Source organism: Pseudozobellia thermophila, assembly GCF_900141855.1.
GTDB classification, from domain to species: Bacteria; Bacteroidota; Bacteroidia; order Flavobacteriales; family Flavobacteriaceae; genus Pseudozobellia; species Pseudozobellia thermophila.
The window spans coordinates 1,038,086-1,095,756 of record NZ_FQYU01000001.1; the positions used below are offsets into that span (position 1 = coordinate 1,038,086).

The following is a 57,671-nucleotide window of genomic DNA, read 5'->3' on the forward strand; positions in this document are numbered from 1 at the left end:
TGAGGTATATGGAAACGATGTCTTCGTCTTGGCGGCCGTGATCCCAAATTTCAATGGTGATGTCTTCATTGTCAAAAGCAACTTCCTCAACATACGAAATGTTTCGGCCATCGAACTGGGGGGCAGGCTCCACAGGTGTTTTTTTTGCGGTGGCTTGTACCGGTCTTTCCCTGTTTTTGGCTTCGTAGGCGGCTTTTCGGGCATCGGCCTCCGGATTCCGAATGGAAAAATAAGGGGTGGCGTATTTGGCAATTTGGTGTTTGTTGTCGGGAAATAGTTCAATGCCCACCACTTGATAAGAATCGCCCGTGCCGATGTTCTTGGCCAATGCGATATCGTCGGCACTAAGGGAGTTTTTGAAAGTGCCCAACTCTTGGACGACCATATCGTTGAGGGCCAAAAAGAAGCGGATCGATTTTTCAGGGCCGATGTTTGTAGTCTTCCACTCTATTCGCGCCGGTTCCGAAATGGTCCATACCGTAGCGGAGTTGGGGTAGGTAATCTCTATTTTCGATTTTTTGTCGAGCGAATCGGAGAACGTTTCTTGATCGAGTATACCCCAAAAATGGGTAGCCCCAAAGGAAAATTGGCTTATAAAAAACACCCATATGGCCAAGAGGGGATATTTCATTCGAATTTGATGGCATTTTTACTTTCTTGAAAAACGGTCGGTTCTTTTGGATGCCGTTTGACGAGAAATTCAACTATAGATAGTACGTTATATAACGGTTTTTGGTCGTAAATGTTTGAATATAGCAAAATAATTTTGGGAGGCGAAGTGGCAAGGTTCGAACGGGCTGGGACCCAAGTTTTGTAAAAAAGGAGGTTCAGGGTCAGGAAATTGATTAATTTGGGATTGGACTTTAAAAGCGAATTGCCTATAAAACCCAAAAATTTTTTGAAAATGGACAAAGACACACTTCTTGATTGCCATAGACGTATATCCCCGCACATTCACAGAACACCTGTGTTTTCTTCCAGGTCCCTGAACAGGATGGCCGGTGCCGACATGGTGTTCAAATGTGAAAACTTTCAGCGGGGCGGATCTTTTAAGCCCAGGGGGGCTGTCAATGCCATTCTTTGTTTGACCGAGGAACAGCAAGAGAAAGGGGTGGTTACCCATTCTTCGGGAAATTTTGCCCAAGCCCTTTCCCTGGCCGCGGGCAGGATAGGGGTTCAGGCGTATATCGTAATGCCGTCGAACGCGCCCCAGGTAAAGAAAAATGCCGTAATGGAGTATGGGGGCGAGATCATCGAATGCGATCCCACATTGGCGGCCCGGGAAAGCGAGGCGGCCCGGATAGTAAAAGAGACCGGGGCCACTTTTATACATCCCTCCAATGATATGGATGTAATCGTCGGGCAGGGGACGGCCTGCTTGGAACTCCTCGAAGAAGAGCAGAACCTCCACTATGTGGTTGCCCCGGTCGGAGGTGGCGGACTCATCGCCGGTACGGCGTTGGCCGCCTACTATTTCGGCAAGGGATGTGCGGTTGTAGGCGGTGAACCCATTGCGGTCGATGATGCCTACCGTTCGTTGAAAAGCGGTAAAATCGAATCGAACAAAACTACCGATACCATAGCGGACGGATTAAAAACCCAGTTGGGCGACAAAAACTTTCCTATTCTTCAAAAACATGTCGAAAGCATTGTACGCGTAACCGAGTCGGAGATAATCGAGGCCATGCGTTTAATTTGGGAACGTATGAAGATCGTTGTCGAGCCGTCTAGCGCAGTGGCTTTGGCCGCAGTGCTAAAGGAAAGGGAAAAGTTCGAAAACCAAAAAGTGGGAATCATACTTTCGGGCGGTAATGTCGATTTTAGGTTTAAGGGCCGACCTTAACGTATCGGCTTGATTATCGGGACAGTATTTTCATTCCCAAAAGTGTTTTTCTTAATACATAATCCTTATTTTTAGAACAATAACAAAATCGGACAGTATTATGGGATCACGAAGAAATTTTATTGAAAAGTTGACTGTTTCGGCGGTCGGTCTACCAATTTTATATCATAGTTCCAATCTTTTTGCCGCAGCGGAAGCCCCCTATGAGGGCCCCATCCTAAAAGTGGCGATCATGGGCTTGGGCAGTTACGGTACCCGGGTGGCCGAGGCCATGAAAGACTGTAAACGGGCCAAGCTTGTCGGTGTGATCAGTGGCACGCCCTCCAAGATCAAAGACTGGCAGTCGAAATACGGTATTCCCAAAAAGAACTGTTACAATTACGAAAATTTTGATGCCATAAAAGATAATCCCGATATCGACGCGGTATACATAATTACCCCGAACGGACTGCATAAAGACCAGGCCATTCGGGTGGCGAAGGCCGGAAAACATGTTATCAGCGAAAAGCCTATGGCCATTAATGCCGAAGAGGGCCAGGCCATGGTCGATGCGTGCAAGGCCGCCAAGGTAAAACTACTGATCGGTTACCGCATGCATTTTGAGCCCAAAACGGTTGAGGTAATCAAAATGAGGAAGAACGGGGAGTTCGGCAAAGTAAAGTTTTTTCAAGGCCAATCGGGCTTTACCATCGGCAACCCCAACCAATGGCGCTTGGACAAAAAATTGGCGGGTGGCGGTGCCATGATGGATATCGGCATCTATTCGATCAACGGGGCCCGCTATATGCTGGGTGAGGATCCGGTTTGGGTAACGGCCCAAGAGACCAAGACCGACCCGGTAAAGTTTAAGGAAGGGGTCGACGAAACGATCCAGTTTCAATTGGGCTTTCCCAGCGGTGCGGTGGCCAACTGCCTCTCTACCTATAACATGAGCCATTTAGACCGGTTTTTTATGACCGGTTCCGACGGATGGGTCGAAATGAAACCATCTACCGGCTACGGCCCCATCAAGGGGCGTACCCACAAGGGCGAGCTCGACCAGCCCCATATTACCCATCAGACCTTGCAAATGGACGGTATGGCCCAGCTTATTTTTGACGGGGTACAGCCCATCGTTCCCGTAGACGGCGAAGAGGGCTTAAAGGATATGAAAATTATCGACGCTATCTACAAGGCGGCGAAGACGGGCGATAAAATTACCATCGACCTCTAGTGTTTACCGCATTTACAGAGGAGGTCGGGTACAGATGGATATCTGGCCTCCTCTGTTAATTTTTATTCTTTAACTAGGATATTTTCCAAATAAATGGAATTATTCCATAAATTAGCTGTCCGGTTGAGGACGGCCAATTACCAAGCAAGGTGGCTGTCCGATTTTTGAGGATAGTTATGCAAAAGACCATTTTACATCTGGATCTTGATACGTTTTTCGTATCCGTAGAACGCCTTATCAATAGCGAGTTAAAGAACAAACCGCTATTGGTGGGCGGGTTGAGCGATAGGGGCGTGGTCGCGGCCTGTAGTTATGAGACCCGAGGTTACGGCGTGCATTCGGGTATGCCCATGAAAATGGCCAAGGAACTGTGCCCCGAGGCGGTTGCCATAAAGGGAAATGCGGGTACCTATAGCAACTATTCCGATATGGTTACCGAGATTATCAAGGAGCAGGTGCCCCTTTTTGAAAAATCGAGTATCGATGAGTTTTACGCCGACCTAACGGGAATGGATCGTTTTTTTGGCTGCTACAAATACGCTTCGGAGCTGCGCCAACGGATCCTTAAGGAAACGGGACTGCCTATTTCTTTCGGACTTTCGGTCAACAAGGTGGTCTCGAAAGTGGCCACTAACGAGGCCAAGCCCAACAATCAACTGAAGATAGACTACGGCTTGGAGAAACCCTTTCTCGCTCCCCTATCCATCAAAAAAATACCTATGGTGGGCGATAAGACCTATCAAATGCTCAGCAATCTGGGGCTACGCCAAGTGCGTACCATTCAAGAAATGCCCATAGATGTCATGCAACGGGTCTTGGGCAAAAACGGAAGGATCATATGGAAAAGGGCCAATGGTATCGACCATACCCCCGTGGTTCCGTTCTGCGAACGAAAATCGATTTCTACCGAGCGAACCTTTGACAAAGACACGATAGATGTGGTAAAATTAAGGGGCATTCTCATTGCAATGACCGAGAACCTGGCCTATCAGTTGCGACGGGGCGAAAAGTTGACGGCCTGCATCGCGGTCAAGATCAGGTACTCCGATTTCAATACCTATTCGAAACAAATGCGTATTCCCTATACCAGTGCCGATCATATTTTGATTCCCAAGATTTTGGAGCTGTTCAAGACCTTGTACAACCGAAGGTTGTTGGTGCGCTTGGTGGGCATCCGCTTTAGCCATCTGGTATCGGGCAATTACCAGATCAACCTATTTGACGATACCGAGGAAATCTTGAACCTGTATCACGCCATGGACCATATTCGAAAGCGCTATGGCGATAAGAGCGTGATCCGTGCCTCGGCCATGGGCGCACGTACCATCGGAAGAATGCAGAACCCCTTCGATGGCCGACCGCCGATCGTGTTGGCCCATCGAAAACAGTAATGCTGGTAAAACCACAGGAATACAGTGGGGTCGTTTGCGATCGTCCATAACCAAAATAAACATCGACGAAATTGTACCTAAACTGCCATACATATTACAGCCTTCGTTACGGAACCTTTTCCGAAAAGGAGCTCTTGCAGCTGGCCCAAGAAAATGAGGTGACACAGTTGGCATTGACCGACATCAACAATACGTCGGGCTGTCTCAATTTTGTGCGTTTGGCCCCCGATTATGGGGTCAGGCCCATTCTGGGCATCGATTTTCGAAATGGTGCCGAACCCTGTTTTATCGGTATCGCCAAAAACAATGAAGGCTACTTGGAGCTGAACAACTTTTTGTCGGAACACCTGTACGAAGGAAAAAAGTTTCCTATGGTGGCGCCCAAGTTCAAACACGCTTATGTGGTATACCCCTTTGAGAAGGTGCTGCTCAACGAGATATCGGTTTTTAACGGGAACGAATACATCGGTGTATCGATCGCCGACCTGCGAAAATTGCCCTTTTCAAGACTGTCCGGGTTAAAGGATAGGTTGGTGGTGCAACAGCCCGTTACCTTTCGCAACAAAAGCGATTTTAACGCACACCGCCTGCTGCGGGCCATCGACAATAATGTGCTGCTTAGCAAGCTGGACAAAAGCGAGGAGGCCAATGAAGGTGAAAAGATGTTCCCCATAGGTAATTTGGCCGCGGCCTTTTCGGAGTATGCCCATATCTTGGAGAATACCGAACGCTTGATGAATTCGTGCAGCATCTGTTTTGATTTTTCCCCGGATAGGGAACCTCAAAACCTAAAAACCTACCTGAATACGAAGGAAGAGGATGAGGCCTTGCTGGAAAAGCTCTGCCAAGAGGGCTTGTCTTACCGGTATCCCGAAGGCGGGCCGGGTATTACGGAACGCTTGCACAAAGAGCTGGAACTGATCAAGACTATGGGCTTTGTTTCGTATTTTCTTATCAATTGGGATATCGTTTCCGAGGCCCGAAGAAGAGGTTTTTTCTATGTGGGTCGCGGTAGCGGGGCCAATAGTATCGTGGCCTACCTATTGCGAATTACCGATGTGGATCCCATAGAGCTCGATCTGTATTTTGAGCGCTTTATCAATTTGTATCGGGTGAATCCCCCTGATTTTGATATCGATTTTTCGCATCGCGACCGTCCCGAAATGACGAAATATATCTTTGAACGTTTTGATCATGTGGCCCTATTGGGTACCTATGTTACTTTTAAGGAGAAAGGGGTGGTCCGTGAATTGGGCAAGGTGTTCGGGTTGCCAAAAAACGAGATCGACCTGCTTTCGGAGGGGAGGTACGACCCCCAAAAGCTCGATGAAATTTCGCGGTTGGTATTAAAATACGGCCGCTTGATCAAGGGCATGCCCAACTATCTGAGCATTCATGCGGGGGGTATTCTGATCAGCGAAAAACCGATTCATTGGTTTTCCGCTACCCACCTTCCGCCCAAAGGGTTTCCGACCGTTCAGTTTGATATGGTGATCGCGGAAGATGTCGGGCTTTATAAATTTGATATCCTTGGGCAGCGCGGACTCGCCAAAATACGGGAGGCGGTGGATATTATCGGCTACAACCGACCCGATGAAATAAACTCGTTCGATATTCACGATGTGCGTAGGTTTAAGACCGATCGGTCGGTTAACGCATTGATCAAGAGTGCGCAGTGCATGGGCTGTTTTTATGTGGAATCGCCCGCCATGCGGATGCTTTTGAAAAAATTGGAGGTCGATAACTACCTCGGTTTGGTAGCGGCGAGCTCCATTATTAGGCCCGGTGTTGCCAAAAGCGGTATGATGCGCGAATATATTTTAAGGCACCGCGACAAGGGTAGGGCAAAAGAAAGGGCGCACCCCGTGATGCTCAATATTATGCCCGAGACCTATGGGGTCATGGTCTACCAAGAGGACGTGATCAAAGTGGCCCACCATTTTGCGGAGCTCAGCTTGGGGGAGGCCGATGTACTGCGACGTGGTATGAGCGGTAAGTTCCGCTCCCGCGAAGAGTTTGAAAAAGTACGGTTGAAGTTTATAGACAACTGCCGAAAAAAGGGAGAGCCCGATAGTATTATTTTCGAGGTCTGGGAACAGATCGCCAGCTTTGCCGGCTATGCCTTTGCCAAGGGGCATTCCGCCTCCTATGCGGTCGAGAGCTACCAAACCTTGTTCTTACGGGCCCATTTTCCGTTGGAGTACATGGTGGCCGTGCTCAATAACGGAGGCGGGTTTTACCGCCCCGAATTTTATGTGCACGAAGCCCGGATGTTGGGGGGTATTATACATCCGCCCTGCATTAACAGAAGCTTCAATGCCAATGTGATTTATGGGAAGGATATTTTTTTGGGCTTTGGCTACCTGCGCGATTTGGAGCATAGGGTGTCTGAAAGGATCATAAGGGAAAGGAATACGGGAGGCCATTTCTCTTCCCTCGAGGATTTTCTGGATAGGGTAACGATTTCCATTGAGCAGGTCAGTATCCTGATACGTATAAATGCCTTTCGGTTTACGGGAACCAACAAGCACCAATTGTTGTGGAAGGCGCATTTATTTCTGAACAAAAACATGAAAATCGACCATCCGAAGTTGTTTCCGCCCAAGCGGCAAAACTTTAAGATTCCCGAAATGCACACTACCGACCTGGAGGAGGCCTTTACCCAGTTGGAACTTCTGGGCTTTTGCCTGTGCAGTCCCTTTGAACTGTTGGCCGAACCGCCCAAGAACAAACGTTGTGCCCATGACCTAGAGCGGTTTTTGAACCGCCATATCGATATCTACGGGTATTTGGTCACCGTTAAGAATACACGAACCCATAATGGCAAACGTATGCATTTTGCCACGTTGATAGACCAGCAGGGCAAGGTGTTCGATGTAGTGCTGTTTCCTCCCGTGGCCGCTAAATATCACTTTAGGGGGAAGGGGATTTACAGGTTTTACGGTAAGGTAGTGAGCGAATTCGGGTTTTTGAGTATCGAGGCCATCAAGATGCAAAAACAAGATTATGTCCAGGATCCCCGCTATGCCGATATGAAAACGAGCACCAAGGTGTTTTCTAAAAAGACAACGGCCTAGATGGCGTATAGCTGTCATTTGGTGATGGGGATAGCAAACAGAATCAAGGGAAGGGAGGATGGCTGTGTTAAAGTTGGTCTTTGAAAGGGCTTGGCTTTGGGGGAATTGATTAAATTACGGCCCGTAATTTGGGACGGGAATCGAATGTTGCCGGAAAATGTTCGGATATTGCCGGCAATCCATAAAAAGGCCTTTTTTTATCCGGCCAATGAATAGTGTAAGTACAATTCAATCGATTTTAGGTAAAAAAAAAGCAACCAATGGACCGAAGAAGATTTATCGAAAGAGCATCAGTTTTGGGAGGCTTGGCCATAACGCCATTGTCTTATTGGCCAATCTTAAACAAGCCTCGGTACAAAATGGGCTATCAGTTGTTCTCCATCCGCGATGAAATGGCGAAGGACCCGGTCAATACCCTAAAGGCCTTAAGGAAAATGGGCTATCAAGACTTTGAAATCTATGGTTTTGATGAGGGGAAAAAGGCGTATTATGGTTTTAAGGCCTCGGAATTCAAGCGCATTCTAGACGATTTGGGGCTAACGGTCTCCAGTGGCCATTACGGGTTTTCACCTTATTTGAACAAAGGCGATGACGAGTTGAAATACTATGTAGACCGATGTATCGAGGGGGCGGGTACGTTGGGAAGCAAATACATCACCTGGCCCTGGATCGCTCCCGAACAAAGGACCATCGAAAATTTTAAGTTGATGGCCCAAAAGTTGAATGCCATAGGGGAACAGGTAAACAAGGCAGGCCTCGGTTTTGCCTACCACAACCACGGTTTTGAGTTTGAGGACCACAATGGGCAGAACGGCTTCGATATTATTGTAAACGAAACCGACCCCAAATTGGTAAAGCTTCAGATGGACATGTATTGGGTGATGCATTCCTCAAAATACACTCCCCAAGAACTGATTGATGCCCAACCGGGGCGCTATGTCATGTGGCACATTAAAGATATGGACAAAACCACCCGCGATTATACCGAACTGGGCAATGGGTCTATAGATTATACCAAACTGCTGCCAGACCCGGTCAAATCGGGACTGGAATATTATTATATAGAGCAAGGGGGCAATTATTCGGTAGACGCTACCAAGAGTGCTTCTCAAAGCGCCAAATTTTTTAAAAGGCATCTTCAGAAACTTCTGTAGCGTGTTTTAAACGTTTCAAATAAGGCCCGATATCCTTTTTGAGATCTATTTGTTTCTGGTTCTTTTTAACGGATTCAAACTAGCTGTTTGATCCTTCTTTTTAATAGAACTTAAGAACTTAGCTGTGAATTCATTAAATTCAATGCGATTTCAATTCGATATGCCAAATTGTGCTTTTGGGAATTGAGATTAAACCAACCAGACTAATTTGATTCATGGAAGACTTCAATTGGATATTTAAATTTCTAGGTAGGCTACACCCCTTGCTCGTACATTTCCCCATAGGCCTATTGGTGGTGGCCCTTTTCTTGGAATTATTGACCCTGGGTGGAAAAAGGCCGGGACTCCGGGAGGGCATTCACTGGATGGTCTTCTTGGGAACGGTTTCGGCCGTACTGTCCGCTTTGTTTGGCTGGCTGTTGCGAAACCAAGAAGATTATAGTGGCACTTTGGTAGACAACCATCAGTATTTGGGTATCGCTACGGCCTTATTCGCCATTATAACCTTGGCCCTGTTGCGAGGAACCTTGAAGGGAAAGTTACCGCATTTTCGAATTTATAGGATCTCACTCCTATGTACTGTTATCCTGTTGACCTTGGCGGGTCACTTGGGGGCGAACCTTACCCATGGCGAAGATTATTTGACCAGTGTTTTTACGGATGATAAAACGGCTTACGATGAAGGAAAGGGCTTGGAACTGCTCGCCGAATTGAAGCGGACCGATACCTTGAGTGCCGCCCAACAAGACCGATTGAATTTGGAGGTCAGGGCCATCCTTGCGCATAACTGTTACCAATGCCATAGTGAAAACAAACAAAAGGGAGACCTTGTTCTAGACAGTAAGGAAGGGGTTTTCAAAGGGGGCGAATCGGGAGAGGTAGTCATAGCGGGTAATCCCGATCGGAGCGAATTGTACCGACGAATTACCCTTGCGCCGGACCACGATGAGGTGATGCCCAAGAAGGGCAAAGTGCTAAAGAAAAGTGAAATAGCCCTTATCGGCCTGTGGATCAAAAATGGCGCCCATTGGTCGGACCAAGAGGTAAAGGTCTTTCCCGAGGCCGAGCTGGCCCTCGTTAAGCCCGTTCTTCCGGAGTCGGATGAAAAACACCCCGTCGATAAGTTGATAGGGAACTATTTTGACCAACAAAATAAGGAGTGGCCCCCACTAGTGGAAGACCGTGTTTTTGTTCGAAGGGCCTATTTGGATATTGTAGGCCTCCTGCCCCCAAAAAAGGCCGTAGATTCATTCGTTAAAAATACCCGCCCCGACAAACGGAGCGTTCTTATTGACTCCTTGTTGGCCGACGGCCACAACTACACACAGCACTGGTTGAGCTTTTGGAACGACCTCCTTAGAAACGATTACAGCGGAACGGGATTTATCACCGGGGGTAGAAAGCAAATTACCGATTGGCTGTATAACTCCCTTCTCCATAATAAGGGCTACGACCAAATGGTAAAGGAATTGATCGATCCTTCCCCGGAATCCGAGGGCTTTATAAAGGGCATTCAATGGCGTGGGGTGGTCAATGCCAGCCAGCGTACCGAAATGCAGGCGGCACAGAACATTGGGCAATCGCTACTGGGGGTCAATGTAAAATGTGCCTCCTGCCACAACAGCTTTGTGAGCAACCTCACCTTGGAACAATCCTACGGTTTTGCCTCGATTTTTGCCGATTCGGTACTGGAGCTCAACCGTTGCGACAAACCCCTGGGCAAAATGGCAGAGGTCGGTTTTCTATATCCTGAACTGGGCGATGTCAAGGCCGAGAATGTACAAGAGCGTTTGTTTAAACTGTCGCAAGTGATGGTAAAACCCGAAAATGGCCGCTTGTACCGCACAATTGTCAACCGCTATTGGGCCAAGCTTATGGGACGTGGCATTGTCGAGCCCCTCGATGAAATGGACAATCAGCCCTGGGATCGGGATCTCTTGGACTGGCTGGCTTCCGATTTTATCGATTCGGGCCATGACCTTAAGCACTTGATCAAACGCATCATGACATCGAAAGCCTATCAATTGGCCGCGGCCAATTACGAACGGCCTGACGAGGTCAAGGAAGATTATGTCTTCAATGGACCCTTGTTGCGTCGATTGAGTGCCGAGCAGTTTTCCGATGCCGTAAGCCAAGTGTTTTTTCCGGTCTTCCATGCTGTTGAATACGACCCTTCGGGCCAAAAACCTACCGCCCAGCGTATATGGCATCGCGAAATCAAGTTTGATCGCGATGTGCTCCCGGAACCCGGAAAGAGGTATTTTAGAAAATCGTTTGTGATACCGGCCAAGAACATCCTCGAAGCAAAAGCCCTTATTTCGGTCGATCATGCCTACACCTTATACATAAACGGAGAGCAAGTGGCCCAAGGTAACGATTGGAAGCGTGTGGGGAAAATCCATGTAGGGCGATTTTTAAGGCCGGGAAAAAACCTTGTGGCCATTGAGGGCGTAAATGAGGGGGTTATTGCCAATCCTGCAGGTGTTTTGTTCGCAATGGAAATAGAGTTTGATGACGGGCACAAAATTAAAGTTGATTCCGATACCAGTTGGAAAAGTTCCGCCGAACATCCCAACGGGGCGTGGACGGCCGTTGACTTTGACGATACGGCTTGGGGTCAGGTTAGAAATTACGGCCATTCGAACTGGGGCAAGTTGGTCGGGTTTACCTTTGAGGATGACCGCAGCGGCTTTGCCAGGGCAAGCCTGGTCAAGCAACATTCGTTTTTGAAGGCACTCGGTAGGCCCAGCCGTGAGAACGTGACGACCTCTAGGGATCAACAAGCTACCCTCCTTCAAGCCTTGGAACTTACCAATGGCGAATTTTTTAACAGTGTGCTCGAGGAAGCCGCCGAGCTTTGGATCGAAAAATTCGGAGGTGAGGGCCAAAAGATAGTCGATCATCTCTATTGGAATACCTTGGGAAGGAATCCCTCGGAAAAGGAAAGGAACCTCCTGCTAAGTGTTTTGGGCGATAGGCCTAAAAAGGAAGACGTGCAAGACGTGTTCTGGTCTACCGTTATTCTTCCTGAATTCCAGTTTATTAATTAAAACCACCCGATAAAGGCAGCAGCTATGCAAGAAGACAATAAGCGAAGGGAGTTCATCAAAAAAATGGCGGCAGCAAGCTTGTCGGCATCGGCCACATCGATTCCCGTGGCCAGCTTTTTAGGCTCCTGCTCCCGACCTGTCCAAAAATTGGCATCCACTGCAGATACCGTTATTCTTTTGTGGATGGCAGGGGGTATGGCCCATACCGAGACCTTCGACCCCAAGGCCTACGTACCCTACGAAAAGGGGGTCGAGAGCAAAAGGGTGCTCAGTACCTTCCCCAAAATACCTACGGTGGTTGACGGACTCCATTTTTCAAAAGGATTGGAATCCATAGCCGGGGTAATGGACAAGGGGGCGATCATACGTTCGTACAAGTCGGCCGATCTGGGGCATATCCTGCATACACGGCACCAATACCATTGGCATACGTGCTACGAGCCGCCACAATCGGTCCAAGCACCCCATATCGGTGCGTGGATCGCCAAGGAACTCGGACCCAAAAATCCCGTGATTCCTCCTTTTATAGCTATGGGACAACGCTTTACCGTGGGTGAGGCCGAAGAACTCAAGGCCTTTCATTCCGCGGGTTTTTTGGGTACTGAATTTGGTCCGTTCTTGATTCCTGATCCGGCGGGGGGACTTGAAAGCGTAAGACCCCCGAAAGGGATGTCGCTCAAACGTTTTGAGGCCAGGTACAAGCTTTATAAGGAACTGGCCGATAAGAGCGGTTTTCTAAAACAGGGAAGTGACTACCAAAAAGAATCGCTCATGCGCTCTATGGAACAATCGTATCGTCTTTTGAACTCCCCGGAAGCTAAGGTTTTTGATCTGTCGCAAGAACCAAAGGAGGTCTACGATACCTATAATACGGGGAGGTTTGGTCTCGGTTGCCTTCTGGCGAAACGTTTGGCCCAGAATGGAGGCCGGTTTATCAGTGTGTCTACCGAATATGAGCCTTTTTTGGGGTGGGATACGCACGAAAATGGCCATATCCGCGCCAAGAAGATGAAGGAGTTGGTCGATAGGCCCATTGCCCAGCTCATTAAAGACTTGGATGAAAGCGGGCATTTGGATAGAACACTGGTTATTTTGGCCAGTGAATTTAGCCGTGATGCGATTATGGAGGGAAGACCGGGCGAGACCGTCAAAGACCAGGTCGATCAACCCGATATTATCGAAGATGAAAAATTTTATGGTATGCACCGCCATTTTACCGATGGCAGTTCCATTTTACTGTGGGGCGGAGGAGTCGAAAAAGGGTTGGTATACGGCAAAACGGCCGATGAAAGGCCCTGCTCTTCCGTAGAAAACCCCGTAGTTATCGATCAGGTCCACCAGTCGATATACCATGCCCTGGGCATTCACCCCGAAACGCACTATACTATTGAGGGGAGACCGTTTTATACAACGCCCGACGGGCAAGGAAAACCGATTTTGGATTTGTTCGGCCAACCGGTCGGCAAGTCTTGAGTCACCAATGAGTCAGTACTCTTTAACGTATCGTATACAAGGAGGTAGCAACTAAAAAAGAGCCTTACCGGTTAAGACAAGACTCTTTTACGAGAACACTATATGAAAATGAAAAAATTTACTTCCTTTATTATTACATGACAAACATAGGGTAGGGGTAGGTCTGGTGCAATATTTTGATGTGAACGGCCTTAAATCTGTTGTGAAACAAGAGGGATTTGTTATTTGAAAGTTGACAATACCAAGACCTTTTTCCTTTTTAGGCTTTACGGGCCTTTTTGTAAAGTCGCTTTTTTCGTAGATTCATAGGCGCATAAAGTGCATTAAAGAATTCCTTATATGAATAATACACTTTCACTTCATGTAAATGGCAAGGATTATGAAATCGATATAGACCCCGATACACCATTGCTTTACGTGCTTAGAAATGAGTTGGGCCTGAACGGGGCCAAATTCGGGTGTGGCCTGCAACAATGCGGGGCTTGCACGGTCTTATTGGATGGGGAGTCCCGTCTTTCGTGCCAATTGCCGGTACGTGAGGCCGTGAAGTTCAAAATACGGACTATCGAGGGCTTGGTTCGGGACGATGGGAGTTTGCACCCGGTACAAGCCGCCTTTGTAAAGGAACAAGCGGCCCAGTGTGGCTATTGCCTCAACGGAATGGTAATGGCATCGGTGGCCTTGCTCGAAGGCAACAACAATCCTTCAGATGACGAAATACGCAAAAAGCTCGCTATTAACATATGCCGTTGCGGGGCACACTCCCGTATTATCAAAGCGGTAAAGACTGCAGCACAAGAATTATAGGCCCATGGAAACTACCCGAAGAGAATTCGTAAAGAAGCTTGGTTGTATAAGTATAGGTTTTTCATTGGCGGCGCCCATTACCCTTTCGTGTGAAAACCAGACCGCACCCCTAACGGAAAAGTCGCTGGACAAGAATGATATCAACTCATGGCTTCAGGTGTTGGAAGACGGAAGAATACGTATCTACACGGGCAAGCTCGAGCTGGGGCAAGGTATAAGTACGGCCGTAAAACAGGTAGCGGCCGAGGAATTGGACACTTCTTTGGACATGATCGAGGTCAATATGGCCGAAACAGGGGTAACGCCAGATGAGGGTTTTACCGCCGGAAGTATGTCGATTGAATCAAGCGCCATGTCCATTCGCCAAGCAGCCGCCTCGGCCCGTGAGGCGATATTGAAGTTGGCGGCCCAAAAATGGCGGATACCCGTGTCCGAACTCTTTCTGAAGGACGGCAGGGTCAGGGGGAAGGATAAGGAAGCGACCCTCTACGAACTCTTAAAGGGCAGGCAGATCGAGGGAAGTTTGGACAGTTCCGTTGAATTGAAGGGAAAAACGGTACGGAAATACGTGGGCCAACCCCTTCCCCGAAAAGATATCGAAGCCATGGTTAGGGGAGAGGCGGTATTCGTACAAGACCTAAGGTTCCCACGCATGGTACATGCGCGGGTGGTACATCCCCCTGGCTACGCTTCAAGAATTGTTTCTATGGACGAGGACGCAATCCAAAAATTACCGGGCTTGCTCAAAATTGTGAGAAAGGGCAACTTCGTAGGGGTCATCGCGGAAAAGGAATACGGGGCCATTCAACTAAAACGGAAAGTAGATTCATTTATACAATGGGATACATCCCCTGGTTTGCCGGATCAATCGGCCTTGAAATCCCATCTAAAAGCCCTGCCCGCCGATGTGGAGGTACACGAAGATCGTGGAAATGCGGAAAAAGTCCTGAAGGAATCGACCACTCAATTGACAGCCTCGTTCTTTAAGCCTTATCTGATGCATGCTGCTAACGGCCCCTCATGTGCGGTGGCTTTTTTCGACAATGAAAGACTTAAGGTTTGGTCGCATTGCCAGGGGGCATATCCCCTGAGGCGAACCTTGGCCAAGTTGATGGAAATGCCCGAAGATTCGGTAAATGTGAAAGCTGTGCCGGGATCAGGTTGTTTTGGTCATAATGGGGCCAATGATGTGGCGGCCGAAGCGGCATTGTTGGCGCGCGAATTTCCGGGCAGGCATATTCGATTGCAATGGATGCGGGACGATGAAAACGGATGGGAACCTTTTGGTACCGCTATGATGGTTGATTTAAGGGCGTCCTTGGACGACAAGGGAAAGATTGCGGCTTGGAATTGCGATGTATGGTCGGATGGGCACAGCAACCGGCCGAACGAAAATCCCAATACGCTCCTGCCCGCCCATTTTTTGGAAAGGGACTATGGCCACCCCGGAATCGGATATCGTGGCGGGGCTTGGCGAAATGCCGCACCCTACTATACCATCCCCAATTTAAAGGTGCGTTCGCATATGTTTCAGGGGCCCTTAAGGGTTTCTTCGCTCCGTAGCCTCGGCACTTATACCAATATTCTGGCCGTGGAATCCTTGATGGACGAGCTGGCCGAGCAGGCCCAAAAAGACCCTATTCAGTTTCGTATCGAGCACTTACGCGATGCCAGGGCAATAGAATGCATCCAGAAACTTCAAAAGCACATCGCCGACGTGACATTAGGGCAAAACGAGGGATTGGGTGTGGCCTTTTCACGGTATAAAAATGAAACCGTCTATTGTGCCATGGCGGCCAAGGTATATGTAGACAGGGGTACAGGAAAGGTAAGGGTTAAAAAGTTATGGGCGGTAGTCGAAGCGGGAGAGACCATTAACCCCGATGGATTAAAAAACCAGACCGAGGGCGGAATGATCCAATCGGCCAGTTGGGCATTAATGGAAGAGGTCAAGTTCGATCGCAAACATATTACCAGTCTCGATTGGGGCTCCTATCCTATGTTGAGGTTTCCGGATACGCCAGAGGTCGAGGTCGAGGTGATCGACCGTCCCGACCAACCTCCGGTGGGTGCCGGAGAGGCCTCCATGGCACCGACCACTGCAGCTATCGTAAACGCCATTTACCGCAGTACAGGCGTTCGTGTTAGAACCTTGCCGGTAAACAGGGAACTACTCAGGGCTTGATTTCCACAAAAGGTATTCAACCAAAAAGAGCCCTGTCTTTCGACAAAGCTCCTTTACGAGAACACTATATGAAAATGAAAAATTTACTCTTGGTTAATAATCACATGACAAACATACGGGGCTTGGCCAAGAGCCGCAACAAAATGATGTGAAGGTCCTCATTTATGTGGTGTGCAATCGATTCTTTGTTATTTGGGCGGTGGACTAGAGGTTGATGTTCAGGTAAACCGACAGGCGGTGCCTGAGCTCTACCCGACCATTGTTCAGGTCTTGGCTGATGGGCAACACGCCGGTTAGGCCCAAGGCATAGTTTTTATAGCTGCCTTCGATACTTAGTTTGCCCAAAAACACGTTTCCTTCGGTATCCGCGACCTTTAGGCCGTATTCTTCGTTCGATTCGAATTTTTCCCCCGCTAGGCCGACAATGGGGGTCAGTGCGAAATCGGACAGGTAATAGGTCTTAAAGGCATTGATGCCATAATTGAGCTGATTGCCGAACTGGTATTCCTTGGGGTTCTTGGTCTTAAAGGTATAGTTCAACAAGGTGCTTATGCCCCAATTGCGATGGGTGAAGCCATAGTTCATGGCAAGGATATAGTCCCAACTACCATTGCCCAGTTGAAAGCTGGGGTTGACGCTTCCGGTATTGTTCGCCTTGTCGTATTTGCCCGTAGGGGCCTTTATTCCGCCACCCAATTGAAGGTAGTGTTCGGGTTTTATCGAAACGATGCTGTCGGGGGTAGCCTTTAGCAGGTTGTAAAAGGCCAGGACGCTAATGTCTCCCAAACCATTGATTTCCTGGTCGGTGCCGTCGGGCAATACCCTGTTGTGAAATTGATAGGGAACGATGGCATTGAGGATAATACGTTCGGTAACGGGGATATTGCCCCAGGCCTGTAGGGTATTGAAGTTTTCGGTGATCCAGGGCGAGTTGTTGAAAATACCGTCCCGCGAACGGTATTGCTGCCCGATGTAGCGAAGTCCTACAAAATAACTGTTCATTGCCGTGCCGTAGCCCATGCTTCCGCCGCTACTTCCACATCCACATGTGTCACAAAAATCGAAGTAACCTTCCTCGTAGTGAAAATGGGCCGCACAAGGGCTAGGTTCGGGCAGGGGCCCCATATCGTTGGCAAAACCTAGGGTCGCACAGGCAAAGGCCCATAGAAGGGTCAAGTGTTTAATATTCAGAAAATCGTTCGTCATTGAGGTACGTATTGTCCGTTAAGGTGTTTAAAAATGCTATTATGGCTTCTTTTTCCGATAAGCTTAGGGCAATGCCCAAGCGTTCTTCTTGTTTGAGCAAGGGATCAAGGGTAGAAGAGTCGACAACGCCGCTATCGTAAAAATCGAGAACGGCCATTAAGGTGCCGAACCTTCCGTCGTGCATATAGGGTGCGGTCTTTTCGACATTTCGTAAACTCGGTACCTTGAATTTGTAACGGTCGTCGGCCGAGCCGCTTACCTCTTCGCGCCCCACATCGTTCAGTTGTGGGTTGGGGGGAAGGCCGTTGTTTCTAAAAGATCCGTCGGTAAAAAGGTCCGTACTGTGGCAAGAGCTACACTTTTGTTCAAACAGTTCCATGCCTTCTTTTTCTTGATCGGTCAAATCCCCTCCGGCCTCATTGCGTACGTATTTGTCGTATTTGGAGTCGGCCGAAACCATCATGACCATAAATTGCGCCAAGGCTTTCAGAAAGTTTTCGGTATTGATTTCCCCGTCTTCAAAGGCAAGCGAAAAATCTTTTTGGTATTCTTTGTCGGCTTTGAGCTTATTGACCACGTTGGTAACCGTTTCGCCCATTTCCACTTCGTTGGTAATGGGGATGATGGGGAAGAGGTCTAAATGCGACGTAGCCCCGTCCCAGGTAAACTCGGTCATAAAGGCCGCATTTTGTATGGCCGGTGTGTTTCGAGTGCCCTCAAGGTCGTCGATTCCATGGCTGAATTGATGGCCGTGGTGGGTAAAGGCATGCCTTTGCTCATGGCAAAAGCCGCACGAAATAAATCCGTTGGCCGAAAGCTGGCCGTCGTAGAACAGTTTTTTTCCGAGCTCAAATCCGAATTTGGTAGGCGGATTCGCTTCTAAATCGTAGCTGGGTTCGGGAAAGTTGCTCGGTACGGTAAACTCCAGCGGCTCATCGATGGCTACATATTCTTCGTCGTCGGAAGAACAAGAGCCCAAAAACACCATTGCCGATACTAATATGAATATTCGTCTCATGATTGCAAATTGGGACGGCCGGCCGTAAATGGGCCGGCCATCTTGTTTTTTTAACTCAACCGATGATTGTTAGTCGTGACTTTCTCCATTGTGGACATGGTCTACCACGAACATTTCGGTCGTATTGACCGCTATTTGTGGCGATTTTTCCTCGTCTACCATGATGACCGATTTTTCCGAAAGTTTGATGTTGTTGCTTGAAACGAGAATCTTTGAGGCATCTATTTTAAGATGGATGCTCGAATCTATTTCATCGCTGACAATCACGCTGGTGGGCAATTCCAAGGTAACTTCCTTGTAGTTGTCCAAGCTCGAACCATGGCTGCCCATATGTATTTTAAAATCTGTGGGTTCGGTAACGGATTCCGAGGTGAAGCTGCCTTCGAAATTCAAGAATTTGTAACCCGCTTGCCATGACCACATCATGTTGTTCGCCTCGGCTTCGGCAAGAAAATCCCCTTGGCCCTCGGAACCTTGAAGATATTTTTCTTGGTCGACGCCGATACCGAATTTAAGGGTGGTGTATTTTCCGGCGGGTATACCGGGAAGTACTATATTGTCTTCCTCGGTTTCCTGGCTTACAATAAAATAGCTTTCGTCTTTAGGGTAAACAAACTCTTCGCCCTCTTCGTTCACTAAGCGAAAATTACTTACGATGTAGTTGAATCGGGTTACGGTTATTACCTCCCCGTTTTCGTTGGCACTATTGGGCGTGTTGAGTATTAGGTCGTTGCCGTTAAAGCCATTGTCGTATTTGATTGAAATCTCGCCCGAACCTGTTAATTCTTCGGTAGTACCGTCGTCGTCACTTGAACAGCTAACGAACAATAGTATGGATAGGGCAAGGGTATATAATGAATATTTTTTCATCGTTGTATATTAAAAAGTATGTTGAAAACATGCGAAACCCTCACGGCGGAGCGCACATTCCCAAAATGTTGAATAAGAATTTAAGTTTGAAATTTTAAACGCACATACATGGCCCACGGCTGTTTTCGCCATGGGGTATGCGTATAGTTTGGAAGTTGACTATACGTTTTCCGGGGGTTGGGAAATATCCGATGTCAATTCGGTGGAAATAAAGACGTTTAACGCGGTAGCGTTGTACGACTTACCAGGGCCTAGCTCCAGGTTTAAACTTATTGCCTGCGGTAAAACCTGAAAGAATACCGTGTTTTGGATCTCTAGCTTGGACTGCTTTTCCCCAAAGGGATTCTTTTCGTTCTTTTCCGTTTCTTCGGCCAGTAACTTGGCCAAATAACATTTACCGTCGCATTCCAATTGGGGTCGGTCCTTGTTTTCGCAAAGTACGTTTTTGATGTAGTCGTAATTCACGATATACTCCACTACCGGCCAAAAGGGTTTGACCAGCATAAGGGCGACCACAAAGAGGATGATGTACGACTTCACGGTCGCAAAGATAAATCTTTAAATTGAAATCTCCCGATTAATTATGGTTAGGAGAAAGCCGGTATACCGGTAATATCGGCCCCCGTAATCAAGAGATGGATGTCGTGGGTGCCCTCATAGGTGATGACGCTTTCGAGGTTCATCATATGGCGCATAATGCTATACTCCCCGGTAATGCCCATGCCCCCGAGTACTTGTCGGGCTTCCCGGGCAATTTTAAGGGCCATTTCCACATTGTTGCGTTTGGCCATTGAAATTTGGGCCGAGCTCGCTTTCCCCTCGTTTTTTAGTTGGCCCAAACGAAGGGCCAGCAATTGTGCCTTGGTAATTTCGGTAATCATCTCGGCCAATTTTTTTTGTTGCAGTTGAAAGGCCGCAATGGGTTTGCCGAACTGTATCCGTTCCTTGGCATACCGCAATGCCGTATCATAACAATCCATGGCGGCACCGATGGCGCCCCAGGAAATGCCGTATCGGGCAGAATCGAGACAGCCGAGGGGGGCACCCAGTCCCGATTTGTTGGGCAGCAGGTTTTCTTTGGGCACTTTTACATTGTCGAATATAAGCTCTCCGGTGGCCGAAGCCCGTAAAGACCATTTGTTGTGCGTTTCGGGGGTAGAAAAACCTTCCATGCCGCGTTCAAGGATCAAACCGTGAATGCGTCCTTCTTCGTTCTTTGCCCATACGACCGCAATATCGGCGAACGGGGCGTTCGAAATCCATAATTTGGCGCCGTTCAAAAGAAAATGGTCGCCCATGTCCTTATACTTTGTTTCCATTCCTCCGGGGTTGGACCCGTGATTGGGCTCCGTTAGGCCAAAGCAGCCCATGAGTTCACCCGAGGCCAATTTCGGCAGGTATTTTTTCTTTTGCGCTTCGGTTCCGTAAGCAAATATGGGATACATTACCAAAGACGATTGAACCGATGCGGTCGAGCGTATGCCGCTATCGCCCCTCTCGATTTCCTGCATGATCAGGCCGTAGCTGATTTGGTCTAATCCCGCGCCACCATATTCTTCGGGGATATAGGGGCCAAAGGCACCTATATCCGATAGCCCCTTGATAATTTGTTTGGGGAATTCCGCTTTTTGGGCATATTCTTCGATTATGGGGGAAACGTCTCGTTTGACCCATTGACGGGCGGCATCGCGCACCAATTTGTGCTCTTCGCTGAGCAGGTCGTCAATATTGTAATAATCGGGAGCTTCAAAAAGATCAGGTCGCATAGAATATGATTTTTATCAAATGTATTAAAGAAATGCAACATTTTGTATCGCTGTTGTTACATTTTTAGATAAAAATCGCGGGTGAGGGCGATGTATTCGGGCGTGTACCGATGCCGTTCGATTTCAATGACAAGCTCTTCTACCCGGGGTTCTGACGGTTTGAAGGAAAATTCGATTAAACTGCGTTTCACCGCTGTGGTAGGGGTGCCCTTAACGTGCGTAATGCGGCGGGCGTAAAGGCCGTGTTTCACGGCCAATTTCAAGAGGTAAGGCTCTTTGTCGTAAGGGACGATGGTTGAGAAAACACCTTTCTCGGCAAGCAAGTGGCCAACACCTTCGATCAATTCCTCAAAAGGCAAGGAGGCGTTTTGCCTGGCTTGGTCTCGTGAAGTATCGCCACTTGATACCTTTTCGGAATAGAAGGGCGGATTGGAAACGATCAAGTCGTATTTTTCGTCCATTTCCTCTACGAACTCATCGAATCCCGCATGGTAACAGAACAAACGGTCTCCCCAAGGCGAATTCTCGAAATTGGCGACGCACTGTTCATAGGCGCCTTCTTCGATTTCTATGGCGTCAATGGTTTCGGCATCGCTCCGTTGGGCCAGCATAAGGGCGATAACACCGGTGCCCGCACCGATATCAAGCAGGCTTTGGGGACGGTGGTGCAAGGTGCTCCAAGCCCCTAGTAAAACGCCATCGGTTCCGATTTTCATTGCGCAGTTTTCTTGGTCGATGGAGAATTCCTTAAAGCGGAAAATAGTTGCCATATGATGAATGCCTTTGTTGGTTAACTGGGGTCGACCCTTCCCGGTTCCCGGTTTTCGGTGCCCTGTATGTTTTTTAACGAATCGCCCAAACGGGAACGCATCCGGTCGGCCAACTCTTTTATTTTTTCCACGACTTGGGGGTTTTCGGAAGCTACATTGTTCGTTTCACTTTCGTCTGATTCCAGGTCATAAAGTTCGATTTCCTCTAAATCGACCATGCGATAGTTGCCCGGCAAACCGTCTTTTCCCGGTTCCTGTCCGTCCATGGTGCGATAGCGGTGCGGAAAATACAGCTTCCACTTGCCATAGCGAACCCCGAACAGCTCGTTTACCCTATAATAAAAGAAATAGGCCTCTTGCGGACTTTCCTTGGTTTCGCCGGTGAGTAGCTTCCAAACGTTTTTCCCGTCAATGGTCGTATCAGGTAGTTCTGAACCGGTTATCGCGGCAATGGTCGGTAACAGGTCGATGGCCATCACCGGAACATCTATTACTTTGCCGGCTTCCAGTTTTTTTGGGTATTTGGCAATGAAGGGTTCGCGTTGGCCACCTTCCCATGCCGTTCCCTTTCCTTCCCGATAGGGGAGTGCACTCCCGGCGTGGTTGCCGTAAGATAGCCACGGGCCGTTGTCGGAGGTAAAGATGATCAAGGTGTTTTCGGTGAGTCCGTTTTTTTCCAAAGCTTGCACAATCTGGCCGACCGACCAATCGATTTCCATGATGACATCGCCGTAGAGCCCCCTATCGGATTTGCCCTTGAACTTTTCCGAAACGTACAAGGGAACATGGGGCTGTGGATGGGGTACATAAAGAAAGAAGGGCTTGTCTTTGTTTCGATTGATAAAATCGACACTGTGTTCGGTTATTTGGGTAGTGAGCTGTGATTGGTCGGTCAAGGTATCGATGACGGTCTCGTTTTTGTACAAGGGAAGAGGCCCGAAGTTAAAAATAGGGCCTTGCTGGGGGTGGAGGGGCCACATGTCGTTCGAATACGGAATACCGAACCATTCGTCAAAACCGTTTTTGGTCGGAAGGAAATCGGGGTGGTCGCCTAAATGCCATTTCCCATATATGGCGGTAGTGTACCCATTGTCCTTTAGCATTTCGGCCATTGTTGTTTCTTCAGGATTCAGCCCGATATCGCTATTGGGCATCAGGGCATTGTGTATGCCTATGCGATTGGGGTAACAGCCGGTTAAAATTCCGGCCCGGGATGCCGAACAAACGGCTTGGGCCGAATAAAAACTGGTCAGCTTCACGCCTTCGGCCGCCATGCGGTCGAGGTTCGGAGTGGCAATGTCGTCGGCCCCGAATACGCCGACATCCCCATAGCCTTGGTCGTCGGTGAAGATTAATACGATATTCGGTTTTCCCTCTTTTTGCGCACTTTCCTGTTGATCGGGTTTGGACTTACAGCAAATGGAGAGGGCCGTTAGGGCTAGAAACAAAATGTTCTTGGTCATGGTTTGGTGGTTTTTTGATGGGTGCCAGTCCCAAAAATAAGTAAACCATTTAGGTTTTTGGAAAACGGGTGCAAAGATTGGGAAAGCGATTGGCAAAAATGTGCTATCTTGAGTGGCCTTAACCCAACCTTATGAAATCGAAAAACTTTACCCGGAGAAAATTTTTGGGTGCCGCTGCCCTGACCTCGGCAGGCATGGCGCTTGATCCCTCATCCTTGTTCGGGGCCCCGGCCATTGTAAAATCATTAAAAAAACCGAACTCGTTGATCAACGGGGTACAGATCGGGGTGATTACCTATTCTTTTCGAAGCATGCCCGACCAAAGTGCCGAGGCGACCCTAAAATACGTTTTGGATGCCGGGATAAGTGCCATCGAGTTAATGGGTGGGCCTGCCGAGACCTTTGCCGGCAAACCGGAAAGCCAAATTGACCGAAAGACCCTTTACGCACTGAGGCGAGCCAAAAAACAGGGCGATCTTACGGCAGATCAAGCCAAAGAGCTCACCGATTTGCAGGCGCAAATGGTATCGTATAACAAGGAGGTTGCCGAGTGGAGGTCGAAAATGTCGATGGACCATTTTACCAAGCTGCGCAAAATGTACAACGATGCGGGGGTCTCCATTTATGCCTTTAAGCCGGGAGTGTTCGGCAAGGATAATTCGGATGCCGATATCAATTGGGGCATGCAGGCCGCCAAGTTACTGGGGGCAAGTCATGTTACCGTAGAGCATCCGAGTGATGATGCCCATACCCTTAGGTTGGGAAAATTGGCCAAGAAAAACAAGGTCTTTATGGCCTATCACGGGCACGAGCAACAAACCCCTACGTTGTGGGATACGGCCCTGGCCCAATCGGCATACAATGCCATGAATCTGGATCTGGGCCATTATGTGGCGGCCGGAAACGCCGACCCCTTGTCCCTTATACGGGAAAAATCGGCACATATCAAAAGCATGCATCTAAAGGACCGCCAATCTCCCCAGCATCAAAAAGGCAATTTGCCTTGGGGTACGGGAGATACGCCGATCGCGGAAGCTTTACAGCTCATGCGCGACAACCAATATAAGTTTCCGGGTACGATCGAGCTCGAATATCAAATCCCTGAAGGGTCCAATGCCGTGGAAGAGGTGAAAAAATGCCTGTCTTACTGTGAAAAGGCCTTGGGCTAGCCTAACCGTTCCCCGTCCACCCCTTGGAAAGTTTGAGCATGTCGCGACTGAGCGAAAAGAGCCACTGCAACTGTTCGCCGATGAGATGGGCCTCTTGCCGGTTTCGTTCCGTTGGAGGGTTCGTCGAAGCCTTGTCTAGTTGTGGCAATAGTCGCCTAAAGGCGGTCTCATCGGTCTGCGTGGCGGCCCTAGGTCCGTCTTCTTTGTCCCGTAATTGATAGATGACCTGTTGCAGGTTGTTTATGATGAGGTTTGCCGTTTTTTTGAAATTATCCGAAGCCTCGGTCGTGCCATAATTTTGGATGTACCCGCTCAAAGACGAAAGGGAAGACAGGAAACTGTGCACCAGCACCACCATTTCATAGGTTTTGTTGAACTGTTTTTGTTTTGAGGCAGGTTCCTGTGTCATGGCCTGAAAGGCCGAGCTAAGGTTTGAGGTTTCGTTAAAGGCCTGTTTGCGGGCCATGTTGTATTCGACGGGAATTTTTCCCTTCTTCTCGTAAAACCGGACAATTTGCTCAAAGAACTTTTTGTTGGCCGATAGACTGTTCGCGATATCTTCCTCGATCTTGGCAAAGCTCCAAGAAGGCCATAGCCAGAGAATGGCCGCAAACGATAGGCCTGCGCCAAATACGGTGTCCAAGATGCGGTACTGGATAATGGTATGGATGTCGGGCCTGATGATACCGTAGATAAAAATAACGCTCAGGGTGATGAACGTGGCCGAAATTCGGTAGTTTTTTTGAACCATGGAAAAGGCCATGATAAGGCTTGCGATGCCCATGGCCCCAAAGATGTAGGGATCTGAGACAAAAAAGACGACGGCCGTTGCCAGTGCCGCGCCTATAAGGGTGCCGATAATGCGTTCCTTGGCGCGTTTTTTTGTGAGTCCGTAGCTGGGGCGCATGATCACGATGATGGTCAATAGGATCCAATAGGGGTTTTGGAACTTAAAGAAGGAGCCCAGGGCATAGCCGACCATCGTAATTACGGCCAAACGTAGCGAATGCCTGAAAATAGGTGACCCGAAGTTGAAATTGCGGTACAGGAGGGCGGGACTGTAATCTTGTCGGGGCAAAAACTTTTTGGCTGTTTCCCGATCTACGAAGTCGGCCTGGTCTATCTCCGGGTTTCCTAAAAGCCATTTTATTCGTTTTAGCTTTTCGTACTGCTTCTCTTGGTATTCCAATAAGTTCTGTAGCATCAGGAAGTCCGTGAAATCTTCGCCTTCCCCTTTTTTCAACAGGTCGATATCGTGTTGGACGTTTTTAAATAGTGTGCGAAGGGATTGGGCAGGGGCAGTTTTTTTCGACCGTATGTCGGTTTTTGAAATGGCCCTGAGCTGGTTCGATATTTCAATGATAAGGGATTGAAAACTCTTTGTGTACTTCGGGTGTCGTTCGAAGAAAGCGGTCATTTTATCGTATTCGACCGGATTGGCCATGGCTATTTCGAGCATTTCTATCAATTGGACGAATACCAGCAAACGCCGATTTTGATAGGTCGAACGGCCGGAATTTTTACGGGATTGGATCAATATCTCGCGCAAGGTCTCATGGTGTTCGGTAAGTTGGTCTTGCTTTTCGGCCAAAAGGGCCATTAGGCTTTTGTGATCGGTGGCCGGATCGATCAATCGGGCGCGGGTCTCTAGGTAATCGGCCGTAAGGATATAGGTTTTTGAAAGGGCTTCTTCAATTTGCGCCTTGGGGTTGATGCGGTGCCAGGCCATCACCAATAGCAGGTACCACAATCCCCCGAATGCCGTCCACAAACAGTGTTCCCAGAGCAGCAGTTCCTTGGTTTCGTAGGCAAAGCTCAATACCAGGGCCAACAGACCGGAAAAGCTTATGAGCGAAGCCCTGAACCCGAATACCGAAATATAGGCGATGAGAAAGGTGGCCAGGCCCAAAACGGGGAGCATGGGCCAGGCCTTGAAATTAAAGTAGCCACCGATATAGCTAATGATCGCTATTAGCATGGCGGAAAGCAGAATACCCATTTTGCTATGGCGGTAATTGCCGCTGGTATTACTGGGGGCACACCATAGCGCGCCAAAACATAGGGATAGGCCAATTTCCAATTGGTCAAGGTTAATGCCTATGACAATGGGTAGGGTAGCCGCGATGGCCAATAGGATGGCCTTCGAAAAATCGGTGCTTTTGAAGAAACCGATCAAATCGAACAAGTACTCCGATATTTCCTTTTTGAACGCGACCAAGCTGCCCTGAATTTTGGTGCAAAGGTAGGGTTTGACCGGATGGCGGCCATGGGCGTTTGTAAGAAAAAAAGCTTGTCCGGGCGGCTTCCCTAAGAAAGGTACAGGTCTACCAAACCGTCGGGAGTGGTGACGTGGATTGTATTGTTATCGCGGTCGACCTGGGTTAAGATCTCATCGGTCAGGGGGATCAAAATCTCCTTGCCCTTGTTGTCGACCATCAATATGGCCTGGGAGGTACTGTCGTTTACGCCCGTAACATGGCCGATATTGCCCAGTTCGGAATCGATAACGGCAAACCCTATGATTTCGTGAAAGTAGAATTTATTGCCTTCCAATTTGGGGAGGAAGGAAAGAGGGAGGTAAAGTTCGTGCCTCATAATACGGTCTGCAGCGGCTTCGTCCTTTACTTCCTCAAAATCGATGCGCAGCAGGTTCGATTTGTGCAGGCGACATCTATCAATAAAAAATGGAACCAGATTGTTGCCTTTCATCAAGACAAAAACTGATTCCATGTTTTCGTACAATTCGGGTTCGTCGGTATCGAGTTTTGCGAGTACCTCGCCCTTATAGCTATATTTTGAAACGATTTTACCGAGGTAGAAACAATCTTCCTTACGCATCGCTTCGAATTGATCTATGCTTCTTCGGCAGGCTTCTGCTCTTCAGTGCCGGCTTCTTCTGCAGGGGCTTCGGCCACCGCAGTGTCTTCGGCTACAGCTTCTCCTTCCGCTTCAGGGGCTTCGGCTTCTTCAGCTTCGGGAGCCTCGGCTTCGGCCGCGGCCTGTGCACGCTTCTCGTTGATTTCCTTTTCGGCTTTTAATATCTCGGCCTTGGCTTTTTCCTTCTCTTGGTCAAGTCCGCTTACCTTGGCATTGATCTTGCTTTCCTTTTCCTCTAACCAAGCCTTGAATTTTTCTTCCACCTGCTCTTCGGTCAAAGCACCTTTGCGCTGACCTACCAATAAATGATGCTTCAACAAAACACCTTTGTAAGATAAAATGGCCCTGGCGGTATCGGTTGGCTGTGCACCGTTTTGCAACCATTTTACGGAGTTGTCTACATTGATCTCTATGGTTGCCGGATTGGTATTCGGATTGTAAGTCCCTAATTTTTCAAGAAATTTACCATCTCTTTTTGCACGGCTATCGGCAGCAACTACCCAATAGAATGGTTTTCCTTTTTTACCGTGTCTTTGAAGTCTAATTTTTACTGGCATATCACATTAATTTGTGGGGTGCCCGACCCCTGTTATTAATTCTACGTTTTTCCCTAAAAGGGCTGCAAATATACTTCATTTATTGAAACCCGCAATAGCTTTGGGTTTTTATTGTTCGCGGTCGGCCAATTGGTCCTTGCCCCTAATTAATTTGGAGCGATGTTTTTTGACCAATTCATCAATAGTGGCGAGCACTTCGGGATGTGCTGGGGCAATGTTGAAATTCTCGGAAGGGTCGTGGTTGAGGTGGTAGAGCAATGGGGGATCGTGCTCCTGTCGTTTGCCAAATTGGCCGTAGGCGCCCTGGGTGATAAAGTGGGCCTTGTAATTTTCCATTCGAACCGCATAGAGTTCGGTCCCGCGGTAATAAAACATGCTTTTTCTAGGGCTGCTTTCGTGCCTGAACAGGGTGCCACTTAGGTCGACACCGTCTATTATCCGGTCGTTCGGAATCTCGACCCCGGCCATTTTGCTGAAAGTGGTAAAGAGGTCCATGGTGGATCCCAGGTCCGTAATCACACCGGGTCTTATTTTCGAAGGCCCCCAGAAAATCGTGGGTTCGCGCATGCCCCCTTCCCAGGTGGTTCCTTTTCCGGCCTTTAAGGGGCCCGCACTTCCACCGTTCAGCTTAAAGGGAAGCCATGGTCCGTTGTCGGAGGTGAATACAACAATGGTGTTTTTGTCGAGTCCTTCTTCTTTTAGCGTATCCAATATTTTTCCCACCCCGTGGTCTATCTCTTCCAGCACATCGCCATAAAGTCCCCTTTCGCTTTTTCCCAAAAAGGCTTGGGAGGCGAAAAGGGGCACATGGGGCAGGTTGTGGGCCAAATAAATAAAGAAGGGTCGGTTTTTGTTCTTCTTTATGTAGGAGACGGCCTCGTTCGAGTATCGGGTGGTTATGGTGTTTTGGTCGGCGGGCCGTTCGATTATTTGGGTGTTGCGAAGCAACGGAACGTTAAAGTGTTCGCTTTTGATACTGTCGTTCGTGCGGTCCCAATAATTTTTATAGGCCTCTCCCTGTACCCGGTCCATATCGTTGGAATAGGGGATGCCAAAGTAGTAGTCGAATCCGTTATTGGTGGGCAGGTATTGCTCTTTGTGGCCCAAATGCCATTTTCCGATACAGGCGGTACTGTAGCCTGCCTTTTTCAATTGTTCGGCCAGGGTAATTTCACGCGATGGCAAGCCGTGTTTCGAGTCGGGAAAAAGAACCCGGTGTTTGTTGCTGGCCATTCCGCTTCGAACGGGCAACCTTCCTGTCAAAAGCGCCGCCCTGCTAGGGGTGCAAACGCTGGCCCCTGCGTAAAAGTTGGTCCATTTCTGGCCTTCGTGGGCCATTCGGTCGAGGTGGGGCGTCTTGATCGTTGGGTGTCCAAATGTGCCCAAATCGCCATAACCCAGATCATCGGCGAAGATGATGATGAAATTGGGAAGGCTCTGTTCTTGGGCCGGAACACTATTGGACAATAAAAGGAAACATAATAAGGACAGGCCGTACTTGGCCCAAGGGTTGGTTGTTGATTTTGGCATGGCTGGAAAGGTTTAAAGGTGTATAAGATAGTAAAATATTGAATGTTGTGCCTAACCAAGGACGATATGGGTTTGTCGTTGATAACTACTAAAAACATCATTTTAAATACCTGCCCGTTTTGTCTAATTTTACAAGCTCTTATTTCATTTCGCATTTCATGGAATGAAACATGCGAATCTAGAACCCGAAACTTCCGCAACATGTATTTGATTTTTGACACTGAGACCACCGGATTGCCTAAACGATGGGACGCCCCAATTACGGACACGGACAACTGGCCCCGCTGTATACAGATAGCGTGGCAGTTGCACGACGACATGGGCCGACTGATAGAGCACCAAGATTACTTGGTAAAACCCGAAGGTTTTAACATCCCCTATGACGCCGAAAAGATCCACGGTATATCTACGGAGCTGGCGGAAAAGGACGGTGTTCCCTTGGCAGAGGTCTTGGAGAAGTTCAATGCGGCCATGGCCCAAACGAAGTTTATCGTGGGGCAGAATGTGGGTTTTGACGTGAACATCATGGGGGCTGAATTCCATAGGATGGGCGTTGAGAACCCCCTGCAGGAACTGCCTGTCTTGGATACCTGTACGGAACATACGGCACAATTGTGCCAGATACCCGGTGGGCGTGGCGGCAAGTTTAAGCTTCCTACCCTGACCGAGCTTCACGAATTTCTGTTCGGCGAACCTTTCGCCGAGGCCCACAACGCCACGGCCGATGTTGAGGCCACGACCCGTTGTTTTTTGGAGCTGATCAGAAAAAGGCAGTATACGGCCGAGCAACTGGATGTTCAGCCCGATTACTTTGAGAATTTCTCGGAGGCCAACCCGCAAGAGATACAGCTCATCGGCCTTAAGCACATCAACCTAAAACAGGCTTCCAAAAAAATAGCGGACGCCCTTTGGGAAAAGGATACCGGTGGGGTTTCGCAAGAAGAGATACAGGAGAACCTGGCCACTTTGGAGTCGGCCAATTTCGCCCATCTGCACAATCACACCCAGTTTTCCATATTACAGTCCACCATCAGCATCCCCGACCTGATCAAGGCAACGGCAGAGGCCAGAATGCCCGCTGTGGCCATGACGGACCATGCCAATATGATGGGGGCCTTTCACTTTGTGAACGGGGTTATTAACCACAACAAGGGAGTGGCCGCCAAAAACGAGGAAAACAAAAAAAGGTACGAGGCCACGCAAAACGGAACCCTCCAAGAAGGAGAGGAACCCCTTCACGAACTACCCGAACCCATTCCCGAGATTACACCTATCATAGGTTGCGAATTTCACGTGTGCGAAGACCACACCAACAAATCGCAAAAAGACAATGGCTATCAGATCGTGATGCTTGCCAAAAACAAGCAAGGGTACCTTAACCTGGCCAAAATGTCTTCCATTGCCTTTGTGGAAGGAAAGTACTACGTGCCCCGTATCGACAAAAAAGTCATTGAACAGTATAAGGAAGACATCATTGTACTTACCGGAAACCTGTACGGTGAGGTTCCCAGTAAAATACTGAACGTAGGGGAAAAACAGGCCGAGGAAGCCCTTATTTGGTGGAAGGAGATGTTCGGCGACGACCTGTATATAGAGATCATGCGCCACGGACAGGAAGACGAAAATCGGGTCAACCAGGTGTTGATCCAATTCGCCAAAAAACACGATATAAAACTGGTCGCCACCAACAACACCTATTATGTCAACAAGGAAAATGCCCATGCGCACGACATCCTTTTGTGCGTAAAGGACGGCGAAAAGCAGTCGACCCCCATAGGCCGTGGTCGCGGTTACCGCTACGGCCTTCCCAACCAAGAGTACTACTTTAAGTCCTCTGACGAAATGAAGGAACTCTTTAAGGATATTCCGGAGGCCATCATCAACATACAGGAAATTATCGACAAGGTAGAGACCTTTAGCTTGGCGCGCGACGTGCTCTTGCCCGCTTTTGACATCCCCGAGGAATTTCAGTTCGAGGAAGACAAATTGGATGGGGGCAAGCGTGGGGAAAACAAATACTTGCGCCATATTACCTATGAGGGCGCAAAAAGGAGATACGGCGAAATTACGCCCGAAATAGACGAGCGACTCGATTTTGAGCTTAAGGTTATCGAAAAAACGGGCTATCCGGGTTATTTCCTGATCGTGGAGGATTTTATCAGGGCGGCCAGAAATATGGGGGTTTCCGTGGGACCCGGCCGTGGGTCCGCAGCGGGATCTGCCGTGGCCTACTGTTTGGGGATTACCAATCTCGACCCGATCAAGTACGACCTGCTTTTTGAGCGTTTCCTAAATCCGGACCGTGTGAGCATGCCCGATATCGATATCGATTTTGATGATGAGGGGCGTAGCCGTGTAATGGACTATGTGATCGAGAAATACGGGGCCAACCAAGTAGCACAGATCATTACCTATGGTACCATGGCCGCCAAATCGTCCATCCGCGATACGGCCCGTGTACTCGACCTGCCCCTGAGCGATGCCGACCGTATGGCGAAGCTCATCCCCAACATGTCCAAACTAAAAAAGATCATCGGGGTGGACGAAAAGGTACTTCGCAGTAAGTTCAACAGCGAGGAACTCGAAAAAATAAACGAACTCCTGAACATTTCCGAGGGCGATGGCCTGGAATCGGAAACCCTGAACCAAGCTTACGTTTTAGAGGGGTCTGTTCGTAATACGGGCATCCATGCCTGTGGGGTGATCATTACCCCGGACGATATTACCAAGTTCGTTCCCGTGGCATTGGCCAAGGATTCCGACATGTACTGTACCCAGTTCGACAACTCGGTGGTAGAAAGTGCGGGACTCTTGAAAATGGATTTCTTGGGCCTAAAGACCCTGACCCTGATCAAGGATACCGTAAAGATCGTGAAAGCGAAACACGGTATAGAGCTGGATCCCGAAAATTTTCCGCTGGACGACAAAAAAACATACGAGCTTTTCCAACGGGGTGAAACGATCGGGGTGTTCCAATACGAATCGCCCGGTATGCAAAAGCACATGCGTGCGTTAAAGCCCACGGTCTTTGCGGATCTGATCGCCATGAACGCCCTGTACCGTCCGGGACCGATGGAATACATACCCAGCTTTATCGCCCGTAAGCATGGTACCGAAGAAATTGTGTACGACCTCGAGGCCTGCGAAGAATACCTTGCCGAAACCTACGGTATTACGGTATACCAAGAGCAGGTGATGCTCCTTTCGCAAAAACTTGCCGATTTTACCAAGGGTGAGGCCGACGTCTTGCGTAAGGCCATGGGTAAAAAGCAAAAGCACGTACTGGACAAAATGAAGCCCAAGTTCATTGAACAGGCATCCGCAAAAGGGCATCCGGTAGATAAGCTGGAGAAAATATGGAAAGACTGGGAGGCGTTTGCCGCCTATGCCTTTAACAAGTCGCACTCTACCTGTTACGCGTGGATCGCCTACCAAACGGCCTATTGCAAGGCCCACTACCCTGCCGAATACATGGCCGCCGTGCTGTCGAACAACATGAACGACATCAAGCAGGTAACCTTCTTTATGGAAGAATGTAAGCGAATGGGGCTCGAGGTTCTCGGTCCTGACGTCAACGAATCGTACTACAAATTTGCCGTCAACAAAGACGGGGCCATCCGTTTTGGTATGGGGGCCATAAAGGGTGTAGGCCGAGGGGCGGTCGAGACCATAGTGGAGAACCGTAAAAAAGACGGCCCCTACAAATCGGTGTTCGACATGGCCAAGCGGATCGATTTGCGGGCGGCCAACAAAAAGGCCTTTGAAAACCTGGCCGTGGCCGGTGGTTTCGATTCCTTTGAGGGAACCCATCGCGCACAGTACTTTCACGATGAGGGGGACGGAATCACCTTTTTGGAAAAAGTGATCAAGTATGGGGCCAAGTACCAGGAAAACCAAAATTCGTCGCAGGTCAGTCTTTTTGGCGATGCGAGCGAGGTGCAGATTCCCGAGCCTGTCGTTCCACCTTGCGAAGATTGGGGCACCATGGAAAAACTGCGTCGCGAAAAGGAAGTAGTGGGAATCTATATATCGGGGCATCCGCTCGATGACTTTAAGACAGAGATCAATGCCTTTTGCAACGCCAATATTTCGTGTGCGGGCGAACTGGAAAAATACGTCAACCGCGAACTTTCGTTCGCAGGGGTGATCACCGATGTGCAACATCGTACTTCCAAGAACGGAAAAGGCTGGGCGGCCTTTACCATGGAAGATTATTCAGATTCCTTTGAGTTCAGGATTTTTGGGGAAGAATACCTGAAATTCCGTCACTTTCTCATGATCAATTCATTTGTATACGTCAAAATTTTTGTGCGTGATGGATGGGTCAACCGCGATACGGGCAAGAAGGGAGAACCGAGAATCCAGTTCAATAGCTTTATGCTGCTTCAGGATGTCATGGAAAATTATGCCAAAAAGTTGACCATCAAACTGAACATAGACGATTTGGAGGAGGATAGGATACATTGGTTGAAGGATACTTTGGTGTCGCACCAAGGAAGCCATCCATTGAACTTTGTCGTTTATGAAATGAAGGAGGCCATTAAGGTGAACCTGTCCAGTAGGAAGCAAAAAGTACGGATTTCAAGCGAACTGTTGGCGACCTTGGAACGGGAGCAGGTGCATTATAAGTTAAATTAGCCTTGGTAGGGCCATTTTATTCGGGTATGGTGATAAAATAAATTCCCGTGATAGCGTTATAGCTAAAATAGATTCTTCTAGCGTAAGAAAAGCGAATAAAATATGACTAAATTTGCATAATCTAATAAATTAAATAACATGGCATTAGAAATAACAGACGCTACTTTTGACGAAGTAGTCTTAAAAAGTGATAAACCTGTAGTTGTAGATTTTTGGGCGGCATGGTGCGGACCATGTAGAATGGTAGGGCCGATCATAGAAGAGGTAAGCAACGAATACGAAGGCAAGGCGGTCGTCGGTAAGGTCGACGTAGATGCCAATCAGGAGTACGCCGCTAAATACGGGGTGCGTAACATACCTACCGTTCTGGTATTCAAAAACGGTGAGATTGTCAATAGGCAAGTGGGCGTATCGCCCAAAAAGGTGTATACCGATGCCATTGACGCTGCCCTATAAACAGGTAGGCTTATTGGAAAGAAAAAAGTTCCGCGTCAACGCGGAACTTTTTTTATGGCCTTTTTTTAGGTTGGGAGCTCAATGATACGTTCAGGACCGTAAAACTTCAAGGCCACGAAGAAGGCAATGGTCGATAGAATTATGCCGACCATAAATACCGAATACGTCCATCGCAGCAGTTTGTATTTTTTATCGAGAACGACCCCTAAAAAATAAAGGTCCTTGGTCAATGTGTTGTACACGTAGTTTTGGTCCTTTATCAATTCTTGCATGGCCCACTCGTAATCTTGAAGTTTCATTTTGTGGAAATTACCAAAGAACAATAGGTTGACCTTTTTGTTTTCCACATCCTTTCGGTCGAACTCCCCACTGGTAACATTGGGCCTGGTGGCCAGAACAGACATGACCATCGAGGCAATACTGAAAAGAACGAAGATGCCCGTTGGGTAAATCAGGTAGTCGTTCGACGGATTGTCCAGTTTAGGGATGAGGTTGGTGAGCAAAAGTGAAATGATGATGGCGTTGACCGAGAGTAGGATGTTTGCCTTGGTATCGGCAATGTCGCTTAGTTTCAAATGGTTGCGCATCGATACCCTGTACATGGTCTGGATGCCGCGTTCCGGACTTTGGTTCTTTAAGCGCACCTTTAGTTCTTCCTTTTTTCGGGCCTTGTTTTCCTTCTTAAGGCTTTTGATCAGTTTTTTTAGGTTGTCGTCCTTTCCTTTTTGCCAGTTGGTTTTGGCGTAATCGGTATAGAACCTGTGCTTGGTCTGAAACATTTTTATGTTGGCCTTTCTCCACTCTCTGGGCGACATGTCGGCAATTCCCAATAGCGAAAGCTCCTCCCTGAGCATTTCGGAGGTTTCGGTGTAGCTGTTCTGCGCCAGGTGCGAAGAATCGGCATCCCTGATAATTTCCTCCAAAAGGTCTTGGGGCTCGTGTTCCAATTGGGTAGCCATTATCAGCTTGCAGACCTTGTCGATAAGTGGGGCCTCACAACCTTGCTCCCTCAAAAAGGCCGAAGCAATTTCGCAACTTTTGCGCTCATGGTCTTCCGGGCCTTCGGTATATCCGATATCGTGTAACCAAGCGGCAAGGACAATCGCGTTAGAATCCAATTCATCTAAGTTATACGATTGCAACATTTCTTTACTACTTTTGACAACCCTTTGGGTGTGCCTTAGGTTGTGGTACAAATAGTTGTTGTCCAATTTGTTGACCAGTAAGTTTGTTGCAAAATTCTCGACCTTTGATAGTAACTCGGACATAAAAACGGTTTTGCATCCAAAATACAAATAATTAAGAATCAATTCCTATTCCAATGCCCAAACATTTTGCACTTATGGTACTGGCCTTGTTGTTTGCGTCCTGTGCTACCTATAAAACAAAATATAAAGTAGATAAGGGCTCTGTTAATGATACGGATAAGGAAATATCGCATACCTTTTACCTGATCGGTGATGCCGGCCTCTCGCCCATGGACGACATGAACGAAGTACTCAAAATTTTCAAGAGACGACTTGATCGGGCAGATGCGAACAGTACGGCCATCTTTTTGGGAGATAATATTTATCCTGCGGGCATGCCCGACCCCAAAGACTCCACGGCCGCTTACCTGAATGCCAAGAACGATTTGGATGCGCAGTTGAAGACCCTGGCGAATTTTAAGGGAAAGCCCCTGTTCATTCCCGGAAACCACGATTGGTATACCGAAGGATTGGTGGGCTTGAAACGGGAGCAGAAATACATTCAGAAGGCCCTCGGCAGTAAGGAGGTCTTTTTTCCCGAGGACGGGTGTCCCATTGAAACCATCGAGGTAAACGAGGATGTTACGGTCATCGTCATAGACACGGAGTGGTACTTGACCAATTGGGACAAGCGGCCGGGAATCAACGACAAGTGCGATATCAAGAGCCGCGATAAGTTTTGGTTGGAGCTCGAAGACGAGATCAAGGCAAACCGCCAGCGGACCACCCTTATTGCCATGCACCATCCCATGTTCAGTTATGGAGCCCATGGCGGTCAGTATAGTCTTAAGGCAAACCTATATCCGAAGGAAAAAATAGGCCCCCTGCCCGTACTGGGCACGTTTATTAACCTGTTGCGCCGTACGACCGGGGCATCGATCGAAGATATGCAGAACAAACGTTATACCGAGCTTAGGGAACGCCTGGTTACCTTGGCCCAGTATTCCGAAAAGGTAATCTTGGCCTCGGGACACGAGCATACCTTGCAATATATCGTAGAAGAGAATACCCCTCAGATCGTAAGCGGGTCGGGGGCCAAGAAAGGGGCGACCCGATTGTTGAACGGAAGCCTGTTTTCTACCGGCAGAAGGGGGTATGCCGTGTTGGAGGTATATAAGGACGGTTCCTCCAAGGTTGATTTCTACGGCACGGATGGCAACGGGGACGAGGAGTTTTTGTTTGCTTCACAGGTACTCCCCCCGAACCGAAAGGCCTTTGATAAGGACGAATATCCCGATTCCTTCCCCCCGACCGTCAAAGCCTCGGTCTATAGTGAGGAAGAAATTGAACGAAGCCGTTTCTTTAAATTTTTATGGGGCGAACGCTATCGCAAGTACTACGCTACAAAGATTACCGCGCCAACGGTCGACCTGGATACCCTAATGGGGGGGCTCGAACCGGTTCGAAAAGGGGGCGGGCACCAGTCGAAATCGCTTCGCCTACGGCACAAAAGCGGCAAGGAGTATGTGATGAGGGCCCTTAGAAAGAACGTCGAACTGTATCTACAGGGCATGGCCTTTCAGAACAAATATATCATGGGCGATTTCGAAGACACCGGTACGGAAGGTTTTTTGCTCGATTTTTATACGGGTTCGAACCCTTATGCGCCCTTTACCGTCGCTCCCCTGTCCGATGCCGTCGGTATATTCCATACCAATCCGGTGCTGTACTACGTGCCCAAACAGCCGGCCCTGAAAGATTTTAACGAGAGTTTCGGCGATGAGCTCTATATGATAGAGGAGCATGCCGGTGACGGCCATGGCGACCTGGCAAGCTATGGCTATTCCGATGAATTGAAGAGTACCGATAGCATGCTCGAAGATTTGCGCGACGACGAGAAGTACGAGGTCGATTCCGAACTCTATCTGCGGGCCCGGCTCTTCGATATGGTATTGGGCGATTGGGACCGGCATGTAGACCAATGGCGTTGGGCCGAGTTTAAAGACAAAAAAAACGACAAGGTAGTGTACAAGCCGGTCCCCAGGGACCGTGACATGGTGTATTCGAAACACGGTGACGGGTTAATCATGAATCTCCTGACCCGGATCGTTCCGCCACTTCGGTTGATGGAAGGGTTCAATGAGGAGATACGAAGCGTAAAAGGCTTTAACTCCTCGCCCAAGACCTATGTGCTCGACATGGCCATTCTGCCCGAAACCACCTTGGATCAATGGGTGGCCCAAGCCCGATTTCTTCAAGAACACCTGACGGAAGAAGTGATGGACAAAGCCTTTGAAAACTTTCCGGAAGAGGTGCGGGACGAAACCGTTACTGAAACCAAACGCATATTAAAATCCAGGTTGGCCCATATCGAGGAGACGGCACGGGAATACTACGGGGTGCTGAACAAATATGCCATGGTAGTGGGGACCGACAAGGACGATTGGTTTGAAGTGAACATCTTGGGCAAGGACGAGGTAGAGGTAAAGGCATACCGGAACATCAAGGGGGAAAAGCAAAAGCTGTTCTTCGACAAAAAGTTCACGGCTGGGACGACCAAAGAGATTTGGGTGTACGGACTCGACGACGATGACCGGTTTGAGGTAAGGGGGGAAAGGTCCGCCAGCATCAAAGTACGGTTGATCGGCGGCCAGAACAACGACATCTACGAATTGGAGCAAGGGGGCAATGTCGCTATTTACGACTACAGGTCAAAGAAAAATACATTTAAGGAAACGAAGAACGCCAAGGTTAAGTTGACCGACGACTACGATGTAAACACCTATCTTCCCTTAAAGGTCAGGAGTTCGACCAACCTGATTATACCGACCATTGGCTACAATCCCGACGACGGGGTAAAGATTGGTTTCAGCGATACCTATACCTATAATGGATTCAGGCAAAACCCCTTCACCCAAAAACACAGGGTAGATGCCTCGTTTTACTTTGCCACGAACGGCTTCGAGCTAGGGTACTCCGGGGAGTTTGCCGAAATCTTCGACAACTGGAACTTCGATATGTCGGCCCGTTTTACCAGTCCCAACTACAGTGTCAATTTCTTTGGTTTTGGAAATGATACGGAAAACAGGGACGATGAATTGGGCATGGATTACAATCGAGTGAGATTGGAGACCTTTAAGCTCAATCCATCGCTGGTATGGCGAGGGCAGTTGGGGGCCAAATTTAAGACGGGTATTTCTTTTGAGTCGATAGAGGTGGAGGAAACGGATGGCCGTTTTATTAACACCTTTTACGTGGAGAACGGCCAGGAAAACCGAAAGTCTTTTATGGGGGTAGATGCGGAGTATTCTTATGAAAACATCGATAATACGGCTTTCCCGACCATGGGTATGGCCACTTCGCTTCGCCTAGGTTACAAAAACAACCTCACTGAAAAGAAGGGTTTTGGATATCTGGTGCCCTCCTTGTCCTTTGACCATAAATTGATTCCTAGCGGTAGGTTGGTATTGGCCTCGAAATTAAAGGCCCAATTCAATATTGGTGATGGATACGAGTTTCACCAAGCGGCCAGTATCGGCGGATTGGACGGATTGCGGGGTTTTAGGAACCAACGTTTTACCGGTAAAAAGTCCTATTATCAAAATACCGACCTTAGGTATAGCCTGCGGCGGATCAAGACCGAATTGTTGCCGGTTACCCTTGGGGTCTATGGCGGATTTGACTACGGACGGGTCTGGGGGCCGAATATCGATTCCGATGTGTGGCACACCTCCTATGGCGGGGGAATCTTTTTGAACGGTGTCGATATGGTAACCGCCCGGGTAGCGGTTTTTAACAGCGATGATGGACCCCGATTTTCCTTTGGACTCGGTTTCGGGTTTTGAACGAAGCCTTTCTATTTGAGTTGATAGGTGTACAAATTACCGCCCCCGTTTCCCTTTTTCTCTTCCTCATCGGATAGTAAAAGCGTGTTTTCGCCATAAAAGCACACAGATTCAAGTTGGGTGCGTATGCCCAAGTCGATTTCTTGGCGCCCTCCTTCAAAGAAATGGTCGGAGTCAAAATCGGTAAAGAGGTATAGTTTTCCATAGCCGAGCAGCACCACTGTCTTACCGTCCTTCGAGATATCGGCCGAGGTTACCCTACATGTATCCCAATCGGGGCAAAGGTTGAGTTGGCCTACCAATTCCGCTTTGTAGTCGCCTTTTTTTGCAGGAACCTTGTAAAGTAAGGTTTTGCCCGTAAAGGGTTCGGAACGGTTCTTTGTAAAAATATAAAGGTGGTCGTTGAAGTGAAAAAAGGCTTCGGCATCGAACATGCGGTCTTTCTTTTTGGGCGGAAAATGTTTTTGTTCGGGATAGGTAAAGGTTATTTTATCGGCCTCTATCTTGTTTCCTTTCTCGGTTTCCGGGTTGGGCACTATGTAAATGGTAAGATCTTCCCGGTCGTTCATGTTGTTGCCAAAATCACCAATATAGAGATTTCCCCTTTTGTCGGTGGTCAATTCTTCCCAGTCCCTGTTCTTGGCCTTCCTTACCTTGAATTTATGGGTCAGTTGACCGTCGAAATCGACTTTGTAGATCTTGTCAGGGTTTCCGCTGTCGTTTACGAACCAGGCCGAGCTTCCTCCATAATAGGCCATTCCCGAATTTTCCTTAAGTTCTTTCGGGAGTTTGGCAATGCGTTGTAATTGTGCGTGGTTGGCACAGCTACAGAGCAAGAGGAGTCCTAAAAGGGGAAAGGTGTAATGTTTCAATTTGTGTCCTGTTTATGTTATGAAAGGCTTATGGTAAAATTTTCGAAAGCCGTATAACCCCTGTTTCCTCTTGGGTTTGAGCGGGCCGGTTACCGCAGGTTTTCGGCCAGGCTTCGGTCGGCTTTCATCCGTACCTTGTTTACAACGAACTTTCCGAGGTCGCGGCCCTGTTTCAGGCCCTCATCAATGGCGGCCCGGTAATGGATGCCCCCATAAAGCCGACTGATGGCGGCTTCGTCGGCGGCTTCGTTAAAGGAGTTAAAGCTTCTTATCGGCAGGCCGTAAGGGGTTTCGGTATCGTCGTCAAAACTAAAATTGTCTCCAAAAATATCGGTCAGTGTAGTGGATGCGGCACCTGATACGACCGAGTGTCCGCTAGTATACTCGGGAAAAGGTGGGGTTTGCAGTACTGGCTTCCATTCGTCGTCTATATACTGGTTGATGACGGTTTCAGGTCGGATAAGGTTGCTTCTGTATTTTTCGTCCCAGCAGCTGATAAATGCGTCGGCAATGGCCATCGAGGTCTTCGTATAGGCATATAGGGTCTCGTCAAAATCGCTATTGGTATTTCGTGAGGCTATTTTAGTGATGCCTATCCAATGGGCCCCAGGGGTGATTTTTTTCGTGGCGAACATCAAGTGCCCACGGGTTACCGATACATAAGGGTTGCAGTCCCAAAACTTGGCGATTTGGATTTCTTCCGATTCATCGCCATCTTCCTCGATTTTCTTGCCGATGTCATATACTTCTTTCATCTCCTTATAAAAATCGGAAGATGGGTCGAGTGAAAATGCCGGTGGGGGAAGGGGCTTGAACTGGGCGGCGGAATCTATTATAAAGGGCCTGATCTTGTTCCAGTGCGGCTCTATCCCATCCATATAGGCCGGGGGAGTGGGCTGCCAACGTGCGGGGTCGTCGGCGTCAACGGTAAATTTGGGCATGGTTCGCGTCTGGGCATAATTGTCTTTCGCCATCCACTTGCCCACATGGTCGGCCACTAGAAGTCCGTAGTCCTTTGAGGCGGTGAAAACCCTTGGATTCTTGTCTTGCCACATTCCATAAAGGCTGTCTCGAAAAGCCTCCATACGGTCTTCGGAGAAAATCAGGCGTTTGCTGAGCTCCATATGGGCCACCATGGCCGAAAGGTTGTAATTGATACTCGCCGTAGAATCGGGTTGGGGAATCGGCTCAAGATCCCTTACCTGCCCCACCAATGATAGGTATTCGTCGTTGAATTGGGCCACAATTTCGTAGGCCGCGATATTGGGGTAGGCAAAAATCCGACTGGCTACGGGCGGAGAGAAGATATCATGGATCATGATTTCGGTGACCTTGTCTACCGAGGCGTGGAGGTCGTCGGGGCCCACTACAATCGGGGCCGTGTTCTTCTGTTCCGTATTGCAACTGGCCAGTACGAGAAACAAGCCTGCTAAAATTGATATTTTATTCATGTTCAAAGGTTTTTCGGTTGGGCCCTTTATAGGTATGGGGCGTCCTCATTGATAAATCCTCTGTCGGGGTGAAAAAAATTATCAAATGAGTACGCAAAATTACATTATTTTAAAGTTTTGGCAAGATGTATTGGATAAGCTGTAATGAAAGGCCGTAATTTTTGCCTGAGGGTGTTTCGTCCGCTACCCTTTTCCGGTAGTTTTGTCGCTGTAACATTGGTGTGGCCAAAGCGTTTGACGTGGTCGGGCCGATCAAAGCTCGCCTTCGTCCGGAAGGGACTTTCCAAAGAACAACGGGCAAAAAACGATATTAAGGATAGTCGATTCGCAGTTCGTTAGATTATGCGGCTATTATTGAATTATTATCAAATTATCCGATATATTTACCCCTTATAATCAAACTGATCTATTCGTATGATAGGAATACTTTCTTTTTTGGGTTTTACCATAATGGTGGCGGTAATATCCTATTTTGCAACACGGACAACAGACGAACAAACATCGGACGGCTATTTTTTGGGAGGTAGAAGCTTGACCGCAGGGGTGATAGCGGGCTCGTTGCTGTTGACCAACCTCTCCACCGAACAGATTGTAGGCTTAAACGGTAGTGCCTATAAAGACGGGTTATCGGTGATGGCCTGGGAAACCCTTGCCGCCATTGCCATGGTGGTTACGGCTATTTTTTTGTTGCCGAGGTATTTAAAGGGCGGACTTACCACCGTACCGCAGTTTTTGGCCGATCGCTTCGATGTGGCCACCAAAACCATTACCTCTGTACTTTTCCTGACCGGTTATGTGGTGGTTCTCCTGCCCGTGATACTTTATTCGGGATCCGTGGCCATAAGTGGAATGTTCGATGTGCCCACGCTTTTGGGGGTATCGGACGACACGGCCTTGGTCTTGTGTATTTGGGGCATAGGTGTCATAGGTTCGATCTATGCCGTTTTCGGCGGGTTGAAGGCCGTTGCGGTCTCGGACAGTATCAATGCGGTGGGCTTGATCGTCGGGGGTATCCTGATCCCGGTATTCGGATTGATGGCCATTGGTGACGGAAGTGTTTTACATGGCCTGCACGTTTTGGTCGATGCAAACCCCGAGCGCTTCGATTCAACGGGCGAACCGGGTCAAGAGGTTCCGTTTTCGACTATTTTCACGGGTATGATGCTGATCCAACTTTTTTACTGGGGGACTAACCAGCAGATCATACAGCGCGCTTTGGGGGCCAAAAACCTGGCAGAGGGACAAAAAGGGCTTTTGCTGGCTTCGTTTTTAAAGATTCTGGGGCCGCTGATCCTGGTTTTGCCCGGTATGATAGCCTATTACTATTTCGATGGCGGATTGGCGTCAAGTGATCTCGCTTATCCCGAATTGGTTCGGGCGGTATTGCCAAAACCCTTGATCGGTTTTTTTGCGGCGGTGCTCTTCGGGGCCATATTGAGTTCGTTCAACAGCGTACTCAATAGCTCGGTAACCCTATTCGGAATCGACGTCTATAAGCAGCATATCAATAAGGAAGCATCGGAGTCGACCGTGGTCAAGTACGGAAAGATATTTGGCGTGTGCCTGGCCCTGGCCGCCATGTTCATAGCCCCGATGATAGCCGACGCCGGAAGCCTGTTCAACTATCTTCAGAAGATCAATGGAATTTACAGCATACCCATCTTTACGATTATCGCCATTGGTTATTTGACCAAAAGGGTGCCGGCCATAGCCGCCAAGATCGGTATCGTTTCCGGATCGATCCTCTATATTATCAGCGAATTTTTGGTGAGTCCGAGGCTTAGGGAAAATGCGGTCGAGGCCGCCAAGGCTTCGGGGATAACCGATAGCGACGCCCTGCGATTGGTCGAGGCCGACGCCTATCCCCATTACATACATGTTATGGCCATACTTTTTGTGGCCAATATGATCATTATGTTGATCATAGGAAAGATATTCCCGAGAAAGGAGGCCTTTGAACTCAAGTATACCGAGCAAGTATCGATCGAGCCCTACAAATATGTAAAGCAGGTAGGGGCGATTATATGTGCGATCGTCATAGGCATCTATATCTATTTCGCCCAATAGTAAGGTAGGGAATAGGATAATGGAATAAAAAACCCGCTATCAAACGATAGCGGGTTTTTACTTGGATACACCTCTTGCCTAGATGTATTGGCTAATGATGTTCTCGAACAGTTCCTGTTTTCCGCTCTGTAGTTCGAGCTCGCCGTTTTCGTGGGCGATGTCGTAAAGGTCTTTGAAGCTCAATTTACCGTCTTCGAAGTCCTTTCCTTTTCCGGAGTCGAAAGAACTGTACCTTTTGGCGCGCATTTCCTCGTATGGCGATGAGGTAATGATCTTATCGGCCGTAACCAGGGCTCGGGCGAAGGTGTCCATACCACCGATATGGGCATGGAAAACATCGTCTAGGTCGGTCGAGTTCCTTCTGATCTTGGCGTCAAAGTTGATACCTCCACCTTGCAGGCCACCCGCCTTCAAGAAGGTCAGCATGGCTTCGGTAACCTCGGTAATGTTGTTGGGGAACTGGTCGGTATCCCAGCCGTTTTGGTAATCGCCACGGTTGGCGTCAAGGCTTCCCAACATGCCATGTGCGGCGGCCACTTCCATTTCATGCTGCATGGTATGGTTGGCCAATGTCGCGTGGTTGAATTCCAGATTGAGTTTGAAATCGTCTTGTAGGCCGTACTCGTTCAAGAAGCCAACGACGGTTGCCGAATCAAAATCGTACTGATGCTTCATGGGCTCCATAGGTTTGGGCTCGATAAAGAAGTTACCTTTAAAACCTTGGCTTCGGGCGTAGTCGCGCGCCATGCCCAGGAATTTGCCCATGTGGTCGAGTTCTCTTTTTATATCGGTATTGAGAAGGGACATGTATCCTTCGCGTCCGCCCCAGAACACGTAGTTCTCGCCATTGAGTTCCATGGTGGCGTCCAAGGCCAGTTTGATCTGTCCTCCCGCCCGGGCCAATACGTTAAAATCGGGGTTGGTAGAGGCGCCGTTCATATACCTGGGGTTCGAAAAGCAATTGGCGGTACCCCAGAGGAGCTTTACGCCCGATTCGGCTTGCTTGCCCTTGATATACTCTACAATGGTCGCCAATCTTTTTTCCGATTCGACAAAGGTGTCCGCTTCCTGTATCAAATCAAAATCGTGGAAACAAAAGTAATCAACGCCCATTTTGGTGATAAACTCGAAGGCGGCGTCGGCCTTGGCCTTGGCGGCTTCCACGGGATCCGATGGCCGATCCCATTCGAAGTTCTGTGTGCCCGGGCCGAAGGGGTCGGCACCTTGTCCGCAGAAGGTGTGCCAGTAGGCGATGGCGAATTTAAAGTGTTCGCTCATTTTCTTCCCGGCAACGACTTGTTCGGGGTTGTACCATTTGTATGCCAAGGGGTTGTCGGAATCCTTGCCTTCAAATTTGATCTCGCCGATTCCTTTGAAATATTCTTTGTCTCCTATTAATGCCATTGTTTTAAATTTTTAGGGTTTAAGTTTTTAGAGTTTAAGTTTGTATAATAAGGGTTTGATCTTGTTTTAAAATTACACGGGTGAAAGCGATCTGTACTAATCCAACTTTTCGAGCAGGGTGCGAAGTTCGTCCTTCCATTTCCCGTACGCCGTTTCATAGGGCTTTTTATCGGCCGAGGGTTTGAATTTCATGACGAAATCGTTATCGATGATGCGTTTTCCATAGGTTTCAAAATCGCCTTTGTGCAATTCACAGGCCCGTGCGGCACCTATGGCCCCCGTCGTATTGTAAATTTCGATCTCTTGGCCGATGAGGGTCGAAATGGTATTTGAAAAAATGTCGGACCTGAAAAGATTGTCGTTTCCGGCACGCACCGCTTGGGGATCGATACCGTCGGACTTCATAATTTCCATTCCGTATACAAAGGAAAAGGCGATACCTTCCAGTGCGGCGCGGCATAGATGGGCCTTCGTATGGTTGTTTAGGTTGATGTTGGCCATTCGGGTGCCCAGGGTCCTATTGTTAAGCACACGTTCGGCACCATTTCCGAACGGATGTATGGTAACACCGTCAGATCCCACGGGAACACCTGCGGCGAGTTCGTTCATTTCGTCATAGGAGGAAACCTTAAGGTTGTTCATCAACCAACGGTACATGATGCCCGCCCCGTTGATACAGGCCATTTTACCGATACGCGTGTTTTCGGTAGTGTAGTTGACATGGGCGAAATTGTTGACACGTGCGCTCTCTTTGACCGATAGGCTGTCGGTAATGGCGTACATGACCCCCGAGGTGCCCCCTGTTGCCGCCACTTCCCCGGGATTGAAGACGTTAAGCGATAGGGCGTTGTTGGGCTGGTCGCCCGCCCGATAGAGAATGGGCGTGCCCACGGCCAACCCGGATTCCGAGGCACCGTCTTCCGATACCCTTCCCTGTTCGGCAAAAGTGCCGACCAACTGCGGAACAAGTTTTTGGTCGATGCCGTAATATTCCAAGAACCAATCGGCGATACCCTTGTCCTTAAAATCCCAAAAGATACCTTCCGAAAGTCCGGAAATGGTAGAGCGTATATCACCGCTCAGCTTGTAGGCGATATAATCGCCCGGCAACATAAATTTGTGGATCTTTGAATAAATTTCCGGTTCGTTCTCCTGTACCCATCTTAATTTCGAAGCGGTGAAATTGGCCGGGGAATTCAGCAAGTGCTCCGAACATTTTTCATTTCCCAGGTCGTCAAAGGCCTTCTGGCCTATCGCTACGGCCCTACTGTCGCACCAGATAATGGAATTGCGCAGGGGTAAGCCGTCTTCGTCGACGACCACGAGCCCGTGCATTTGGTACGATATGCCTATGCCCGTAATATCGGACGGATCGATACCGTTTTCGTTTATAAGCCTTTTGGTCGCGGTACACACATGTCCCCACCAGTCGTCTGGATGTTGTTCGGCCCATCCGTTTTGAAGGGCGATCATGCCCATTTCAACGGTAGGTTCGTTGACTACCGATATGTTTTTTCCCGTTGCCGTCTCTATTAGGGCAGCCTTTATCGAAGAACTGCCAATGTCATATCCTATGGAATACATGGTCGAAAATTTGGAGGCGGTAAGATATTGCTTTAGGCTTTTCGATACAAGTTAGAAATGTGTTATTTAATGAAAATTATGATGCATTCGGCACGAAATTTATCGAATTGTCGGTTTTGGGGTTTTCTTTTTGTCAACAATCCGAAATCCGTCCTGTATTGAAAAAACATCATCGGTCTTTTCGGGTGGAAACGAGATAGGCCTTGTCGTTATTGGAAACTACCAAATAGCTATCGTCGTCCAACCTGAGTACCCTACGTGCATTCAAGGCGACGGGTAGCGGTAAATGGCCTTGGGCTAGGACCTTTTCGCCTTTGAGGGTGAGAATTCCTCCCGAATTGGCCGTGCTTTGGCCCAACTCATTCGCATAATCCAGATAATTGCCCACGTATAGCACGGTGTCGCCCTTTTTATAAAAATCTTCAATGCTGCTCATCTGTGCCTCTTTGGGAAGCGGCATGGGTTTAAAACCACCTTCTTTGTTCCAATAGACCATGGATCGCAGTTCTGAAATCTTTTTGACTTCCAAAACGTCCTCTTCTTTTTTGCCGGTAAGGTCTTCGATGCCTTTCGTTTTTGAAAAATCGGTGTAACTCAGAAAGTTCTTTTTTAACGATGGCAATTGGCCTGTTAATTTGTCCTTGGATGCATAGGGCACGTATTTTCCAAAGAAATCGTAGTAAATGATGGGGTCGGGTTGCCCATTATCGTCAAAATCGTCGAGGTACATTTTCACGGGCCGGTCTTTGGATGCCTTCCATTTAAAGTTTAGCCCGGCATTGCCCGCCATAATGTCCGTTCGGCCATCATTGTCGAAATCGTCTACTAAGACCGTGTTCCACATGCCTTGGGTATGCCCTAGGCCGAATTCGCCGGTCTTGTTCAAGAAACTCGAGTTGCCTTGGTTGATCAGTAGGGTGATCGGCATCCAATCGCCTACAATGATCAGGTCGGGAAGACCGTCGTTGTTGATGTCGGCCCATTTGCTATCGGTTACCATGCCCAAGCGTCCTTTTTGGGCCATCATAAATTCGCCCTTGCCGTTGTTGACAAGCATATAGCTAAAAGGGGATAGGCCGTAACCTCCCGGAATGGAACGGTTTCCAATAAAAAGGTCGTCGTGCCCGTCGCCGTTAAAATCGCACGACGAAACGCTTCCGCCGTTGGTCCGTATCAAGGGTGTTTTTAATCGGGTAAAATTTGCCTGTCCGTCGTTGACATAGATCCGGTCTTCGAGTTGAAGGTCGTCTTCGAGCTTGTCGTTGCCGCCACTCATCACGTAGAGGTCAAGATCACCATCGCCTTCTAGGTCGAAAGCCGTCGCCGAAACGTCTTCATAAACAATGTCCTTGGCCAATCCACTGTCCTTGATGTTCGCATACCCGCCGCCTGTTTGTTGGATGAAAAGTTGGGGCGATTGGTATTTTGCCCCGCCGATGAACAGGTCTTCCAATCCATCGCCGTTAAAATCGGCCTGTACCACGGCCGGCCCTTCGGCAGACAATTTTTCGGGCATGAGGGGCTCCCTTTCATAATCGAGGAAATTGTTCTCTAGATGAACATAGGGGAAGGTTTTGAAAGATGGTGGGGCATCGGTTTTGGGCAGGGCGGATGCCCTTAGGTCTTTTCCCCTGACAAGAAGGTGCATTTTGTCTACCGCCAAGCCTTTTTCGATCTGTTCCTTGCCATCGAGCCACTGTATTTTTACCGAATCGATTTCCTTTGTGTCGCCAAGGCCGAAATGCAGTCTACGGCTTGAAGCGGATTGAAACCCTTTGGTGACCGTTACCTCCTTGGCCCAGGTTTTGTTTTGGGCGTATACGAATACCTTGGTGCCCGTTGTGTTTTTTAGGTCGCTATCTCCCTTAAGGTCAAAGGAAATAAAATGATTGCCTTTGTCGGATACATTTTCCAGTACAAAGGCGGGTTGCCCGATATTGTTCACGACCAGGTCCAAGTCGCCATCGTTGTCCAAATCGCCGTAGGCCGCGCCGTTCGAGTATGAGGGGCCTGCATCGGAGGCATCGGATATTCTTTTGAAATCGAGATTGCCATTGTTTTGAAAAAGTACGTTCGCAAGTTTCACCGTGGGCATTTTGTCTATTAACTTTTTTTTCACCTCTTTTTGTCTGTTTTGGTCGAATTGGGCATAGTCGGTCGTACTCAGGTAGTTGATGTAGTCGAGGTCATTGGGGCGTTTGTAGATGCCGTTGGTAATATAGATGTCGTTATGCCCGTCGTTGTCGTAATCCTGTAACAGTACACTCCAGCTCCAATCGGTGGCATGGGTTTCGGTTTGTAGGGCGATGTCGGTAAAAGAACCTTTATTGTTGATTTGAAAGGTGTTGCGCGCATATTGCTCGCCATATCCGAAATTCTTTTTGATGTTCCTGACCTTATCGGAATCCTCGCCCGCCGACTTCATAAAAATTTCGGCATCATAGGGCATCATATCCAGGGTAAAGAGGTCGGGGCGGGTGTCTCCGTTTATGTCGGCGATGTCAACACCCATTGTGAACCTGGCGGTATGATCGAGCCAATCGGCACTACTTTCCTTAAAGGTCTTGTCGCCTTGGTTGATGTACAGGTAATCGTTTTCGTGAAAATCATTGCCCACATAGATGTCGATAAGTCCATCGCCGTTGATATCGGAGGTGATCAACGCCAGGCCGTAGCCTAGGGCACTGCTATATATGCCCGAGGATTCGGTGACATCCTTGAACCTTGGGGAGCCTTCGTTTAAAAGGTTTTCGTAGAGCCGGTCTCCCGAGAGGGAGTCTTTTTGGTTTCGCTGTTCGATATTGCCGTAACTTCTGGGCGTATGTACCGAGTGGTTCATCAAATAGAGGTCCATATCGCCATCATTGTCATAGTCAAAAAAGGAAGCCTGGGTCGAGAGACCCGAGAAATCAAGGCCATAGGCTTCGGAACTTTCGGTAAACGTCCGGTCCCCATTATTGATGTACAACAGGTTATGGGCGCTGAGCGACTTGTATTTGCCTACCTTGGAGACGTATATATCCAAAAGTCCATCGTTGTTGACGTCTTCCATGGTAACGCCCGTAGACCATGTCGAGTCTACTTGAAGTCCCGCTTCCTTGGTGATATCGATAAATTTTAGGTTGCCTTGGTTCAGGTACAGGCGGTCGGGACCTTGGTTGGCCGTAAAATAGAGGTCCTCTAGCCCATCGTTGTCGATATCGCCCACGGCGACCCCGCCACCGTTGTAATAGTAGAGGTATTCTATAATATTGAGTTCGTCGCTATAGTGAAGGTCGTTCGAAAAGTCTATTCCGCTGCTATCGGGGGCTACCTTTTTAAAAAAACTCCCCGATGCTATGGCCCCCATTTCTTTTTTTTGGGTGCAGGAAGCCGATAGAACCACCATGACCAGACAAATGCGTATCGCTAATTTCATTTTTAAAATTTAAATAGGGCGAGCGAGTCGCTGTTACGTACTACAATGAGTTGATTTTTCGCAATAAAGAAATCTCGGACTTGGCCTTTTAGCTGAAAGCCATTGCCGTCTTTTATCGCCTTGAACCGCATATTGCCCAAATTCTCGAGGTATGTCCCATAACTGGCATCGTAGCGCCCTATTTCGGGCTTTACGCCGTATAGGTTGCCACCGAGCACTAGGTCGAGGTCGCCATCGGCGTCGAAATCGTGTGCGGCGATGGCATATACGGTCGAATACTGGGCTTCGACGGGTAGCTGTTGAACCCTGAAGTTCAGGTTGCCGTCGTTGATCAATACTACCGAGGCAAAGGTATTGGCGACCAGGGTATCTGCCCCCTGAAGCTCCTCAGGCTTGAAGATGGTCGAGATGTCGGCATCCTTGAACGAATTGTAATCGGGAAACCTTTTGGTCAACATTTTTATTTGCGCCGTTAGGTCGTGGCGAAGGGCATAGGGGTAGTCTTTTCCGTTTTCACCGCGGAAGGCCAAAATGGGGTCGATAAAACCGTTGCCGTCAAAGTCTTTCGAAAATAGGGTAACGGGGCGGTCTTCCGATGCTTTGAACCTGCTGTTCAGGCCCAGGTTGCCCACGATAAAGTCGGGGTCGCCGTCCCCGTCAAGATCGGCTTTTTCAATGGTGTTCCACCAACCCTTGGCCCGAAAGGGGGCGCCATCGGTTCGACGGGTGAACTTGCCTTGGTCGTTAATGAAAATTTCAATGCCCATAAATTCCCCGACAATGAGGAGGTCTTCGTCATTGTCGTTGTCGATGTCGGCAAATAGGGCATCGGTGACCATACCAATACCGTTTAGGGCGGGAGCCCGTTCGGCGGTAACTTCCTTAAAGTTTCCTTTTCCGTCGTTTTCCAAAATAAAACCAGAACATGCCGTACCGTATTTAAGGGGAACAATGCGTTCACCGACGAACAGGTCCATATCGCCATCGCCATCGATATCGGAGGCGGTTACGGTAGAGGTACTGTGGACACGGGTTCCGGTGGGGAGTTTTTGGTCCGATAATTTAAAATTCCCCTTTCCGTCATTGAAATACAACCGGTCGATAAAGGCCGATGAACTCTGTGAGAATTCCACTCCTCCGCTGCACACATATAAATCGAGGTCGCCATCGTTGTCGGCATCGAAAAAAAGGCTTTCGGCATCCTCGGAATTTCTGTTCTTTTCAAAATCGGTGCTGTTCTTTCGGGAAAAACCCTTGGCATGGCCCAGTAAGAGGGCAGGGGCGTAGCCCTTTGAACCTCCAAGGAAAATATCGGGATGGCCATCGTTGTCGACGTCGGCCATTTGACCTCTCGGGCCTTCGGTGCTGCACATATGGTTGAGCAACCGGTCGCGATCAAAATCGACGAATCGATTTTCACGGTGAACAAAATCGATGGTCGAACCGGTTCTTTCAAACAGTTTTTTATCTTCTTTTCGGTCGTGATCGCCTTCTCTTGCGTCTTTTTCAAAGAGGGTCAATGTGGTGTCTACGGCTATATTCGTCAGTTCGGTTATTTTTCCGGAGGGCCAGATTACCCTTGCCGTTACGGGCCTGGCCGATGGAAGTCCGATATTGGGCCGTACGTCCATGCTGGATTGAAACCCCCGTACCGGTTGGTTTTCAATGGTGATGCCTTCTTCCTCAAGAACCACCTTCGAGCCGATGGCAAAGGTGTTTTTACCTTCTCCCCTTAGGTTCAGTTTCAAGTAATGGCCTTTTTGCCTATCGATGGTGTTGTTTTTATATATAAAGGCCTCCATATTGAGGTTGTTTACCACCAAGTCTAAATCGCCATCGTTGTCAAGGTCTCCGTAGGCCGATCCGTTGGAGAAACTTTCGGTTCTAAGGCCGGAGGTATCGTAGGTCTTGAATTCAAGATTTCCCAAGTTTTTATAGGCGTGGTTTTTCACCTTGTTCGAAGGGATGATATCGATAAGTCTGGCGTAGTTGAGGGTGTCGTTGGCAATCATCGATTTCAATATCTCTTCGTTAGATATGTACTGCAGGTAATCTTGGTCCGTTAGGTCGCGGTATACGCCATTGGCTATGAACAGGTCTTTGAGACCGTCATTGTCCATGTCGAAGATCAGGGCGCCCCAGCTCCAGTCCGACGCTTCGACGCCGCTCAACCGGCCAATTTCGCTGAACGAATTGTTGGTGTTGTTCACCTGAAGCGTGTTGCGCGTAAATTGGTGGTAATACCCGGTATTCAGTTTTAATTGGTACTTGTTCCAGTCTTCAAAGGTGGTTACGCTTTTTAATCGTTCGTAGTCGGAGGGAAGCATTTCGGTAACGAATATGTCGTTGAATCCGTCGTTGTTGATGTCTGCCATGTCGGCGCCCATGGATGCCCCGCTTGTGGCGGTAATTTGCTGTTCCAATGACTCTTTGAAGGTGCCGTTTTGTTGATTGATGTAAAGGTAGTCGCGTTCGAAAAAATCGTTTGATACATAGATGTCTTCCCATCCATCATTATTGACATCGCCAACGGTCACTCCAAGGCCGAAGCCCACGACACTGCCGTAAATACCGGCTTCTTCGCTAACGTCTACGAACTTGCCTTCCCTATTTTCCATCAACTTGTCGCCTCCCAGGGCATCCCGTTTATGGCGTTCATTGACTTTGAGGTCAAAACCGCCAATGGCCTTGTAGGAATTGTTGAGTATATAGGCATCGAGGTCGCCGTCTTTGTCGTAATCGAAAAAGGAGGCATGGGTAGAGAAGCCCTTGTCGTCAAGGTTGTACTCGGCCGCACGTTCGGTAAAGGTCAAGTCACCGTTGTTGATAAAAAGTTCGTTCTGTTTGTTTTCACCATTGAGGTCTCCCGAGTTGCAAACGTAGATATCGAGGTATCCGTCACCGTTGATGTCCGCCATCGATACGCCGGTAGACCAGGGTTTGTTGCCGGCGGTACCACTTTTGTCGGTCACGTCTTCGAAAGTGAAATTTCCCTTGTTCAGGTAGAGCCTGTTTTTTTGTTGGTTGGCCGTGAAGTAGATATCGGGAAGGCCGTCGTTGTTGACGTCGCCGATGGCAACACCACCGCCGTTGTAGTAGTTCCGATAGGTGTATACATTAAAGGCATTGTCGTAGGAAAGCATGTTGGAGAAATGGATTCCGGTCGCTTTCGCATCCAATAATTGAAAAATTTCCAGGGGGCGGGGCTGCTGTTTTTTGCTTTCTTCACTGCAGTTAAGCATAAAAAGGCAGATAAATGGTACCGATATTTTTTTTAGCACTTTCATTTGTCCAATAAAAATCTTAAATCTTCAATTTTTGCTTTTACAGTCCGGGAGTCGTCGAGGGGTTGGATCAAGATACGCCTGTTGCCATCAATCTTTACATATACGGGTGTCGTATCGCCGGGCATGTTCAATAACTTGAAATCATTGCCGGGATACCATTTTTTCAGGGAGTCCTTTACGGCATGGACCAGTTCCTTGGATTGTAGTTTTTCGTTCCATAGCGACCAGCCATCGTACGAAAACCGCAAATCCATACCGGTCATTAGGTCGCTTTCGTCGAAAATGCCGTAAAACAAGAGGGTGATGGCGTCTTTAAGGCTTTGGTCTTGCCTTAACGGTAGTTTGTACTCGACGAATTGATTGTTCGGGCCTTGCCTGACCCATCCTTTTTTGTTGAGCTTCCAGCATTGATCGAAAAATTGTTTTTTGGTCTGTCCGAAATGCATGTCGAACATAAGGGAATCGTGTATGGCCCCCGAGGCCATTTCCTTTTTGACCAGCTGTCGGTATTCCGATTCCGAACAACTTACGGTCGCCAAAATAAAAAGAATACCAAAGGCCTTTCTAATCTTCGATAAACCTATAAAATTCTGTGCTGTCATTATTTATTGTTGCTACTAAAATTGGTTCGTTGTTCAGTTTTGACCATTTTAAAGATCGGATCTGTCCCTTGATTCGTAAGGGAAAAACCTCTGTTTCGCCCGAATTTCTTGAAACGGGACCCAAGATACCCCATCCCATTGAGCCGTCATATTTCCCGAACTGGGGTTTGACATAAAATTGGTTGCCTCCCAGGAAAAGGTCGGCTATACCATCGTTGTTAAGGTCTTCGGCCGTGATGGCATATATCGGGGCGTATTGTATTTCGTCGGGTAAATCTTGAATGGTGAATGTACCACCATTGTTGAGCAAAATAAGGCTTTTTAGAATTTTTAGGTCCCGTTTGACCGCTTGGTCGAGTATTTCTTTGTTAAAAAGAGATCCCATATGGGCTTGGGCATAGTCTTTATAATACAAAAGTTTCTTTTTAAGGGACGGGATTTGGGAAATCAGTTCGTCCTTATCGACGATGGGGTAATAGGCATCGCCTTTCTTTTTGCATAGGATCTGTTCTTTAAACCCATTGCCGTCAAAGTCGCTGATGAACATCCTCATGTCGGCCTCGTAGAAATTGTTGAGCCCTATGTTTCCGGCAATTACGTCCTGATCGCCATCGTTGTCCACGTCGACCAAGCCCAAGGCCGTCCATAGGCCTTGTGTTCCGGTCAGCCCATAAGTTTCCGATTCCTCCTTAAAGCCCTCTTCCCCGTAATTGATAAACGCCTTGATTGCCATCCATTCCCCCACAACGATAAGATCTTCCCATCCGTCGCTGTTAAGGTCTATCCATGCGGCATCGGTGATCATACCTATGTCGGTAAAGGTCTGGGCGATGTCGAATTTCCCCTGGCCCTGGTTTTTAAGAAGGTATCCCGATCCCGGAAGTCCATACGTGCTTGTATGGTAGCGTTCCCCTATAAAGAGGTCAATATCTCCGTCGTGGTCAAAATCTTGGGGGATAACGGTGGAGGTACTTATACTTTTCGAAAAGGGAAGGGCCTGATTTGATTTTTCGAAGGTGCCGCCCTCGTTTTGGTAATAGGAATCGTGCAGGTCGGTCGAATAGGGTGAATATGCCCTCCCGCCATGGCCCACATATAGATCGAGGTCGCCATCGTTGTCCCCGTCAAAAAACACGGCACAGGTATCTTCCGAACCTTGATCCGGTTCAAAGGGGGCCTGTACCACGCGATATCCGTTGGGCCCCGATACGAAGAGCTGTCCCGGTTGGCCCTTGGCCCCTCCAAGAAAATAATCGGGAACACCGTCGTTGTTCATGTCTTCGGAGGCAAAGGCGGGACCTTCGTTACTGAACATTTGGGGCAACAGGCGTTCGTTGTTAAAGTCTATGTATCGGTTTTCCTTATGGGCAAACTGAAACAGGGGTTCAATTTTTTGCAGGGAAGGAAGGTTTGTCACAGGGTTTGTCAACTTGGGAGTGGGGTGGGCCGAGCCGGGGTGTTCAATGTGATGGGGTCGGTTCGTGGGCAGGTCGGTCAGCAATTGGACCGTGCCGTCGGGCCATTCGATGTGAAGGGTGTCTATCGTTCTGGTATTACCTACCCCAAAATGCAGGGTCGATGTAACGCTGCTCTGAAACCCGCGTGAAACAAAATTGTCGGCATAGCTTTTTTGCCCATTGCCATAGGTAATCACTGCCTTGGCCCCTATGCTTTTCGAATTGCCGTCGGGTTGCGATAGGCTTAGTTGAAAGCTTCTGTGGGTAAGCGTGTCGGTGTTGTTTTCGTAGATAAACGAAGGCATGTTTACATTGTTCAGTATGAGATCGAGGTCGCCGTCGTTGTCAAGGTCGGCATAGGCGCTACCATTGCTGAACGAAGGGGTGCCCAGTCCCCAGGCGGTATTTTTGTTTTCAAAATTGAAGCTTCCCAGGTTATGAAAGGCACTATTGGCCACGGGTTGTGAGGGCATGGCATCGATAAGTTTGGTAATAACGTTCTTTTCTTGGTTGTGGATCCTGCTGCTTACTGTTTTCTGGTCGGCCTCAAAATTGAGGTAGTCGCGGTCGAGTAAATCTTTATAGATGCCGTTGCTTATGAAAATATCGCGAAGACCGTCGTTGTCCATGTCAAAAATTAGGGCTGCCCAGCTCCATTCGGTGGCCGCTACCTTTGCCTGGCGTCCGACTTCGGCAAACATCTTGCGGCCCAAATTTCTTTGAAGTACGTTTCTGGGATACTGGTAGTAGTAGCCTTTTTTAACGGCGAGGGCGTGTTTGTCCCAAGATTCGAAAACCGTTTTGGTCTTTTGTCGTTCATCGGTTTCCGGAAGCATTTCGGTAACGATGAGATCGGGCAGGAGGTCGTTGTTCAGATCGGCCATATCGGCCCCCATAGATCCCATGGAGATGGAACTGAAATAGTTTTCAAGGGCTTCGGTAAAGCCTCCCTTTTGGTCGTTGATGTAGAGGTAATCGCGTTCGAAAAAATCATTGGAAACGAAAATATCCGTCCAGCCGTCCTGGTCGAAATCGCCCAAGGTAATGCCTAGCCCGAAGCCGATTTTACTCGAATAGATTCCGGCTTTTTCGGTTATGTCGGTAAACTTTCCATTGTCGTTTCTAAAGAACTTGTTGCCGTTTCCCTGTTCGTCGGGTATCTTTCTTTGGTCTTTGACAAGGTCGAAGCCCCCGATCGACTTAAGGGAGTTGTTGAGAATGTAAACATCGAGGTCACCGTCTTTATCATAGTCGAAAAAAGCGGCATGGACGGAAAGTCCGTTTATATCGAGGCCGTACTCCTTTGAAGCTTCGGTAAAGGTAAGGTCCCCGTTGTTGATAAAAAGTTCGTTGTGCCTATTCTCGCCTTCCGGCTTTCCCGATTTGCAAACATAAAGGTCCAATAGGCCGTCGCCATTGATATCCACAAAGGTCGCCCCTGTCGACCATACGCCCGGGCATGCCACCCCGGCCTTGTTCGCAATTTCCTCGAACTTCCAACCGCCTTTGTTTAAAAAGAGTTTGTTGTCGACCATGTTTCCCGTAAAGTAGATGTCTTCAAGGCCGTCGTTGTTGACATCTCCGACGGCTACGCCGCCACCATTGTAAAAATTGCGATAGAGGTAGGGATTGAACGTCTCGCTATAGGTCAGGGCGTTTTCGAAAAAAACACCGGTTTGGGCTGGTTCTTTTAAGGTAAAAAGGTTTTGTTCCTTTTTAGGCGTTTGCCGGGAGCAGGAAAGGAGAGATACCAAGAAAATACCAAAAAACCATCTCATTGTCGGAAAGAAGCTAAAAAAGGGGTTGCTCGTTTGAACAACCCCGTAATTTATAAAACCTTTTGTGTTAGTAACCTGGGTTTTGTGTTAAAGTGCCATCGGAGGCATCGATTTGTGCCTGTGGAATCGGGAACAATCGTTTTGCCGGGTCGGCATCTGTTTTTTCCCACCAAGTGTCTTCGTATTTTCCGAATCGGATGAGGTCT

The 57,671-nt window shown here is 48.5% G+C and carries 36 protein-coding genes (2 of these 36 running past the window's edge); 14 read left to right on the forward strand and 22 right to left on the reverse strand.

Going from position 1 to position 57,671, the window contains the following annotated elements:
- Positions 1-631, reverse strand: the 5' portion of a protein-coding gene (locus tag BUB37_RS04400) for a hypothetical protein (RefSeq protein ID WP_072989021.1). It extends 227 nt beyond the left edge of the window; only the first 631 of its 858 coding nucleotides appear in the window; it begins with the start codon at positions 629-631; the stop codon falls past the left edge of the window.
- Positions 632-904: 273 nt separating this feature from the next.
- Between BUB37_RS04400 and BUB37_RS04410 the strand changes: the two genes are divergently transcribed.
- From BUB37_RS04410 to BUB37_RS04450, 9 genes are all read left to right on the forward strand, one after another.
- Positions 905-1,843 carry a pyridoxal-phosphate dependent enzyme gene (locus BUB37_RS04410; protein ID WP_072989029.1) on the forward strand — a complete coding sequence of 313 codons (939 nt, stop codon included), beginning with the start codon at positions 905-907 and terminating at the stop codon, positions 1,841-1,843.
- 100 nt (positions 1,844-1,943) lie between these two features.
- A complete protein-coding gene (locus BUB37_RS04415) occupies positions 1,944-3,056 on the forward strand; it encodes a Gfo/Idh/MocA family protein (RefSeq protein WP_072989033.1) in 1,113 nt (370 codons plus the stop codon).
- 176 nt (positions 3,057-3,232) lie between these two features.
- Positions 3,233-4,447 (forward strand): DNA polymerase IV, encoded by a 1,215-nt coding sequence (dinB, locus tag BUB37_RS04420; RefSeq protein WP_072989036.1) that lies wholly within the window; start codon positions 3,233-3,235, stop codon positions 4,445-4,447.
- Positions 4,448-4,518: 71 nt separating this feature from the next.
- Positions 4,519-7,524: a DNA polymerase III subunit alpha gene (locus tag BUB37_RS04425; RefSeq protein ID WP_072989039.1), complete on the forward strand. Its 3,006-nt coding sequence runs from the start codon at positions 4,519-4,521 to the stop codon at positions 7,522-7,524.
- Between the two features lie 260 nt (positions 7,525-7,784).
- Positions 7,785-8,678: a sugar phosphate isomerase/epimerase family protein gene (locus BUB37_RS04430; RefSeq protein WP_170863113.1), complete on the forward strand. Its 894-nt coding sequence runs from the start codon at positions 7,785-7,787 to the stop codon at positions 8,676-8,678.
- 215 nt (positions 8,679-8,893) lie between these two features.
- Complete coding sequence (locus BUB37_RS04435; RefSeq protein WP_072989043.1) at positions 8,894-11,728, forward strand: DUF1553 domain-containing protein; 2,835 nt, start codon at positions 8,894-8,896, stop codon at positions 11,726-11,728.
- 24 nt (positions 11,729-11,752) lie between these two features.
- Positions 11,753-13,201, forward strand: a complete 1,449-nt coding sequence (locus BUB37_RS04440) for a DUF1501 domain-containing protein (RefSeq protein WP_072989046.1) — start codon at positions 11,753-11,755, stop codon at positions 13,199-13,201.
- Positions 13,202-13,540: 339 nt separating this feature from the next.
- Entirely contained in the window at positions 13,541-14,008 is a 468-nt protein-coding gene (locus tag BUB37_RS04445; protein ID WP_072989051.1) for a (2Fe-2S)-binding protein, read from the forward strand.
- Between the two features lie 4 nt (positions 14,009-14,012).
- A complete protein-coding gene (locus BUB37_RS04450; protein WP_072989054.1) occupies positions 14,013-16,193 on the forward strand; it encodes a xanthine dehydrogenase family protein molybdopterin-binding subunit in 2,181 nt (726 codons plus the stop codon).
- 204 nt (positions 16,194-16,397) lie between these two features.
- Here the strand turns inward: BUB37_RS04450 and BUB37_RS04455 are convergent, their stop codons facing one another.
- The 7 genes from BUB37_RS04455 to BUB37_RS04485 all read right to left on the reverse strand — a co-directional run bounded on the left by BUB37_RS04455 (position 16,398) and on the right by BUB37_RS04485 (position 23,286).
- Positions 16,398-17,399 carry a transporter family protein gene (locus tag BUB37_RS04455; RefSeq protein ID WP_094766523.1) on the reverse strand — a complete coding sequence of 334 codons (1,002 nt, stop codon included), beginning with the start codon at positions 17,397-17,399 and terminating at the stop codon, positions 16,398-16,400.
- Entirely contained in the window at positions 17,374-18,417 is a 1,044-nt protein-coding gene (locus BUB37_RS04460; protein ID WP_072989058.1) for a cytochrome-c peroxidase, read from the reverse strand. The genes BUB37_RS04455 and BUB37_RS04460 overlap by 26 nt, the downstream gene beginning before the upstream one ends.
- A gap of 69 nt (positions 18,418-18,486) precedes the next feature.
- Positions 18,487-19,287, reverse strand: coding sequence for an MbnP family protein (locus tag BUB37_RS04465; protein WP_072989061.1), 801 nt, complete (start codon positions 19,285-19,287; stop codon positions 18,487-18,489).
- A gap of 159 nt (positions 19,288-19,446) precedes the next feature.
- Positions 19,447-19,827, reverse strand: coding sequence for a hypothetical protein (locus tag BUB37_RS04470; protein ID WP_094766524.1), 381 nt, complete (start codon positions 19,825-19,827; stop codon positions 19,447-19,449).
- Between the two features lie 47 nt (positions 19,828-19,874).
- Positions 19,875-21,053: an acyl-CoA dehydrogenase family protein gene (locus BUB37_RS04475; RefSeq protein ID WP_072989064.1), complete on the reverse strand. Its 1,179-nt coding sequence runs from the start codon at positions 21,051-21,053 to the stop codon at positions 19,875-19,877.
- 56 nt (positions 21,054-21,109) lie between these two features.
- On the reverse strand, positions 21,110-21,823 hold the full coding sequence (locus tag BUB37_RS04480; protein ID WP_072989067.1) for a tRNA1(Val) (adenine(37)-N6)-methyltransferase: 714 nt from the start codon (positions 21,821-21,823) through the stop codon (positions 21,110-21,112).
- A 20-nt stretch (positions 21,824-21,843) separates the two neighbouring features.
- Positions 21,844-23,286, reverse strand: coding sequence for a sulfatase family protein (locus BUB37_RS04485; protein ID WP_072989071.1), 1,443 nt, complete (start codon positions 23,284-23,286; stop codon positions 21,844-21,846).
- Between the two features lie 131 nt (positions 23,287-23,417).
- Between BUB37_RS04485 and BUB37_RS04490 the strand changes: the two genes are divergently transcribed.
- The gene (locus BUB37_RS04490; protein WP_072989074.1) at positions 23,418-24,455 is read left to right on the forward strand and encodes a sugar phosphate isomerase/epimerase family protein; all 1,038 of its coding nucleotides are present in this window, start codon (positions 23,418-23,420) and stop codon (positions 24,453-24,455) included.
- A 1-nt stretch (position 24,456) separates the two neighbouring features.
- Here BUB37_RS04490 and BUB37_RS04495 read toward each other — a convergent pair whose 3' ends face one another.
- The 4 genes from BUB37_RS04495 to BUB37_RS04510 all read right to left on the reverse strand — a co-directional run bounded on the left by BUB37_RS04495 (position 24,457) and on the right by BUB37_RS04510 (position 29,419).
- Complete coding sequence (locus BUB37_RS04495) at positions 24,457-26,673, reverse strand: FUSC family protein (RefSeq protein ID WP_094766525.1); 2,217 nt, start codon at positions 26,671-26,673, stop codon at positions 24,457-24,459.
- A gap of 89 nt (positions 26,674-26,762) precedes the next feature.
- Positions 26,763-27,293, reverse strand: a complete 531-nt coding sequence (gene rimM / locus BUB37_RS04500) for a ribosome maturation factor RimM (protein ID WP_072989078.1) — start codon at positions 27,291-27,293, stop codon at positions 26,763-26,765.
- Between the two features lie 14 nt (positions 27,294-27,307).
- On the reverse strand, positions 27,308-27,889 hold the full coding sequence (locus BUB37_RS04505) for a 30S ribosomal protein S16 (RefSeq protein WP_072989082.1): 582 nt from the start codon (positions 27,887-27,889) through the stop codon (positions 27,308-27,310).
- Positions 27,890-27,997: 108 nt separating this feature from the next.
- Complete coding sequence (locus tag BUB37_RS04510; protein WP_072989086.1) at positions 27,998-29,419, reverse strand: sulfatase family protein; 1,422 nt, start codon at positions 29,417-29,419, stop codon at positions 27,998-28,000.
- 201 nt (positions 29,420-29,620) lie between these two features.
- Between BUB37_RS04510 and dnaE the strand changes: the two genes are divergently transcribed.
- Both dnaE and trxA read left to right on the forward strand, forming a co-directional pair.
- Positions 29,621-34,057 carry a DNA polymerase III subunit alpha gene (gene dnaE, locus BUB37_RS04515; RefSeq protein WP_072989106.1) on the forward strand — a complete coding sequence of 1,479 codons (4,437 nt, stop codon included), beginning with the start codon at positions 29,621-29,623 and terminating at the stop codon, positions 34,055-34,057.
- A 138-nt stretch (positions 34,058-34,195) separates the two neighbouring features.
- Complete coding sequence (gene trxA, locus BUB37_RS04520) at positions 34,196-34,513, forward strand: thioredoxin (RefSeq protein ID WP_072989110.1); 318 nt, start codon at positions 34,196-34,198, stop codon at positions 34,511-34,513.
- 65 nt (positions 34,514-34,578) lie between these two features.
- Here the strand turns inward: trxA and BUB37_RS04525 are convergent, their stop codons facing one another.
- Positions 34,579-35,781, reverse strand: a complete 1,203-nt coding sequence (locus BUB37_RS04525) for a Pycsar system effector family protein (protein ID WP_072989113.1) — start codon at positions 35,779-35,781, stop codon at positions 34,579-34,581.
- 53 nt (positions 35,782-35,834) lie between these two features.
- Here BUB37_RS04525 and BUB37_RS04530 point away from each other — a divergent pair, with 53 nt between their 5' ends.
- The gene (locus BUB37_RS04530) at positions 35,835-39,545 is read left to right on the forward strand and encodes a metallophosphoesterase (protein ID WP_072989118.1); all 3,711 of its coding nucleotides are present in this window, start codon (positions 35,835-35,837) and stop codon (positions 39,543-39,545) included.
- Positions 39,546-39,556: 11 nt separating this feature from the next.
- On the opposite strand, the gene BUB37_RS04535 is transcribed toward BUB37_RS04530, so the two are convergent.
- Both BUB37_RS04535 and BUB37_RS04540 read right to left on the reverse strand, forming a co-directional pair.
- Positions 39,557-40,417: an NHL repeat-containing protein gene (locus BUB37_RS04535; RefSeq protein ID WP_072989121.1), complete on the reverse strand. Its 861-nt coding sequence runs from the start codon at positions 40,415-40,417 to the stop codon at positions 39,557-39,559.
- 89 nt (positions 40,418-40,506) lie between these two features.
- On the reverse strand, positions 40,507-41,868 hold the full coding sequence (locus BUB37_RS04540; protein ID WP_072989124.1) for a vanadium-dependent haloperoxidase: 1,362 nt from the start codon (positions 41,866-41,868) through the stop codon (positions 40,507-40,509).
- A 414-nt stretch (positions 41,869-42,282) separates the two neighbouring features.
- On the opposite strand from BUB37_RS04540, the gene BUB37_RS04545 reads away from it, so the two are divergent.
- Positions 42,283-43,935 (forward strand): solute:sodium symporter family transporter, encoded by a 1,653-nt coding sequence (locus BUB37_RS04545; protein WP_072989128.1) that lies wholly within the window; start codon positions 42,283-42,285, stop codon positions 43,933-43,935.
- 78 nt (positions 43,936-44,013) lie between these two features.
- Here the strand turns inward: BUB37_RS04545 and xylA are convergent, their stop codons facing one another.
- From xylA to BUB37_RS04580, 7 genes are all read right to left on the reverse strand, one after another.
- Positions 44,014-45,339, reverse strand: coding sequence for a xylose isomerase (gene xylA, locus BUB37_RS04550; protein ID WP_072989132.1), 1,326 nt, complete (start codon positions 45,337-45,339; stop codon positions 44,014-44,016).
- A 96-nt stretch (positions 45,340-45,435) separates the two neighbouring features.
- A complete protein-coding gene (locus BUB37_RS04555; protein WP_072989135.1) occupies positions 45,436-46,923 on the reverse strand; it encodes a xylulokinase in 1,488 nt (495 codons plus the stop codon).
- Positions 46,924-47,092: 169 nt separating this feature from the next.
- Positions 47,093-50,341: an FG-GAP-like repeat-containing protein gene (locus BUB37_RS04560; RefSeq protein ID WP_072989138.1), complete on the reverse strand. Its 3,249-nt coding sequence runs from the start codon at positions 50,339-50,341 to the stop codon at positions 47,093-47,095.
- A gap of 2 nt (positions 50,342-50,343) precedes the next feature.
- Positions 50,344-53,583: a VCBS repeat-containing protein gene (locus BUB37_RS04565; protein WP_244526728.1), complete on the reverse strand. Its 3,240-nt coding sequence runs from the start codon at positions 53,581-53,583 to the stop codon at positions 50,344-50,346.
- A 41-nt stretch (positions 53,584-53,624) separates the two neighbouring features.
- Positions 53,625-54,230, reverse strand: coding sequence for a hypothetical protein (locus BUB37_RS04570; protein ID WP_072989146.1), 606 nt, complete (start codon positions 54,228-54,230; stop codon positions 53,625-53,627).
- Positions 54,193-57,465, reverse strand: coding sequence for a VCBS repeat-containing protein (locus BUB37_RS04575; protein ID WP_072989148.1), 3,273 nt, complete (start codon positions 57,463-57,465; stop codon positions 54,193-54,195). Before BUB37_RS04575 ends, BUB37_RS04570 begins: the two co-directional genes overlap by 38 nt.
- 67 nt (positions 57,466-57,532) lie before the next feature.
- Positions 57,533-57,671 carry the 3' end of a RagB/SusD family nutrient uptake outer membrane protein gene (locus BUB37_RS04580; RefSeq protein ID WP_072989150.1) on the reverse strand. It continues 1,457 nt past the right edge of the window, so 139 of the gene's 1,596 nt are visible here — the last part of the coding sequence; its start codon lies off the right edge, out of view; it ends in the stop codon at positions 57,533-57,535.

Excerpts from the sequence above, each read along its gene's own strand:
- BUB37_RS04410 (WP_072989029.1), top strand. The coding sequence starts at position 905 with ATGGACAAAGACACACTTCTTGATTGCCATAGACGTATATCCCCGCAC.
- BUB37_RS04415 (WP_072989033.1), top strand. The coding sequence starts at position 1,944 with ATGGGATCACGAAGAAATTTTATTGAAAAGTTGACTGTTTCGGCGGTC.
- dinB (WP_072989036.1), top strand. The coding sequence starts at position 3,233 with ATGCAAAAGACCATTTTACATCTGGATCTTGATACGTTTTTCGTATCC.
- BUB37_RS04430 (WP_170863113.1), top strand. The coding sequence starts at position 7,785 with ATGGACCGAAGAAGATTTATCGAAAGAGCATCAGTTTTGGGAGGCTTG.
- BUB37_RS04435 (WP_072989043.1), top strand. The coding sequence starts at position 8,894 with ATGGAAGACTTCAATTGGATATTTAAATTTCTAGGTAGGCTACACCCC.
- BUB37_RS04440 (WP_072989046.1), top strand. The coding sequence starts at position 11,753 with ATGCAAGAAGACAATAAGCGAAGGGAGTTCATCAAAAAAATGGCGGCA.
- BUB37_RS04445 (WP_072989051.1), top strand. The coding sequence starts at position 13,541 with ATGAATAATACACTTTCACTTCATGTAAATGGCAAGGATTATGAAATC.
- BUB37_RS04450 (WP_072989054.1), top strand. The coding sequence starts at position 14,013 with ATGGAAACTACCCGAAGAGAATTCGTAAAGAAGCTTGGTTGTATAAGT.
- BUB37_RS04455 (WP_094766523.1), bottom strand. The coding sequence starts at position 17,399 with ATGACGAACGATTTTCTGAATATTAAACACTTGACCCTTCTATGGGCC.
- BUB37_RS04460 (WP_072989058.1), bottom strand. The coding sequence starts at position 18,417 with ATGAGACGAATATTCATATTAGTATCGGCAATGGTGTTTTTGGGCTCT.
- BUB37_RS04465 (WP_072989061.1), bottom strand. The coding sequence starts at position 19,287 with ATGAAAAAATATTCATTATATACCCTTGCCCTATCCATACTATTGTTC.
- BUB37_RS04475 (WP_072989064.1), bottom strand. The coding sequence starts at position 21,053 with ATGCGACCTGATCTTTTTGAAGCTCCCGATTATTACAATATTGACGAC.
- BUB37_RS04480 (WP_072989067.1), bottom strand. The coding sequence starts at position 21,823 with ATGGCAACTATTTTCCGCTTTAAGGAATTCTCCATCGACCAAGAAAAC.
- BUB37_RS04485 (WP_072989071.1), bottom strand. The coding sequence starts at position 23,286 with ATGACCAAGAACATTTTGTTTCTAGCCCTAACGGCCCTCTCCATTTGC.
- BUB37_RS04490 (WP_072989074.1), top strand. The coding sequence starts at position 23,418 with ATGAAATCGAAAAACTTTACCCGGAGAAAATTTTTGGGTGCCGCTGCC.
- rimM (WP_072989078.1), bottom strand. The coding sequence starts at position 27,293 with ATGCGTAAGGAAGATTGTTTCTACCTCGGTAAAATCGTTTCAAAATAT.
- BUB37_RS04505 (WP_072989082.1), bottom strand. The coding sequence starts at position 27,889 with ATGCCAGTAAAAATTAGACTTCAAAGACACGGTAAAAAAGGAAAACCA.
- BUB37_RS04510 (WP_072989086.1), bottom strand. The coding sequence starts at position 29,419 with ATGCCAAAATCAACAACCAACCCTTGGGCCAAGTACGGCCTGTCCTTA.
- dnaE (WP_072989106.1), top strand. The coding sequence starts at position 29,621 with ATGTATTTGATTTTTGACACTGAGACCACCGGATTGCCTAAACGATGG.
- trxA (WP_072989110.1), top strand. The coding sequence starts at position 34,196 with ATGGCATTAGAAATAACAGACGCTACTTTTGACGAAGTAGTCTTAAAA.
- BUB37_RS04525 (WP_072989113.1), bottom strand. The coding sequence starts at position 35,781 with ATGTCCGAGTTACTATCAAAGGTCGAGAATTTTGCAACAAACTTACTG.
- BUB37_RS04530 (WP_072989118.1), top strand. The coding sequence starts at position 35,835 with ATGCCCAAACATTTTGCACTTATGGTACTGGCCTTGTTGTTTGCGTCC.
- BUB37_RS04540 (WP_072989124.1), bottom strand. The coding sequence starts at position 41,868 with ATGAATAAAATATCAATTTTAGCAGGCTTGTTTCTCGTACTGGCCAGT.
- BUB37_RS04545 (WP_072989128.1), top strand. The coding sequence starts at position 42,283 with ATGATAGGAATACTTTCTTTTTTGGGTTTTACCATAATGGTGGCGGTA.
- xylA (WP_072989132.1), bottom strand. The coding sequence starts at position 45,339 with ATGGCATTAATAGGAGACAAAGAATATTTCAAAGGAATCGGCGAGATC.
- BUB37_RS04555 (WP_072989135.1), bottom strand. The coding sequence starts at position 46,923 with ATGTATTCCATAGGATATGACATTGGCAGTTCTTCGATAAAGGCTGCC.
- BUB37_RS04560 (WP_072989138.1), bottom strand. The coding sequence starts at position 50,341 with ATGAAATTAGCGATACGCATTTGTCTGGTCATGGTGGTTCTATCGGCT.
- BUB37_RS04565 (WP_244526728.1), bottom strand. The coding sequence starts at position 53,583 with ATGCTTAACTGCAGTGAAGAAAGCAAAAAACAGCAGCCCCGCCCCCTG.
- BUB37_RS04570 (WP_072989146.1), bottom strand. The coding sequence starts at position 54,230 with ATGACAGCACAGAATTTTATAGGTTTATCGAAGATTAGAAAGGCCTTT.
- BUB37_RS04575 (WP_072989148.1), bottom strand. The coding sequence starts at position 57,465 with ATGAGATGGTTTTTTGGTATTTTCTTGGTATCTCTCCTTTCCTGCTCC.